Source organism: Sphingomonas sp. SAFR-052, assembly GCF_051965015.1.
Classification (GTDB): domain Bacteria; phylum Pseudomonadota; class Alphaproteobacteria; order Sphingomonadales; family Sphingomonadaceae; genus Sphingomonas.
On record NZ_JBQCMO010000005.1, the window covers coordinates 281,962 to 336,149 of the forward strand.

At 66.7% G+C, this 54,188-nt stretch carries 60 protein-coding genes and 1 other RNA gene; 24 read left to right on the plus strand and 37 right to left on the minus strand.

What is annotated here, in order from left to right; genetic code table 11:
• The first annotated feature begins 83 nt into the window (after positions 1 to 83).
• Both ACTHQV_RS11165 and ACTHQV_RS11170 read left to right on the plus strand, forming a co-directional pair.
• On the plus strand, positions 84 to 842 hold the full coding sequence (locus ACTHQV_RS11165) for a sterol desaturase family protein (protein WP_440490303.1): 759 nt from the start codon (positions 84 to 86) through the stop codon (positions 840 to 842).
• 67 nt (positions 843 to 909) lie between these two features.
• Positions 910 to 2,067: an N-acetyltransferase gene (locus ACTHQV_RS11170; RefSeq protein ID WP_440490304.1), complete on the plus strand. Its 1,158-nt coding sequence runs from the start codon at positions 910 to 912 to the stop codon at positions 2,065 to 2,067.
• Between the two features lie 45 nt (positions 2,068 to 2,112).
• On the opposite strand, the gene ACTHQV_RS11175 is transcribed toward ACTHQV_RS11170, so the two are convergent.
• From ACTHQV_RS11175 to ACTHQV_RS11225, 11 genes are all read right to left on the minus strand, one after another.
• Entirely contained in the window at positions 2,113 to 2,331 is a 219-nt protein-coding gene (locus tag ACTHQV_RS11175; protein WP_440490306.1) for a hypothetical protein, read from the minus strand.
• A gap of 24 nt (positions 2,332 to 2,355) precedes the next feature.
• A complete protein-coding gene (locus tag ACTHQV_RS11180) occupies positions 2,356 to 2,670 on the minus strand; it encodes a hypothetical protein (protein ID WP_440490307.1) in 315 nt (104 codons plus the stop codon).
• 195 nt (positions 2,671 to 2,865) lie between these two features.
• Positions 2,866 to 3,624: a transporter gene (locus ACTHQV_RS11185; protein ID WP_440490309.1), complete on the minus strand. Its 759-nt coding sequence runs from the start codon at positions 3,622 to 3,624 to the stop codon at positions 2,866 to 2,868.
• The gene (gene xth / locus ACTHQV_RS11190; RefSeq protein ID WP_440490310.1) at positions 3,621 to 4,391 is read right to left on the minus strand and encodes an exodeoxyribonuclease III; all 771 of its coding nucleotides are present in this window, start codon (positions 4,389 to 4,391) and stop codon (positions 3,621 to 3,623) included. Before xth ends, ACTHQV_RS11185 begins: the two co-directional genes overlap by 4 nt.
• Position 4,392: 1 nt before the next feature.
• Positions 4,393 to 4,731 carry an iron-sulfur cluster insertion protein ErpA gene (gene erpA / locus ACTHQV_RS11195; RefSeq protein WP_440490311.1) on the minus strand — a complete coding sequence of 113 codons (339 nt, stop codon included), beginning with the start codon at positions 4,729 to 4,731 and terminating at the stop codon, positions 4,393 to 4,395.
• A 69-nt stretch (positions 4,732 to 4,800) separates the two neighbouring features.
• Positions 4,801 to 5,970: a M23 family metallopeptidase gene (locus ACTHQV_RS11200; protein ID WP_440490312.1), complete on the minus strand. Its 1,170-nt coding sequence runs from the start codon at positions 5,968 to 5,970 to the stop codon at positions 4,801 to 4,803.
• Between the two features lie 242 nt (positions 5,971 to 6,212).
• Positions 6,213 to 6,674 (minus strand): peroxiredoxin, encoded by a 462-nt coding sequence (locus ACTHQV_RS11205; RefSeq protein ID WP_440490314.1) that lies wholly within the window; start codon positions 6,672 to 6,674, stop codon positions 6,213 to 6,215.
• Positions 6,655 to 9,327: a bifunctional [glutamine synthetase] adenylyltransferase/[glutamine synthetase]-adenylyl-L-tyrosine phosphorylase gene (locus ACTHQV_RS11210; protein ID WP_440490316.1), complete on the minus strand. Its 2,673-nt coding sequence runs from the start codon at positions 9,325 to 9,327 to the stop codon at positions 6,655 to 6,657. The genes ACTHQV_RS11205 and ACTHQV_RS11210 overlap by 20 nt, the downstream gene beginning before the upstream one ends.
• Before the next feature lie 385 nt (positions 9,328 to 9,712).
• Positions 9,713 to 10,348, minus strand: coding sequence for a sigma-70 family RNA polymerase sigma factor (locus ACTHQV_RS11215; protein WP_440490317.1), 636 nt, complete (start codon positions 10,346 to 10,348; stop codon positions 9,713 to 9,715).
• Positions 10,349 to 10,463: 115 nt separating this feature from the next.
• Positions 10,464 to 10,601 (minus strand): hypothetical protein, encoded by a 138-nt coding sequence (locus ACTHQV_RS11220; protein ID WP_440490319.1) that lies wholly within the window; start codon positions 10,599 to 10,601, stop codon positions 10,464 to 10,466.
• A gap of 39 nt (positions 10,602 to 10,640) precedes the next feature.
• Positions 10,641 to 11,447, minus strand: a complete 807-nt coding sequence (locus ACTHQV_RS11225; protein ID WP_440490320.1) for a response regulator — start codon at positions 11,445 to 11,447, stop codon at positions 10,641 to 10,643.
• A 152-nt stretch (positions 11,448 to 11,599) separates the two neighbouring features.
• On the opposite strand from ACTHQV_RS11225, the gene ACTHQV_RS11230 reads away from it, so the two are divergent.
• Positions 11,600 to 11,860, plus strand: a complete 261-nt coding sequence (locus ACTHQV_RS11230) for a NepR family anti-sigma factor (protein ID WP_440490321.1) — start codon at positions 11,600 to 11,602, stop codon at positions 11,858 to 11,860.
• Between the two features lie 91 nt (positions 11,861 to 11,951).
• Positions 11,952 to 13,451, plus strand: a complete 1,500-nt coding sequence (locus ACTHQV_RS11235; RefSeq protein ID WP_440490323.1) for a sensor histidine kinase — start codon at positions 11,952 to 11,954, stop codon at positions 13,449 to 13,451.
• Here the strand turns inward: ACTHQV_RS11235 and queE are convergent.
• The 7 genes from queE to ACTHQV_RS11270 all read right to left on the minus strand — a co-directional run bounded on the left by queE (position 13,448) and on the right by ACTHQV_RS11270 (position 19,623).
• Positions 13,448 to 14,083: a 7-carboxy-7-deazaguanine synthase gene (gene queE / locus ACTHQV_RS11240; RefSeq protein ID WP_440490325.1), complete on the minus strand. Its 636-nt coding sequence runs from the start codon at positions 14,081 to 14,083 to the stop codon at positions 13,448 to 13,450. The genes ACTHQV_RS11235 and queE overlap by 4 nt on opposite strands.
• On the minus strand, positions 14,080 to 14,862 hold the full coding sequence (gene queC / locus ACTHQV_RS11245; protein WP_440490326.1) for a 7-cyano-7-deazaguanine synthase QueC: 783 nt from the start codon (positions 14,860 to 14,862) through the stop codon (positions 14,080 to 14,082). Before queC ends, queE begins: the two co-directional genes overlap by 4 nt.
• A 69-nt stretch (positions 14,863 to 14,931) precedes the next feature.
• Complete coding sequence (locus tag ACTHQV_RS11250; protein ID WP_440490328.1) at positions 14,932 to 15,351, minus strand: DUF3617 domain-containing protein; 420 nt, start codon at positions 15,349 to 15,351, stop codon at positions 14,932 to 14,934.
• Positions 15,352 to 15,372: 21 nt separating this feature from the next.
• The gene (gene hslO, locus ACTHQV_RS11255) at positions 15,373 to 16,287 is read right to left on the minus strand and encodes an Hsp33 family molecular chaperone HslO (protein ID WP_440490329.1); all 915 of its coding nucleotides are present in this window, start codon (positions 16,285 to 16,287) and stop codon (positions 15,373 to 15,375) included.
• A gap of 149 nt (positions 16,288 to 16,436) precedes the next feature.
• Entirely contained in the window at positions 16,437 to 17,354 is a 918-nt protein-coding gene (gene argF / locus ACTHQV_RS11260; protein ID WP_440490330.1) for an ornithine carbamoyltransferase, read from the minus strand.
• Between the two features lie 144 nt (positions 17,355 to 17,498).
• Complete coding sequence (locus ACTHQV_RS11265) at positions 17,499 to 18,689, minus strand: aspartate aminotransferase family protein (protein ID WP_440490331.1); 1,191 nt, start codon at positions 18,687 to 18,689, stop codon at positions 17,499 to 17,501.
• Between the two features lie 97 nt (positions 18,690 to 18,786).
• On the minus strand, positions 18,787 to 19,623 hold the full coding sequence (locus ACTHQV_RS11270; protein WP_440490332.1) for an ABC transporter permease: 837 nt from the start codon (positions 19,621 to 19,623) through the stop codon (positions 18,787 to 18,789).
• A gap of 86 nt (positions 19,624 to 19,709) precedes the next feature.
• Between ACTHQV_RS11270 and ACTHQV_RS11275 the strand changes: the two genes are divergently transcribed.
• From ACTHQV_RS11275 to ACTHQV_RS11285, 3 genes are all read left to right on the plus strand, one after another.
• Positions 19,710 to 20,477 (plus strand): GcrA family cell cycle regulator, encoded by a 768-nt coding sequence (locus ACTHQV_RS11275; protein WP_440490333.1) that lies wholly within the window; start codon positions 19,710 to 19,712, stop codon positions 20,475 to 20,477.
• A gap of 153 nt (positions 20,478 to 20,630) precedes the next feature.
• Entirely contained in the window at positions 20,631 to 22,610 is a 1,980-nt protein-coding gene (gene parE, locus ACTHQV_RS11280; protein WP_440490334.1) for a DNA topoisomerase IV subunit B, read from the plus strand.
• A 62-nt stretch (positions 22,611 to 22,672) separates the two neighbouring features.
• Complete coding sequence (locus ACTHQV_RS11285) at positions 22,673 to 24,010, plus strand: serine hydrolase (RefSeq protein WP_440490335.1); 1,338 nt, start codon at positions 22,673 to 22,675, stop codon at positions 24,008 to 24,010.
• Here the strand turns inward: ACTHQV_RS11285 and ffs are convergent.
• The 3 genes from ffs to tpiA all read right to left on the minus strand — a co-directional run bounded on the left by ffs (position 24,010) and on the right by tpiA (position 25,396).
• An RNA gene (gene ffs / locus ACTHQV_RS11290) (signal recognition particle sRNA small type) lies at positions 24,010 to 24,104 on the minus strand. The two genes, ACTHQV_RS11285 and ffs, sit on opposite strands and share 1 nt — an antisense overlap.
• Positions 24,105 to 24,142: 38 nt before the next feature.
• A complete protein-coding gene (locus tag ACTHQV_RS11295) occupies positions 24,143 to 24,544 on the minus strand; it encodes a hypothetical protein (protein WP_440490337.1) in 402 nt (133 codons plus the stop codon).
• Positions 24,545 to 24,649: 105 nt separating this feature from the next.
• The gene (tpiA, locus tag ACTHQV_RS11300; RefSeq protein ID WP_440490338.1) at positions 24,650 to 25,396 is read right to left on the minus strand and encodes a triose-phosphate isomerase; all 747 of its coding nucleotides are present in this window, start codon (positions 25,394 to 25,396) and stop codon (positions 24,650 to 24,652) included.
• Positions 25,397 to 25,524: 128 nt separating this feature from the next.
• Here tpiA and ACTHQV_RS11305 point away from each other — a divergent pair, with 128 nt between their 5' ends.
• From ACTHQV_RS11305 to ACTHQV_RS11315, 3 genes are all read left to right on the plus strand, one after another.
• Positions 25,525 to 27,474: a SurA N-terminal domain-containing protein gene (locus ACTHQV_RS11305; protein WP_440490340.1), complete on the plus strand. Its 1,950-nt coding sequence runs from the start codon at positions 25,525 to 25,527 to the stop codon at positions 27,472 to 27,474.
• Positions 27,471 to 28,967, plus strand: a complete 1,497-nt coding sequence (trpE, locus tag ACTHQV_RS11310; protein WP_440490341.1) for an anthranilate synthase component I — start codon at positions 27,471 to 27,473, stop codon at positions 28,965 to 28,967. The genes ACTHQV_RS11305 and trpE overlap by 4 nt, the downstream gene beginning before the upstream one ends.
• A gap of 161 nt (positions 28,968 to 29,128) precedes the next feature.
• The gene (locus ACTHQV_RS11315) at positions 29,129 to 29,566 is read left to right on the plus strand and encodes an N-acetyltransferase family protein (RefSeq protein ID WP_440490342.1); all 438 of its coding nucleotides are present in this window, start codon (positions 29,129 to 29,131) and stop codon (positions 29,564 to 29,566) included.
• 63 nt (positions 29,567 to 29,629) lie between these two features.
• On the opposite strand, the gene ACTHQV_RS11320 is transcribed toward ACTHQV_RS11315, so the two are convergent.
• Positions 29,630 to 29,965 carry a DUF423 domain-containing protein gene (locus tag ACTHQV_RS11320; protein ID WP_242116502.1) on the minus strand — a complete coding sequence of 112 codons (336 nt, stop codon included), beginning with the start codon at positions 29,963 to 29,965 and terminating at the stop codon, positions 29,630 to 29,632.
• A 39-nt stretch (positions 29,966 to 30,004) separates the two neighbouring features.
• Entirely contained in the window at positions 30,005 to 31,147 is a 1,143-nt protein-coding gene (locus tag ACTHQV_RS11325; protein ID WP_440490344.1) for a glycosyltransferase family 4 protein, read from the minus strand.
• 90 nt (positions 31,148 to 31,237) lie between these two features.
• On the opposite strand from ACTHQV_RS11325, the gene ACTHQV_RS11330 reads away from it, so the two are divergent.
• The 8 genes from ACTHQV_RS11330 (at position 31,238) to ACTHQV_RS11365 (ending at position 38,796) form a co-directional block, all read left to right on the plus strand.
• Positions 31,238 to 31,450 (plus strand): DUF2945 domain-containing protein, encoded by a 213-nt coding sequence (locus tag ACTHQV_RS11330; RefSeq protein ID WP_440490345.1) that lies wholly within the window; start codon positions 31,238 to 31,240, stop codon positions 31,448 to 31,450.
• 184 nt (positions 31,451 to 31,634) lie between these two features.
• The gene (gene radA, locus ACTHQV_RS11335) at positions 31,635 to 33,005 is read left to right on the plus strand and encodes a DNA repair protein RadA (RefSeq protein WP_440490346.1); all 1,371 of its coding nucleotides are present in this window, start codon (positions 31,635 to 31,637) and stop codon (positions 33,003 to 33,005) included.
• Between the two features lie 371 nt (positions 33,006 to 33,376).
• Positions 33,377 to 33,898: a CvpA family protein gene (locus ACTHQV_RS11340; protein WP_440490348.1), complete on the plus strand. Its 522-nt coding sequence runs from the start codon at positions 33,377 to 33,379 to the stop codon at positions 33,896 to 33,898.
• A 50-nt stretch (positions 33,899 to 33,948) separates the two neighbouring features.
• Entirely contained in the window at positions 33,949 to 34,383 is a 435-nt protein-coding gene (locus tag ACTHQV_RS11345) for an iron-sulfur cluster assembly scaffold protein (RefSeq protein WP_440490349.1), read from the plus strand.
• Positions 34,383 to 36,167, plus strand: a complete 1,785-nt coding sequence (locus ACTHQV_RS11350) for a cation:proton antiporter domain-containing protein (RefSeq protein WP_440490351.1) — start codon at positions 34,383 to 34,385, stop codon at positions 36,165 to 36,167. Before ACTHQV_RS11345 ends, ACTHQV_RS11350 begins: the two co-directional genes overlap by 1 nt.
• Before the next feature lie 85 nt (positions 36,168 to 36,252).
• A complete protein-coding gene (locus tag ACTHQV_RS11355) occupies positions 36,253 to 36,393 on the plus strand; it encodes a hypothetical protein (RefSeq protein ID WP_440490352.1) in 141 nt (46 codons plus the stop codon).
• A complete protein-coding gene (locus ACTHQV_RS11360; protein ID WP_440490354.1) occupies positions 36,386 to 37,741 on the plus strand; it encodes a DUF5935 domain-containing protein in 1,356 nt (451 codons plus the stop codon). Before ACTHQV_RS11355 ends, ACTHQV_RS11360 begins: the two co-directional genes overlap by 8 nt.
• Positions 37,696 to 38,796 carry an acyltransferase family protein gene (locus tag ACTHQV_RS11365; protein WP_440490356.1) on the plus strand — a complete coding sequence of 367 codons (1,101 nt, stop codon included), beginning with the start codon at positions 37,696 to 37,698 and terminating at the stop codon, positions 38,794 to 38,796. Before ACTHQV_RS11360 ends, ACTHQV_RS11365 begins: the two co-directional genes overlap by 46 nt.
• Before the next feature lie 331 nt (positions 38,797 to 39,127).
• On the opposite strand, the gene ACTHQV_RS11370 is transcribed toward ACTHQV_RS11365, so the two are convergent.
• On the minus strand, positions 39,128 to 39,682 hold the full coding sequence (locus tag ACTHQV_RS11370; protein WP_242116511.1) for a type 1 glutamine amidotransferase domain-containing protein: 555 nt from the start codon (positions 39,680 to 39,682) through the stop codon (positions 39,128 to 39,130).
• Between the two features lie 105 nt (positions 39,683 to 39,787).
• Between ACTHQV_RS11370 and ACTHQV_RS11375 the strand changes: the two genes are divergently transcribed.
• The 4 genes from ACTHQV_RS11375 (at position 39,788) to ACTHQV_RS11390 (ending at position 43,751) form a co-directional block, all read left to right on the plus strand.
• Complete coding sequence (locus ACTHQV_RS11375) at positions 39,788 to 40,816, plus strand: DNA topoisomerase IB (RefSeq protein ID WP_440490358.1); 1,029 nt, start codon at positions 39,788 to 39,790, stop codon at positions 40,814 to 40,816.
• Between the two features lie 9 nt (positions 40,817 to 40,825).
• Positions 40,826 to 41,977, plus strand: coding sequence for a mechanosensitive ion channel family protein (locus ACTHQV_RS11380; RefSeq protein WP_440490360.1), 1,152 nt, complete (start codon positions 40,826 to 40,828; stop codon positions 41,975 to 41,977).
• 125 nt (positions 41,978 to 42,102) lie between these two features.
• The gene (locus ACTHQV_RS11385; protein ID WP_440490362.1) at positions 42,103 to 42,558 is read left to right on the plus strand and encodes a MaoC family dehydratase; all 456 of its coding nucleotides are present in this window, start codon (positions 42,103 to 42,105) and stop codon (positions 42,556 to 42,558) included.
• A 14-nt stretch (positions 42,559 to 42,572) separates the two neighbouring features.
• The gene (locus ACTHQV_RS11390) at positions 42,573 to 43,751 is read left to right on the plus strand and encodes an acetyl-CoA C-acyltransferase (protein WP_440490363.1); all 1,179 of its coding nucleotides are present in this window, start codon (positions 42,573 to 42,575) and stop codon (positions 43,749 to 43,751) included.
• Between the two features lie 62 nt (positions 43,752 to 43,813).
• Here the strand turns inward: ACTHQV_RS11390 and ACTHQV_RS11395 are convergent, their stop codons facing one another.
• Positions 43,814 to 44,902: a branched-chain amino acid aminotransferase gene (locus tag ACTHQV_RS11395; protein WP_440490414.1), complete on the minus strand. Its 1,089-nt coding sequence runs from the start codon at positions 44,900 to 44,902 to the stop codon at positions 43,814 to 43,816.
• A gap of 58 nt (positions 44,903 to 44,960) precedes the next feature.
• Here ACTHQV_RS11395 and ACTHQV_RS11400 point away from each other — a divergent pair, with 58 nt between their 5' ends.
• Positions 44,961 to 45,464 (plus strand): MarR family winged helix-turn-helix transcriptional regulator, encoded by a 504-nt coding sequence (locus tag ACTHQV_RS11400; protein WP_440490365.1) that lies wholly within the window; start codon positions 44,961 to 44,963, stop codon positions 45,462 to 45,464.
• 1 nt (position 45,465) lies between these two features.
• On the opposite strand, the gene bla is transcribed toward ACTHQV_RS11400, so the two are convergent.
• The 6 genes from bla to ACTHQV_RS11430 form a co-directional block, all read right to left on the minus strand.
• Positions 45,466 to 46,320, minus strand: coding sequence for a subclass B3 metallo-beta-lactamase (gene bla / locus ACTHQV_RS11405; RefSeq protein WP_440490367.1), 855 nt, complete (start codon positions 46,318 to 46,320; stop codon positions 45,466 to 45,468).
• Positions 46,317 to 47,126, minus strand: coding sequence for a pyrroline-5-carboxylate reductase (gene proC / locus ACTHQV_RS11410; protein ID WP_440490368.1), 810 nt, complete (start codon positions 47,124 to 47,126; stop codon positions 46,317 to 46,319). Before proC ends, bla begins: the two co-directional genes overlap by 4 nt.
• Positions 47,123 to 47,623 carry a YbjN domain-containing protein gene (locus tag ACTHQV_RS11415; protein WP_440490370.1) on the minus strand — a complete coding sequence of 167 codons (501 nt, stop codon included), beginning with the start codon at positions 47,621 to 47,623 and terminating at the stop codon, positions 47,123 to 47,125. Before ACTHQV_RS11415 ends, proC begins: the two co-directional genes overlap by 4 nt.
• Positions 47,624 to 47,687: 64 nt before the next feature.
• Positions 47,688 to 47,984 carry an accessory factor UbiK family protein gene (locus ACTHQV_RS11420; RefSeq protein ID WP_440490371.1) on the minus strand — a complete coding sequence of 99 codons (297 nt, stop codon included), beginning with the start codon at positions 47,982 to 47,984 and terminating at the stop codon, positions 47,688 to 47,690.
• 41 nt (positions 47,985 to 48,025) lie between these two features.
• Entirely contained in the window at positions 48,026 to 48,580 is a 555-nt protein-coding gene (locus ACTHQV_RS11425) for a TspO/MBR family protein (protein WP_440490372.1), read from the minus strand.
• 39 nt (positions 48,581 to 48,619) lie between these two features.
• Positions 48,620 to 49,408 (minus strand): TlyA family RNA methyltransferase, encoded by a 789-nt coding sequence (locus tag ACTHQV_RS11430; protein WP_440490374.1) that lies wholly within the window; start codon positions 49,406 to 49,408, stop codon positions 48,620 to 48,622.
• A 179-nt stretch (positions 49,409 to 49,587) separates the two neighbouring features.
• Between ACTHQV_RS11430 and ACTHQV_RS11435 the strand changes: the two genes are divergently transcribed.
• Positions 49,588 to 50,244 (plus strand): RBBP9/YdeN family alpha/beta hydrolase, encoded by a 657-nt coding sequence (locus ACTHQV_RS11435; RefSeq protein ID WP_242116524.1) that lies wholly within the window; start codon positions 49,588 to 49,590, stop codon positions 50,242 to 50,244.
• Here the strand turns inward: ACTHQV_RS11435 and ACTHQV_RS11440 are convergent.
• The 6 genes from ACTHQV_RS11440 to ACTHQV_RS11465 form a co-directional block, all read right to left on the minus strand.
• A complete protein-coding gene (locus ACTHQV_RS11440) occupies positions 50,241 to 50,636 on the minus strand; it encodes a PIN domain-containing protein (RefSeq protein WP_440490376.1) in 396 nt (131 codons plus the stop codon). The genes ACTHQV_RS11435 and ACTHQV_RS11440 overlap by 4 nt on opposite strands.
• 64 nt (positions 50,637 to 50,700) lie before the next feature.
• Positions 50,701 to 50,859 (minus strand): AbrB/MazE/SpoVT family DNA-binding domain-containing protein, encoded by a 159-nt coding sequence (locus ACTHQV_RS11445; protein WP_440490377.1) that lies wholly within the window; start codon positions 50,857 to 50,859, stop codon positions 50,701 to 50,703.
• Positions 50,860 to 50,883: 24 nt separating this feature from the next.
• Positions 50,884 to 51,303 carry a hypothetical protein gene (locus tag ACTHQV_RS11450; RefSeq protein WP_440490379.1) on the minus strand — a complete coding sequence of 140 codons (420 nt, stop codon included), beginning with the start codon at positions 51,301 to 51,303 and terminating at the stop codon, positions 50,884 to 50,886.
• On the minus strand, positions 51,300 to 53,222 hold the full coding sequence (gene dxs / locus ACTHQV_RS11455) for a 1-deoxy-D-xylulose-5-phosphate synthase (RefSeq protein WP_440490381.1): 1,923 nt from the start codon (positions 53,220 to 53,222) through the stop codon (positions 51,300 to 51,302). Before dxs ends, ACTHQV_RS11450 begins: the two co-directional genes overlap by 4 nt.
• Before the next feature lie 86 nt (positions 53,223 to 53,308).
• Positions 53,309 to 53,779, minus strand: a complete 471-nt coding sequence (locus tag ACTHQV_RS11460; RefSeq protein ID WP_440490382.1) for a Fur family transcriptional regulator — start codon at positions 53,777 to 53,779, stop codon at positions 53,309 to 53,311.
• 40 nt (positions 53,780 to 53,819) lie between these two features.
• Entirely contained in the window at positions 53,820 to 54,143 is a 324-nt protein-coding gene (locus ACTHQV_RS11465; protein ID WP_440490383.1) for a MerC domain-containing protein, read from the minus strand.
• Positions 54,144 to 54,188 lie beyond the last annotated feature (45 nt).

The following is a 54,188-nucleotide window of genomic DNA, read 5'->3' on the forward strand; positions in this document are numbered from 1 at the left end:
CGTACTTTGGCCGCAAATCGTCCCCAGATGCGGATGATGGGCGGCATCGCCCGATCGAGGAATGAGTTGAGGAAGTTGGCCCGATGAACGCGATCACCGAGAAGCAGGGCTTCTGGAAGAAGTCGCACCATCTCGACAAGATGACCTTCAAGGAGCTTGTCGTCGCGTATTTTCAGTATCCGGCGATCATCGCCTATATCGCGCTGTCGTTCGTCGCGATCGGCCTGTTCGTCTGGTCGCCTGCGCCGTTGCTGCCGACGCTGGCGTCGGTCGGGGTCGCGGTCCTCGCCTATCCGTTGGTGTGGTATGTACTGCACCGCTGGGTGCTGCATTCCAACTGGATGTTCAAGATTTCGCCGCTCGCCGCGACGTGGAAGCGGATCCATTACGATCACCATCAGGACCCCAATCATCTGGAGGTGCTGTTCGGCGCGCTGCACACCACCCTACCCGCGATCGCGATGGCGACCGCACCGGTCGGCTATCTGATCGGCGGTTTCGGGGGCGCGATGGCGGCGCTGGCCACGGGCCTGCTCACCACCTGCTTCTACGAATTCTGCCACTGCATCCAGCATCTGGCCTACAAGCCCAAGAACAAGCTGCTGGTCGCGTGGAAGCGCAAGCACATGGCGCACCATTTCCACGACGAACATGGCAATTTCGGCATCACCAACTTCTTTTGGGATAAGGTGTTCGGCACCCATTACGAGCGGTCGGAGCGCCCGGAAAAGAGCCCGACCGTCTTCAATCTCGGCTATACCGAGGACGTGGCGAAGAAGTATCCGAAGGTCGCCGAACTGTCGGGTGGCGTGGCGAAGGGTCATCCGCGCTATCGCGGATGACCGATTTGTCATTTGATGTTTGGGACGGGGCGGCGCATTGCCGCCCCGTTGTCGTTTGGGGGATACAATGTCGGATACGCAGGTGAAGGTTCGTCCGGTTCTGAACGGGACCGATCGCAAGGCGTTCATCGCCCTGCCCTATCGCCTCTATGCCAACGATCCGCATTGGGTGCCGCCGCTCAAGACCGAAGTCGCGGCGACGATCGATCCGAAGAAGAATGGCTGGTTCAGCCATGCCGAGGGCCAGTTGTTCCTCGCCGAACGCGGCGGCCGGGTCGTCGGCCGTATCTCGGCGCATATCGACACGCTCGCGCTGACCATGCCGGCGGACAAGGGGTTCGGCCCCGGCGTCGGCTTCTGGGGCATGATCGAGGCGGAGGACGAGGCGACCGCCACCGCGCTGATCGCGCAGGCGGAGCATTGGCTGCGCGACAAGGGCATGACCCGCGCGATCGGCCCGGTGGCGCTGTCGATCTGGGAAGAGCCGGGGCTGCTGATCCAGGGCCACGACCATAGCCCGACGGTGCTGATGGGCCATCACCTGCCGCAGTATCGCGGCTGGATCGAAGGGGCCGGCTATGCCCCGGTCAAGCAGCTCGTGACCTATGAGCTCGACATCACCAAGGATTTCCCGCCGATCGTGCAGCGCATCGTGGCGGCGGGCGAGAAGAACGAACGCATCCGCATCCGCCGCGTCAACAAGGCGAAGTTCGCCGACGAAGCCGCGATCATTCTGCGCATCCTAAACGACGCATGGTCGGACAATTGGGGCTTCGTACCGCTGACCCGGCCCGAGGTCGACGATGTCGGCAAGAAGCTGAAGCCGCTGGTGTTCGAGGATCTGATCCGTATCGCCGAACTGGACGGTGAACCGGTCGCGTTCATGATTACCCTGCCCGACATGAACGAGCCGCTGAAGCCGATGGGCGGGTCGCTGCTGCCGTTCAACTGGTTGAAGCTGCTGCTGTGGCTGCGCGCACCCAAGGCGCGGACGATGCGCGTGCCGCTGATGGGCGTCGTGAAGCGGTTGCAGGCATCGCGCATGGCGAGCCAGCTGGCCTTCATGATGATCGAATATATCCGCCGCGATGCGGTGGCGAAGTTCGGCGCGTCGCGCGGCGAGATCGGCTGGGTGCTCGACGACAATCAGGGCATGAACGCGATCGCCACCACCATCGATAGCAAGATCAACCGCGTCTATCAGATGTACGAACGTACCTTCTGAAGAGGACGGCCGCCGGGTGCCCCGCCCCGGCGGCGATCGTCATCGTCAGTCACGCATCAGCACGAGGACCGGGTCGAAGCCGCGGGCGCGCCATTCGTCGCGGGTCCGGCAGATCTTGCCCTTTAGCAGCGACCCTTCGCGGCGATCGATGATGCAGTAGCGCTTGATGCGCGGCGTGGTGGCGACCGGAGTGGTCGGCTGCGCCGGTGCTTCGGCGGCAGGCGCGGTGGCGGCGACCAGTGCGGCCAGCAAGGTTGCGATCATGGTAGTCCCTCCCGTTCCTGAAACTCAGCGGCCGGCCAGCGCGGCGTCGAGATCGACACCCATCGCCTGCCAATCGGCACGGGTCTTGCAGACGCGCGGCATGATGCGCGAACCGGTGCGTTCGGTGCGGAAGCAGTAGCGCGCGTTCGGCGCGGCCTTGTACGCGACGGCGGCGGGTCCGGCGGCGAGCGTGACGGTCAGCGGCAGCACCGATACGGCGGCGGTGGCAGCGACTGGGCTCGGCGTCGCAACGGGTGCCGCTTCGGGTTCGGCAGCGAAGGCCGAAGTGGTGGCGACGAGGCCGAGGACGATCGAAGTGGCAAAGCGAATGGCGGTCATGATGCTGTCTCCCTGTGCGCGTCCGGTGTGTTTCCGAACATGCCACTAGCTTTGCAGCGACCGTGCCAGTTTCATATTTCCCTGTTTTTCAATGACTTGTAGGTTGACTACAGTTGTAGATGTGGTATTCGCCACCAATCCGCGGGAATTGCCACCATCGGTTGGGATAGTATCCGACGCATCGATCGCGCCCGATCAAAAACGATGCGAAATACCGCTATAGACCCGCAATCCCGGCGTCTCGTCGTCCAGCCCGGCGACCCCGCCGGCGTCGATCTGCAGGTCGGGCGACACCTGCCACGCGATTGCCAGCGCGACCCGGCGCTCGGTCGCCTCGTCGTCGTGCGACCATTGCCCCTCCGCCGTCAGCTGGCACCGATCGGACAGGACGATGCCGAGGCCGAGCGTCGCGGTAGCCGCCACCAAATGGCCGGGCGCATCTTGACGCGGCATCCACGCCAGTTGGGGAGAGAATTGCAGGTTCAGAATCTTGCTGAGATCATAGCTGATCGGCGCGACCATCCCCGCCCCCCAGCCACCGTCACCGATCGGCGCACGCCCGACCGGCACCGTGACCGATGGTTGCAGCCCATAGGACAGACCTTTGCCATCGGGATTGCGCAGTGCGATCCGGCCGCCGATCTCTATATCGCCGGTCCGCGTCGTCCGCCGCCCGCTGGTCCGGTCGCGTTCGATGCCGAGCGGAGTCCAGTTCAGCTGCGCCTCGATCCGGTCGGTCAGCCCGAGCCGGAACAGCGTGTCGCCGAACAGCACGGTATCGCTGTCGTCATCGCGCTCCCAATCGGACAGCGCGGTTTCCACCGCCGCGCGGCCGGGATCCAGCACGCAAGCCGACTGGCCGAGGCTCGGCCGCGTCGGACAATAATCGCGTGCCAGCGCTGCCCCGCTCGCAAGATACGCCGCGGCGCCGAGCGCCGCCAGCCGCGCGATCAACGCAGTCGGACCCAGGTCGGCGCGTGGTCGCTCGCCTTTTCCCGGCCGCGATACGCCTTGTCGACGCCCGCGTCGATCATCCGGTCGGCGGCGATAGGGCTAAGCAGTAGATGGTCGATGCGGAAGCCTGCATCGCGCTGCCACGATCCGGCCTGATAGTCCCAGAAGGTCCACACGCTACCCTTTGGAAAGCGGGTACGTAGCGAGTCGGTCCATCCTTGGGCCAGCAGCGCGCGGTAGCCGGCACGCGATTCAGGCTGCATCAGCGCATCGCTCTGCATCGCTCGAACCGAGAAGGTGTCGTCGTCATTGGGAATGACGTTATAGTCGCCGGCCAGCACGACCGCGCGCTCTTCCGCGAGCAGCACCGCCGCACGCTTCCGCAACCGGTCGATCCAGCGCAGCTTATAGTCGAATTTCGGCCCCGGCTGCGGATTGCCGTTGGGCAGATAGATCGAGGCGACGACCAACCCGTCGACCTCGGCCTCCAGATAGCGGCTATGCTCGTCCTCGGGCTCGCCCGACAGGCCGCGCTGCCGCTCGACCGGGTCGGTGCCACGCGCCAGCACCGCGACGCCGTTGAACCCCTTCTGCCCATGCCACAGCGCGCCGTAGCCGGCTGCGCGGATATCAGCTTCGGGAAAGGTGTCGTCGCTCGATTTCAGTTCCTGAAGACAGACGATATCCGGCTGTTCCTCGGCCAGATATTCGAGCAACCGCGGCAGCCGCGCCTTGATGCCGTTGACGTTGTAGGTGACGATCCGCACGTCAGACCGCGAAGCTGGTGCCGCAGCCGCAGCCCGACGCCGCTTGCGGATTGGTCACGCGGAACGCCGCGCCGCCCAGCGATTCGACGAAATCGACCTCGCTGCCGCGCACCAGATCGATGCTGACCGGGTCGACGACCAGGGTGACGCCATCGGTCTGCGTGACGCTATCGTCGGCTTCGACCGTGTCCGCCAGTCCGAAACGGTATTGGAAACCCGAACAGCCGCCCCCTTCGACCGAAAGGCGCAGGATGGCGGGCTTGGCCTGTTTCGCGGCGATCGCCGCGACGCGCTGTGCGGCGGAGGCGGACAGGGAGATATCGATGGAGCTGGTCGTCATCGCGTTGAGATAGGCCCGCCGCGAACGATCGGCAACGGGCCAGTCGGCGCGGCGTCGATCGGCGGTGAATCAGTCGGCGACGGGACCGCCCATCGCCACCCGCTGCCGCTGCGCCCGATCGGCCGCCATCGCCAGTTCGCCCGCCTGCAGATAGGGGGCCGGGTTGACCGCCGAACCGTCGATACGGACTTCGTAATGCAGATGGCTGCCGGTCGAACGGCCGGTCGATCCCATCAGGCCGATGAGCTGGCCGCGCTTCACGCGCTGGCTGTCATGGACGATGATCTTCGACAAATGGCCATAGCGGGTGGCGATGCCCTTGCCATGGTTCACCTCGATCAGGTTGCCATAGCCGCCGGCGCGTTCGGCGCGGGCGACGATGCCGTCGGCAGTGGCATAGACCGGGGTGCCGAGCGGACCGGGAATGTCGACCCCGGCATGCATCGCGGCGGTGCCACGGAACGGGTCGGAGCGGACGCCGAAGTTGCTGGTGAAGGACAGCCTCTCGACCGGCTGATAGGACGGGATCGAGATCGCCGCCTGTTCGAGCGTATCGAGCTTCTTCCAGCTGAGGAACAGCGCGCGGAACTGGGCATCTGCCTGTGCATCGGCAGTGGCGGAGGCGGCGGTCGCCGCAGCGGCGGTGGCGGCATCGACCGGTTCGTATGGACCACCCATCGCCGGCATCACGCGGCGCGGGTTCAGCCCCAGCTTGCGGATGGTGCGCGCGGTATCGGCATAGCGGGCGTCCGCAATCGCCTTGGCCTGCGACGCCATTTCCGCCTGCTGCCGCGCGACGCGCTCGAACGGGCGGGTGACGAAATTGGCACCCGTCGCGGGCGCCTGATCCAGCGCGGCCAGCGCCAGCGCATCGGCATCCTCGTCGCCGGTCAGCACCGCCGCCAATGCCGCCTGCCGCTTGTCGAGCCGGGCGGCGTGGGCGCGGGCATCGGCATGGAGGCGGGCGACATCGGCACGCATCGCGTCGACCTGCTGTTGCATCGCTGCAACCTTCTCGTCCGAGGTCGCCACCGCGCTCGTCGCCGCCTGGCTCATGCCGAACGCCGAGAAGGCGATGGTGACCGCGGCAAGGCCCGCTGCCGCCACTTGGTTGCGGCCGGTGATGGTGTGACGACGGATCCCGCCACCGTCATGGAACAAAAAATGCCGCGTACGAAAGATCGAACGGAACCCGGCAAAGGGAGCGACGTTGGTTTTCAATACGGAAGTAATCGACATTCTGTCCCGCTATCCGAGCGTTATGCACGCGCCGGAAACGCCGACACGAACGATGAACCCCAATGTCCCGACGGTTTGCCCCACCGCGCATCGACGGATAGGGGACTTGCCGGATAGCGGGCGGGTTACGCAAGCGCCCGACCCGACCCGCGCGGTAAAGCGTCGTACTTGCGCGGTCAGTCGTTTAACCATCCGGTCCGGACAATGCGGTCGCGATCTTCCATGCAATCGATTCGCCGAATTCAGGATCGAACGGCGGCCAGCACTTCGGCGGCATGGCCGGCAACCTTTACCTTGCGCCATGCGCGGACCAGTCGGCCCGCGGCATCGAACAGGAAGGTCGCTCGCTCGATCCCCATATAGGTCCGACCGTACATCTGCTTTTCGCCCCAGACGCCGAACGCGTCGCACACGCCGCCATCGGCATCGCTCGCCAGCGTGACCGTCAGCGCATGCTTTTCGGCGAAACGCGCCAGCTTCGCCGGCGTGTCGCGCGAGATGGCGAGGACAGTTGCGCCGGCCTTTGCGAAATCGTCGGCAAGGCCTGAAAAATCCTGTGCTTCGCGCGTACAGCCGGTCGTATCGGCCTTGGGATAGAAATAGACGACCAACGGCTGCCCGATCCGGTCGTGCAGCGGCAGCCGCGTGCCATCCGCCAGCGTCACCTCACCTGCGGGCAGCATGTCACCGATCGCCAACGCCATTCGCCATCTCCTGCCACGTATCGCCGACCACCTGCCGCGCGGCGTCGAGCCTGACAAGTACCGCTTCCCAATCGGCACAGCCAAGCGCAGCGGCGAGGATCGGGCGGGTCGTCTCGGCCGGGACCTGCGCATCGGGCGCGACCAGCCGCATCGCGACGATCAGCCGGGTCAGGAAATCATGCGCGTCGTGCAGTCCGGCCGGCAATCGGCCCGCCGCGACCAGCGCGTCGATCGCCTCGCCCAGCCGCGGCGACAGCCCCTCCCTGCTCAGCAACTGCGTGACGTGCACTGCGAATTCGAGATCGACGAGCCCGCCCGGCGCCAGCTTCGCATCGAGCGGGCCGGCGGGCGGCTTGTGCCGGGCCATGTCGGCGCGCATCGCCACTGCGTCCGCCGCAACGTCGCGGTCAGGCCGGTCGCCCGCCAACACCCGCGCGATGATCGCTACCGCCGCCGCGCGGCCCGCCGCCGATCCGACAATCGGCCGCGCGCGGGCCAGCGCCATATGCTCCCACGTCCACGCATCTTCCCGCTGATAGCGTTCGAACCCGGCGAGCGAGACGACCAGCGGCCCCTGCGCCCCCGACGGCCGCAGCCGCGTATCCACCTCGTACAGCGGCCCCGAAGCAGTCTGCACCGACAACGCCGCCGTCAGCCGCTGCGCCAGCCGGTTGTAATAGAGCACTGCCCCCAGCGGCTTGACCCCGTCCGATTCCGCGGAAAAATCGCCGCTGAAGCAGTAGACCAGGTCGAGGTCGGAGGCATGGGTCAGCGCCCCGCCGCCCAGCCGGCCGAGCGCCAGCACGATCAGTTCGCTGTCGGGCACCCGGCCATGGCGCTGGGCGAATTCGTCGATCGTGGCAGCGGCGAGCACCTGCACCGCCGCTTCCGCGACCCGCGCATAGCCATCGGCCACGGCGAGCGGATCGCCGGTCCCGGCGACGACCTGCACCCCCAGCATGAACCGCTTTTCATTGACGACGTCGCGGACATGGTCGAGCAGCCGTTCATAGCCCTCCACCTGCCGCGCCGCCATTTCCGCCGCGAGTTCGGCGACCGACCCGACCGGTTCGAGCGCGCGCGCATCGATTAGCCCGTCGAGCAGCGTCGCCCGCCGCGCCAGCGCCTCGGCCAACGTCGGCGCATGGCACAGGATCGTGCTCAACAGCCGGGCCAGCGCCGGCTGCGCCTCGAGCAGGCGGAACAGGTTGATCGCACTCGGGAGCCGCGCGAGCATCGCATCAAGGCGCAGCAGCGCGGCATGCGGGTCGGATGCCGTCGCAAGACCGGCGATCAGGCCGGGCAGGCTGTCTTCCAGCGCGGCGCGTGCCGCCGGACTGCGCAGCGCCGGATAGGCACCGCCGCGCCAGTCGGCGATCCGCCGCGCTGCCTGTTCGCCCGATACGAAGCCCAGCGCTTCCAGCCGGTCGGCCAGCGTCTGGGGATCGGCGGGCAGCCGCGGCTCGGACGCCCCGTCGAGCCGGTCATAGACCGCCCCCACCGCCGCAACATGCGGCGCGAGCAGGCCCAGCAACGCCGCTCCGTCCTCGACACCGTGCAGCCGCGCCACCTGGTCGAGCGCCTCACGCTGTTCGGGCAGGCTATGGGTCTGGCGATCGTCGACCATCTGCAACCGATGTTCGATCGTGCGGAACAGCGTGTAGCCGTCCGCCATCACCTGCGCTTCGTCGGCCGAAATCCGCCCGCCTGTCGCGAGCGCCGCCAGCGCGTCGAGCGTCGCGGGCGCCCGGAGCGTCGGGTCGCGTCCGCCATGGACCAGCTGATGGACTTGCGCGAAGAACTCCGCCTCGCGAATGCCGCCGCGCCCGCGCTTCAGGTCGTATCCGGGGCCGAACGCCTGCCCCTGCGCATAATGATCGCGGATGCGACGGGTGATCTCGCGGATCTCGCCGATCGCGCCGTAATCGAGCGCACGTCGCCACACGAACGGCCGGATCGCGTCGAGGAAGCGGTTGCCAAGCGCGACGTCGCCCGCCGCCGCCCGCGCGCGGATGAACGCCGCCCGCTCCCATGGCAGCGCGGCCGATTCATAATAGGACACCGCGGCATCGATCGGCAGCGCGATCGGCGTCGCCTCGGGCGAGGGACGCAGCCGCAGGTCGACGCGCAGCACATAGCCATCGCCATCGCGTGCCTGCAGCAGTTCGACCGCACGCTTGGCGATCCGCACCGCCGCTTCGGCCGGATCGTCCCGCTCGCGCCGGGGCAGCGTTGCCGGGTCGTAGATCAGGATCGGGTCGATATCGGACGAATAGTTGAGCTCGTGGCTACCCTGCTTGCCAAGCGCGATCGCGGCGAAGCCGACCGGTTCGGCGCCGGGGGTCCGTTCCTCGATCGCCGCCACGATCGCGCGGTGCAGCGCGCGGTCGGCAAAATCGCTCAGCGTCTGCGTCACCCGTCGCAGGTCGTACGCCCCCACCAGATCGCCGAGCGCGACCAGCAACGCGATCCGCCGCCGCTCGATCCGCAGCCGCTGCGCCAGCGGCAGGCCGGGATCGGCGGCAACGACCGCCAGCGCATCGACGTCAAACCCCGGCAATGCCTTCAAAAACGCCGCCTCGCGGTTCAACAACACCGACAAGAACGGCGCCCCCACCCCAACACGATCCAACAATTCAGCCGGCAAGTGCATCGCTGGACGGGCTCCATCGAACGGGAAACACGGCTTATTCTAAGGCCCGACCCCGTGAAACGAAACACCGATGCGCACGTTGGAACCGTTATGGCTACGCAACCGACCCTTGGCGCGTCCCCGTCCGATCGCGGACAGGTCGTGCGCGCTCCATCGCCGGGCGAAGGCGTGGGGCGGGCGTTGCGGCAGGTCTACCACCGCGACGGCCGGTTGCCCGCGGCATGGAGCGAGGTTCTGCGGAGGCTGGATCAGGCGGACCGCTAAAGGGTCTAGCTAAAGGCTATAAGTAAATCGCTGACGAGCCCGGCAACCACACCCTGACCTCCACCGGGATATGATCGTCTTTCGATCCGACTAGCGCGACGACCGCCGCGGCAACTCGAAATCAACGATCGCGGCTGAGGTCGTCCACTTCGCCCATGATGGTGTCGAGCACCGTTTGGCCGCCATTATCGGGCTGTTCGGCGCGCGACGGCAGCTTGCCTTCAGACATCAGCGCCTCTAGCGCCACCCGGCCCCGTGCGACCCGGCTCTTGATCGTGCCGACCGCGACGTTGCAGATTTCCGCCGCTTCCTCGTACGCAAAGCCGCCTGCGCCGACAAGGATCAGCGCCTCGCGCTGCGGCTGCGGCAGGTGCAGCAGCGCGCGTTGCATATCGGCCAGCTCGACATGGCGGTCCTGGCTGGCGGGTGCGGCGAGAATGCGGTCGGCAACCAGATCATCCCATTCGCCCTTGAAGCGCGCGCGGCGCATCTGCGAGAGATACAGGTTGCGAAGGATGATGAAGGTCCAGGCCCGCATGTTGGTACCGGCCTGGAACCGCTGTCGCGCCGCCCATGCCTTAAGCAGCGTTTCCTGCACCAAATCGTCCGCCAGATCGCGACTACCCGACAGTGAACGCCCAAACGCGCGCAGATGCGGGATGACCTGTGCCAGTTGCTTCTTGAACTCGGGATCGGAGAGCGCGACGTGCTCCTGCACCTCGCCTGCCGCGTCCTCGGTGATGTCGGATTCAGTCATTCTTATCCGTTCGATACGCAGTCGGCCCGGTCGAGGGCTGACCCGAACATAGGGAGGCCGATCGCCGATTGCCAGCGCCGCCGGGACGAACCGATGGCGGACGCCGGCCCCAGCGTCAGGACAACAGGATGTACGCCATGACTGCGATCACCGCGATCAGGGATACCGCCAGAATATAGCGGGTGACCCCGGGGGTAGCGCCGGCGCGTGCTTCCGTGGCGCTGACATGGATGCGTTCTTGATCGTCTGCCATCGCCTATCAACCCCCGAAGATCGTTTTGGGTCCGTACCGTTATGCCGCGACTTCCGGCACGGTCGCTTCGTCGAAGAACAGCGCCTGGCTGATCGCCGCCTTCACGGTCGAGCGCTGGAACGGCTTGGTGATGAGGAAGGTCGGCTCAGGCCGCTCCCCGGTCAGCAACCGTTCCGGGAAGGCGGTGATGAAGATCACCGGCACATTGAATTCGGACAGGATGTCCTTGACCGCGTCGATGCCCGAACTGTCGTCGGCCAGCTGAATGTCGGCGAGCACCAGCCCCGGACGATCCTGCATCGCCAGCGCGACCGCTTCGTCGCGGGTGACGGCAACGCCGGTCACCTCATGACCCAGATCGCGGACGATCTGCTCGAGGTCCATCGCGATCAGCGGCTCGTCCTCAATGATCATCACGCGCGACCGGGTCTGCTGCTCGATCTCGCGCAGCGCCTCGGCGACCAGATCTTCGACCTCTTCGGGCGTCGATTCGATCAGATAGGCCGCATCCTCGGTCGTGAAGCCTTCCATCGCGGTCAGCAGCAGCGCCTGCCGCGACAGCGGCGCGATGCGGGCAAGCCGCGCCTGGGCGATTGCCTCATTGTCGGTACCCGACGCGCTGGCGGCGCCGAACGCCTCGGGCTGCGACGACGCCCAGATCGCCTGGAAGGTGCGGTAGAGGCCGAGCCGGGGATCGACGTCGCGCGGAAATTCTTCCGGTGCCGCTACGATCGCTTCCAGCGTAGCGCGGACATATTGGTCGCCCTCGCTCTGGCTACCGGTGAGTGCTCGGCCATAGCGCCGGAGGAAAGGGAGGTGCGGCGCAAGCTGCTGTCCGAGCGACATGGTCAGGTAAGTCTCCTTCGTCGCGACCCGGCGGGTAAGACCGGCTCGCACACTGCGTTCTACTACGATACGGCACGGGAAAGGCGCCTCCCCCGAGTTCGCGTCGATGCATGGAACCAACGAGCACGTCTTTTGTTTCCTGTGCGCCCGACATGCTGATGCAAGCCAGTCTTGATGCCGGTCGGCGGTTAGGTATTCGTGCCGGGTCATGTCCGGGCGTCGGGGGAAGGCATAGCTTCGTGAAGGATGGTGAGAAGTCGGTTCAGCAGTCGAACGCGAAATCCGCGGGGACGACGCAGCCGGACAAGAAGGACACGTCCAGCCTGGGTAACGCGTTGCGCGCCGTATATCAGGATGCGGCCGGTGAATCGGTTCCCGACGAGATGCTCGACCTGTTGAACAAGCTGAAATAGCTTCGAGGGTGTGACCAATTCCGTAACAACCAAGCGGAGGCCAGCCAGCCCGGCCGCCGCATTGCGACGGGTTCCGACCGGCGCAAAACTGATGCTGATCCTGAGCGCCGCGCTGTTGCCGTTGGCTCTTATCGCGCTGTTCGCCACGCTTCAGACCTCGCGTATCGCCGACCTCGATCTGCGTGCGCGTCTGCGGGTCGCGGCGGTCGAGGCTTCGCGCGGGATTGCGATCGAACTGGGTGGCGACATGACCGCGCTGCGCGTGGCGATGACCGCGCTGTCGTCCGATCCGGCCAACGCGCCCAGCTGCGCGCGGGTCGAGGGGGTGTTCGCGCAACAGGCCGCGACCGGCGCCCGCTTCGCCATCTATTCGGCCGACGGACGCCTCGTGTGCGGCACTGCCATTCCCGTCCGCATGATCGGCGCCGCCGACGCTGGCGGCGTGCGTGCGCAGGTCGTTCCCGATGCCGGGGTCGTGCTCGACATCCACGGCACCAACGAATCCCGTGCCATCGCCTTTTTCCCGGCCACTCTGCTGCGCGACCGGTCGCAGCCGAGCGCCTTTCCGACGCCATTCGAAAGCGGCATTCTGCACAACGACGACGGCGAGTTGAGCCTGTCGACCCTGCCGCCGGAGTCGGGGGTCGAACGGCTGGAGCGTGTCCGCATTCCACTGAGCATCGACGACCTCGCCTTCACCATGGCGGTACGTCGCGCGCCGATCACGTCCTCGACGATTGTTGCAATGCTGCTGCCGCTGGTCATGTGGTTCGCCGCGACCGGCATCGGCTGGTTCGTGGTCGACCGGCTGCTGATCCGGCCGCTGCGACGACTGCGCGACGATATCGAACGCTATCGTCCGGGTCACCCGATGGCCGATGTCAATCTGGGGGCGATCCCGGCGCAGGAAATCGCCGACCTGGGCGAGACGTTCCAGGAACTGACCCATACGGTCGAGCGCCACGAACAGTCGATGGCCGACGGGCTGGTGCGCCAGACCAAGCTGACGCGCGAGGTGCATCACCGCGTCAAGAACAACCTGCAGGTCATTGCCAGCCTTATCAATTTCCACGCCCGCAGCGCCCATGGCGCGGCAGCGGCCGATGCCTATGCCACCATTCAGCGCCGGGTCGATGCGCTGGCGGTCGTCCACCGGCATCATTATGCCGAGATGGAGGAAAATCGCGGGCTCGAGCTGAAATCAGTGATCGGTGAACTGGCATCGAACATCCGCGCGACCTCGGCCAGCGAGACCGCCAAACTCGGCATCACGCTGAATGTCGAGCCGGTGCTGGTGACGCAGGACGTCGCGGTCGCGGTTTCGTTCCTACTGACCGAGCTCATCGAGCTGGCTGCCTCGGTCAATCCGCAGGCGCAGATCAATATTTCGCTGCGCCCCGTTCCCGATACAGAGACGGCGGTGTTACGCGCGAGCTCACCCGCACTAGTCGAGGGCGAGGAGCTCGATGCGCTGGTCGCCAGCCGTTACGGCCGGATCATCCTCGGCCTGTCGCGGCAGTTGCGGGCACCGCTGCACCATGATCCGCTGATCGGTGCCTACGAAATCACGATCGCGGCGAAACCCGCCTAACGCAGGCCCAGCAGCTTGTGGGTCTGCAATGACAGTCGCCAGCGGGGGCGCGCCATCGCGAAGGCGACCGCCTCGTCCCGGTTGAACGCCTCCTGCCCGACCGCGTCCATCGGCTGGACGAGGTGATGCGCGAAATCCCATTGCTCGATCGCATCGACATCGATGCCGGCCTGCGGCCAAACGAGTTTCAGTTCGTCGCCATGGCGTTGCACGACCTCGCTACCGGCCTTCGGACTGATGCAGACCCAGTCGATGCCGGGATGCGCCGCGATGGTACCGTTGCTCTCGATCGCGATCTCGAAACCTTCGCCGTGCAGCGCGTCGACCAGCGCATCGTCGATCTGCAGCATCGGTTCGCCGCCGGTCAGCACCACGAACCGCCGCGTCGGCTCCGGCCCCCAATGGCCGACCACCGCCGCCGCCAGCAGCGCCGCATCGGCGAACTTGCCGCCGCCGACGCCATCGGTCCCGACAAAATCGGTATCGCAGAAGCGGCAGATCGCGGTCGCGCGGTCGACCTCACGACCCGTCCACAGATTGCAGCCGGCAAAGCGGACGAACACCGCGCGTCGCCCGGCATGCACCCCTTCCCCCTGCAGGGTCAGGAACATCTCCTTGACCGAATAGGTCATCGGCCGGTGTCGGGCGTTTCCGCATAGCGGGTCGGATCGGGTAGGCCCGCCTCGACAAAGCCGCGCGCGCGCAGGCGGCAACTGTCGCAGCGGCCGCAATGCAGGTCGCCGACCGGATCGTAGCAGGTCCAGCTCATCCCCGCATCGAGCCCCAGCCGGTCCGCCTCGCGCGCGATATCGGCCTTGGTCATGTGTTGCAGCGGCGCGTGGATGCGGAAGCGCGCACCGTCGCTGCCGGCGCGGGTAGCCAGTTCGGCCAACGCCTCGAACCCGGCGATGAAGTCCGGGCGGCAATCGGGATAGCCCGAATAGTCGAGGGCATTGACGCCGATCCACAGGTCGCGCGCGCCCGCCGCCTCGGCCCAGCCGAGCGCAAGGCTGAGAAAAATGGTATTGCGCGCAGGGACGTAGGTGACCGGAATCTCGTTGCCGACACCGTCCTTGGGCACGTCGATCGACATGTCGGTCAGCGCCGACCCGCCGAAGGCGGACAGGTCGAGCGGCAAGATGACATGCCGTTCCGCGCCGAGCAGCGCCGCGATCCGCTTGGCCGCTTCCAGTTCGACCTGATGGCGCTGGTTGTAATCGATCGACAGCGCCAGCAGCCGGTGACCCGCCTCGCGTGCCAGCGCCGCCGACACCATCGAGTCGAGTCCGCCCGACACCAGCACCACGCTGAGGGGAGAATTCGTCATGCTGCGCTCGCTAAGACTTTCGGCGCGCCGGAGCAACCGCCCGAAAAAGAGCGGGCCGCAGTGACGCGGCCCGGAGGGTTCCATGCTTTAGGGGAAACATGCGTGCCCAACCGGACACGCACATCGTATAACGCGTCCGCCCTAAACATAGGCTTAACGCTGGCCACGCGCGCAATTGCCGATCCGGCGCGCTTCATAGGCATCGGCGAAGGGCATGCCATCGGCAATGCCTTCGCTCTCGATGCGCAGCGATCGCGGGGTATCGACATGGATGGTCGTGCGGACATGGCCGATGCCGGGACAGGTATAATGGACCGTCGACAGGCGTGGCGTATCGTCGATGACGAACCGGCTGCACTGGGCGTTGCGCAGCCGCAGGCGCAGGAACGCCGCGGTATCGGCGAAGCAGCTGGCCCGCGCCGCCTCTGCCGATCCGGTCGCGCGCAGCGACCAGTTGCCCGGCGCCACCGCGCGCATCGCAACCAACGTTGGCGCCGCAGCGGGCTGTGCCACTGCCCCGCCCGATACCAGCACCAGCGCCGCCGCGACCCGACGTAACGATCCAATCCCCATGACGTCCCCCTTCCGCACGCGTCAGGATGCGATGTCGGCCACCGCGAGCGGAAATTTCGTCGCGCAAAAGGCGCAGTCGACGGTGATGATGCCGTTTTCGTCGGCCATCGCCGCGCGTTCCTCGACCGGGAAGCGCGAGATCACCCCGGCGATATAGTCCCGGTCGCACCGACAACCACGCGAAAGGGCGGTGCTGGCGAGAATGCGGACCTCGCGTTCCTCGTTGAACAGGCGCCAGACCAGCGTTTCCAGCGGGATCATCGGGTCGGTCAGTTCGTCCGCGCCCATCGTCGACCCCAGCGCCTCGACATGGTGCCATTCGGGATGGTCGAGCCGGACGTGCAGTCGCTCGCGCCCTTCCTCACCCTCGGGCAGATGTTGCAGAAAGATACCGCCGGCGACGCGCTGCCCATTGTCGTCGACGCCGATACCCAGACGGACGAGCGACGGGATCTGTTCGGATTGCAGGAAGTAGCTTTCCGCCGCCGCAGCGATTGAATCGCCGTCGAGCGGCACGATGCCCTGATAGCGCTCGCCCGACGTCACCTGATCGAAGGTGATCGCCAGATACCCCTGCCCGAACATCGCGAACAGCGACGGATCCTCGCCCAGTTCGGCCAGCCGCTCGGCATCGAAATCGACATAGCCGCGCAGTTCGCCATTCTTGTAATCGCACACCATCAAGCGGATGATCCCGCCCTGGGTCTGCGCCTGCAGCGTCAACTGCCCTTCGGCCTCCTTCAGGGTCGAGCCGAGCAGCGCGGTCAGCGCCAGCGTTTCGGCGAGCAGCTTCTCGATCGGTGCGGGATAGGCGTGGGCGGCAAGGATTGACTGCGCCACCGGCCCCAGCCGCACGACGCGACCGCGGGCGTGATGATCGGGCAGCGTGAACCCGATCGCACGATCGAGGTCAGGCAGGCGGACGGGTTCGGACAAGATCGGGCTCCCTGTGGCCCGGCAGCCGGGCAAACTGTGATCGATCGCTCACATGGGAGCCGATACCTGATTCCGCAAGCGCTTTGCGTCATGTTGCGCGTGCGAAATGGCCGGCAACGGACAGGTCACCCCGTCCGGGTCGGTTCAGACTAACCGACCAGGCCGAAGCACCAGCGCAAGATCGCCTTCTGCGCGTGCAGGCGGTTCTCCGCCTCCGGCCAGATCAGCGATTGCGCTCCGTCGATGACGTCGGGCGTTACTTCCTCTCCGCGATGCGCGGGCAGGCAGTGGAGGAACACCGCGTCGGGCTTTGCATGCGCCATCAGCGCCGCATCGACCTGATAGGGTGCCATCGCCGCCAGCTTCTGTTCGGCATGGGCCTGCCCCATCGAGATCCAGGTATCGGTAACGACGACGTCGGCATCGCGCACCGCCGCGATCGGATCGCGGGTGATCGTCGCCCGCGCGCCCGCTGCCGACAGCACCTCGGGCGACGGATCATAGCCTTCGGGACAGGCGGCGACGACGTCGAATCCCATCAGCGCGCCCGCCTCGACGATCGAGTGGAGCACGTTGTTGCCATCGCCCAGCCACGCCCATTTCGTACCCGGCAGGCTCTTGCCCGCTTCGATCACGGTCAGCAGGTCGGCGACGATCTGGCAGGGATGCGAATGGTCGGTCAGGCCGTTGATGACCGGAACCGAAGCATAGCGGACCATTTCGTCCAGCTTGGCCGGATCGTCGGTGCGCACCATGATCGCGTCGCAATAGCCCGACAGCACGCGCGCGGTATCGGCAACGGTTTCACCACGGCCGAGCTGGGTCGTACCGGCATCGAGCACGAGCGCGGAACCGCCCAATTGGCGCATCGCCATGTCGAACGACACGCGCGTACGGGTCGATGACTTCTCGAATACGCAGGCAAGCGTGTGGCCGGCGAGCGAGGCGTCGGCATCGGCACGCCCCTTCGGCCAGCCTTTGCGCGCGGCCTTCGCGTCCAGCGCGTCGTTGAGGATGGCGGCGATGCCGTCGGCACCGGCCGAGGCGAGATCGAGGAAATGGCGCATATTGAGTAAATCCTCCCCGGCACGGGGAATGGGACCGTCCGCAGGACGGTGGAGGGGGTGCTCCACCGGCGCTGCGCTATGGGGCGGTCCCCCTCCACCATGCTTCGCATGGTCCCCCTCCCCGTCCCGGGGAGGACTCATTGATCAATCGTCGGCGACGGGTACGTACACCCGCGCGGCAGCGGACAGCTTCTCCACCGCCTCGGCGATATGCCGCTCCTCGATCACCAGCGGCGGCAGCACGCGGACGACATTGTCGCCCGCCGCCACCGTCAGCAGCTGGTGATGATCGCGCAGATGCGCGACGAAGCGGCGGCTGTCCGACTTCAGCTTGATGCCGAGCATCAGGCCCATGCCGCGAATCTCCTGGAACAGGTGATCGTGGTTCGGGATCATCTGTTCGAGGCTCGAGCGCAGCCGGTCGCCCATCGTCTTCACATGCTCGAAGAAGCCCGGCTCCAACATCACGTCAAGCACCGCCTGCCCCGCCGCCATCGCCAGCGGGTTGCCGCCATAGGTCGACCCATGCGTGCCGAACACCATGCCTTTCGCCGCTTCCTCGGTCGCGAGGCATGCGCCGAACGGGAAGCCGCCGCCGATGCCCTTGGCCGCCGATACGATGTCGGGCTTCACGCCATATTGTTCGTGGGCGAACAGCGTGCCGGTCCGGCCATAGCCGCACTGTACTTCGTCGAGCACCAGCAGCAGCCCGCGTTCGTCGCATGCCTTGCGCAGGCCGCTCAGGAACTCGGGCGTCGCCGTGCGCAAACCGCCCTCGCCCTGCACCGGCTCGACCAGGAACCCCGCCGTGCTGTCGTCGATCAGCGCCAGCGCGCCTTCCAGATCGTTGAACTCGGCATATTTGAAGCCGGGCAGCAGCGGTTCGAACCCGTCGCGCATCTTGGCCTGATTAGTCGCCGAGATGGTGCCGAGCGTGCGGCCATGGAACGCCTGGTTGAAGGTAATCAGCGTGTGCCGTTCGGGATTGCCGTTGGCGAAATGGAAACGGCGTGCGGTCTTGATCGCGCATTCGACCGCTTCGGCGCCCGAATTGGTGAAGAACACCGTATCGGCAAAGCTGTTGTCGACGATCCGCTGCGCCAATGCCTCGCCCTGCGGCGAACCGTAGAGGTTGCTGACATGCATTAGCGTCGCGGCTTGTTCCTGGATCGCCTTGGTCAGGTGGGGATGGCCGTGGCCCAGCGCATTGACGGCGATGCCGGCGGCGAAGTCGAGATATTCGGTGCCGTCCTCGCCATACAGGTAGCAGCCCTCGCCTCGGACCGGACGCACGCCGCACCGTGGATAGACGGGCATGAGCGCGGGGGTCGTCATCGAACTGCTCCTTTGAGAAATAACGGCGTTGAAAACGCAAAAGGGCGGCCAACCGGGCCGCCCGGAGCGCCGCTGTACCGCTCCTTTGGGGCTTACGTCAATTCTTGAGCTTCCACCCCGAGCGCAGCAATGCGTAGCAGCCGATCGCCATTGCGACATCGACCGCAAGGATCACCGCGCCGCCCAGCAGTACCGGCGAATCGGCGCGTTCGAGGAAGCCGTAGCGGAACCCCGAGATGATGTAGAAGAACGGGTTGAGGTGGCTGATCGTGCGGAAATGCGGTGCCAGCGCCTCTACCGAATAGAAGGTGCCCGACAACAGCGTCAGCGGCCCGATCACGAAATTGGTGATCGCGGCGGCGTGATCGAACTTCTCCGCCCAGATCGAGGTCATGACCCCGGCCAGCGCGAGGAACACCGATCCGAACAACCCGAACCACAGCACCGCACCCGGATGGCGCGGCATGACATGCACGCCGGGATAGAGCAGCATTGCGAACCACAGCACGATCCCGACCAGGAACGCCCGCGTCACCGCCCCGCCGACCAGTGCCGCCAGCAGCTCGCCGGTCGACAGCGGCGGCATCAGGTAATCGACCACCGTGCCCTGGATCTTGCCGACCAGCAGCGCGAAGCTGGAATTGGCGAAGGCGTTGTTGAGCATCGCCATGGCGATCAGCCCCGGCGCCACGAAATCCGGAAACGGCACGCCCAGCACGCTGCGCCCCGCCCCGCCCATCGCCACCGAAAAGATGACGAGGAACAACAGCGTCGTGACCGCCGGCGCCCAGATGGTCTGAAGCTGCACCTTGAAGAAGCGGCGCACCTCCTTGATATAGAGGGTGCGCAGCCCGCCCCAGTTGACGTTCCGGATCACCGGCACGCCGGGGTCGGCAAGGACGATTTTTGCGCGCGACGGGGATTGTTCCTGCATGGCTGTGTCGCCTAATCGCTGGCGAAGGCGGCGGCAAGGATCATGGTCGCCCGCGCGCCACAGGAATATGAAGGACTAGGACGGGCATGAGCTGGACCGAAGAACGCATCGCGACGCTGGCCAAGATGTGGGAATCGGGTATGACCGCCAGCCAGATCGCCGAGGAACTGGGCGGGATCAGCCGCAATGCGGTGATCGGCAAGGCGCATCGCCTCGGCCTGCAATCGCGTCCCTCGCCGGTGCGCTCGAACGATGCGGCGAAGGCGGCGGCACCGGCAACCCCGAAGCCCGCTCCCACGCCGGTCGAACCCGTGCCGGTGGTCGAGACCGCCCCGCCGCCCGCGCCGAAGCCGGCTCCGGAACCAAAGCCCGAACCGGTCGTCGCCGCACCGCCGCCGCCACCCAAGCCGGTCGAGAACGATCCGTTCACGCCCCTGCCGACCAGCGCCGATGCTGCCGACGAGGAGGATGAGGACGAGGACGACGCCGCCCCGACGCCCGCGCCGCGCAACGATGCGCCGGTGATGCGTTCGGTCGGCCCCGGCGGCTTCCTGCGGCAGAATCCGGGCGAGCAGACCGCACCGCTGACCCCCGCACCGCCGCGCCGGCTGGTCCCTGCGCGGCCGAGCGATGCGATCGCCGGCAAGACGACGCTGCTCGATCTGAACGACCGCATCTGCAAATGGCCGATCGGCCATCCGGGCGAGCCGGACTTCCACTTCTGCGGCGACAAGGTCAATCCGGGCTTCCCCTATTGCGTCGACCATTGCGGCCACGCCTATCAGGCACAGCTGCCGCGTCGTGATCGCCGCCCGCCGCCGCCGCTGCCTTATGGTGGGCCCAGGGTTCGCTGATCGCGCAAGGCCGAGCGTAGCTCGGTCGCGCATCCGGCGATCAGCGCGGCCGGCGCGGCGAAAAGCCGCGACCGACGGCATGGGCTTTGCCCATGCCCGCCCCGACCGTCACCCCGCTTTGCGGATGACCCCGTTTCGTTCTATACGCCCGCCATGGTCGATAATCTGTTCGAAGCGAACGTCCCCACCCCGCCTGCATACGACGCATCGTCGATCGAGGTTCTGGAGGGGCTGGAGCCGGTCCGTCGCCGGCCGGGCATGTATATCGGCGGCACCGACGAACGCGCGCTGCACCACCTCGCCGCCGAGGTGCTCGACAATGCGATGGACGAGGCGGTCGCCGGTCATGCAACGCGGATCGAGGTGCAGCTGGACGTTGGCAACCGGCTGACGATCATCGACAATGGCCGCGGCATCCCGGTCGATCCGCACCCGAAATTTCCTGACAAGTCCGCGCTCGAAGTCATCCTGTCGACGCTGCATTCGGGCGGCAAGTTCGCCGGAAAGGCTTATGCCACATCGGGCGGCCTGCACGGCGTCGGCATCTCGGTCGTCAACGCGCTGTCGGTCGATACGGTGGTCGAGGTCGCCCGCGACCGGCAACTCTATCGCCAGCGCTTCTCGCAGGGGCAGACGATCGGCCCCCTCGAACATGTCGGCGCGGCACCTAATCGCCGTGGTACACTGGTCGCCTTCACCCCCGACGCCGAAATCTTTGCCGATCTCCAGTTCAAGCCGGCCCGGCTGCACAAGCTGGTGCGGTCGAAAGCCTATCTGTTCGCCGGCGTCGAAATCCGCTGGAAATGCGCCCCCGAACTGGTCGCCGGCACCGACGTTCCGGCCGAGGCGGTCTTCCAGTTTCCCGGCGGCCTTGCCGATCATTTGCGCGAACAGATTGGCGGCCGCGAATGTGCGACCGCCGATTTCTTCACCGGTCGACAGGATTTCCCCGGTGAGGCGGGCCGCGTCGAATGGGCCGTCGCCTGGCCGCTGTGGAGCGACGGCAGCTACAGCTATTACTGCAACACCATCCCCACCCCCGATGGCGGCACCCATGAACAGGGGCTGCGCCAGGCGCTGGTCCGGGGCCTGCGCGGTTTCGCCGATCTGGTCGGCAACAAGCGCGCCAAGGACATGACCGCCGACGACGTCACGGTCGGCTGCGAACTGATGCTGTCGGTGTTCATCCGCGATCCGCAGTTCCAGAGCCAGACCAAGGACCGCCTGACCAGCGTCGAAGCCGCCAGCCTCGTCGAGCGGGCGGTGCGCGACCATTTCGACCATTTCCTCAGCCACAATATGGACCGGGGCAAAGCGCTGCTCGGCCTCGTGCTCGACCGGATGGACGAACGCCTGCGCCGCAAGGCCGAGCGCGAGGTCAAGCGCAAGACCGCAACGTCGTCGCGCAAGCTACGCCTGCCGGGCAAGCTGACCGACTGCGCCTCCGACGATCCCGCCGGCACCGAACTCTTCATCGTCGAGGGTGATTCGGCGGGCGGGTCGGCCAAGCAGGCGCGCGACCGCAAGAGCCAGGCGATCCTGCCGATCCGCGGCAAGATCCTGAACGTCGCCTCGGCGACCAGTGCGAAAATCCTCGCCAATCAGGAAATCGCCGACCTGATCCTCGCCATGGGCTGTGGCACGCGCAAGGACTGCCAGCCCGATGCGCTGCGCTACGAACGCATCGTCATCATGACCGACGCCGATGTCGACGGTGCACACATCGCCACGCTGCTGATGACCTTCTTCTTTCAGGAGATGCCGGAGGTGGTGCGGCGCGGTCATCTGTACCTGGCGCAGCCGCCGCTCTATCGCCTGACCGTCGGCGCGAAGTCGCTCTATGCCCGCGACGATGCGCACCGGGCCGAACTGGAGCGCACCGCGTTCCGGGGCAAGAAGGTCGAGGTCGCGCGGTTCAAGGGGCTGGGCGAAATGAACCCCGGCCAGCTGCGCGAAACGACGATGGACCCGAAAACCCGCAGCATGATCCGCATCACCCTGCCGCAGGAATATGAGGAGCGGGCCGCGGTGAAGGATCTGGTCGACCGGTTGATGGGCACCAACCCGGCACACCGCTTCGCCTTCATCCAGGAGAATGCCGCGCGGCTCGACGACGAGGTCATCGACGCCTGATGCTCGATTGACCCCCGCCGGTTGCCCCCGCATGATCGGGCGAAACAATAGCGGGGGAAAATATGGGGTTCGCTATCGGCATGGTCGCTTTGGCACTGCAAGTGACCGCAACCCCCGCCACCCCGCCCCCCGCCGCTCCGGCCGCGACCACGGCTGCGCCGTCGCCGCAACTGAAGCAACGAACCGACGACGTTGTGGCGCTGCTAGGCGGAAGTGGGGATTTCGACGCGGTCTTCGCGCCGTCATTCCGCGCTGCCCTGCCCAAGGCGAAGCTGGACGCGCTGATCGCGCAGATCACCAGTTCGCTCGGCAAGCCGACCGGCGTTGAGAAAGTCGAACCGGTCGGTCCACTGATGGCCCGTTTCCAGATCGGGTTCGAACGCGGATTACTGAACGCGGAGATCGCGCTCGATCCTGCCGCTCCTCATCAGGTCGTCGGCTTGCTGTTCAAAGGTGCCGAGCCACGCGGCCCACAGGCGGCCACTGTCGCGGCGGCGATCGAGCAATTGGCCGCAATGCCGGGAAAAAGCGGGTTCGCGCTTTCGAAGCTGGGGACCGGTGCCCCGGTGTCGATCGCCGCGCATGCCCCGACCATGCCACTGGCGATCGGCTCCGCCTTCAAACTGGTGATCCTCGCCGAACTCGTGCGATCGATCGAAGCCGGCGAGCGCAAGTGGGCCGACATGGTTACGCTCGACGGGTCGGCACTGCCCGGCGGCGGCTATGCGCAACAGCCCAAGGGGACGCGCATCCCGTTTCGCGAACTGGCCGAACGGATGATTTCGGTCAGCGACAACAGCGCGACGGATATCCTGCTGTTCCAACTCGGCCGGCAGAAGGTCGAGGCGATGCTGCCGGTGGTCGGCTTCACCGACGGGGGCCCGCGCAACGTGCCGTTCCTCGGTGCGCTCGAAGTGTTCAAGCTGAAGGGCGTCGATGGCGGGGCGCTCGGCAGCAAATATCTGGCAATGCCGGTGGCGCAGCGCCGCGCGTTTCTCGACGGGCCGGTCCGCGACACGCCGATCGCCGCGATCCCGGCGGGGCTGTTCCAGGACGGCAAGCCGCTGCGCATCGAACAGCTCGAATGGTTCGCCAGTCCGAACGATCTGGTGCGGGCGATGGACTGGCTGCGGCGGCATTTCGACGGCCCGGCCGGCGCGGACCTGCGCGCCGTCTTGTCCAAGAACCCCGGCCTGCCCGAACCGGCGGCGAACTGGCGCTATGTCGGCTACAAGGGCGGGTCGGAACCGGGCGTCCTCACCATGACCTTCCTGCTACAGGGCAAGGACGGCGACTGGTATGCGCTGTCAGGCGGCGTCAACGATCCCGCAAAAGCGGTCGACGATCTGCGCTTTACCGGGCTGATGGGTCGCGCGCTGGACCTTGCCGCGCCGCGATAAAGGTGGGAGCCGGACGACCCGCTGCGAAATCGTTGCGGCTGCTTCCTTCCGGACCTGACCGGGTTGGCGACGGCATCGTCCGCCCGACTCCCAAGCGCCATATGGGCGAAGCGCCGCCGCGACGCAAGAGCGTCAGTTCGCCCGGCGCGGCAGACGCGAATAGGGAACGAAATCGTTCAGCGCCAACGACCCGTTCGGCATCCGCGCATTGCGATCGACCAGATTGACGATATCGATCCGGCACAACTGCGTGCCGATCGTGCGCGTGACCAAAATGTCGTCGCGGTCGAGGATCGGCGCCCCCTCCGGCCGGTTGACCATCAAGGTACCGTTATTCATCCGGTACACGATCCCGACATCGGGCACGATTTCGCTCGAGCGGATGTCGCGCAGGTTGATGCAGTCGACCGGCTTGCCGGCGGTCCGCCCCTCGACGATCCGCGCCAATGCCCTCTCCCCGGCGGCGGCGCGCTCCTGCGCGACGGCAGGGGTGGCGAACAGGGCGGCAGTGAGCATCAGGATCGGCAGGCGCATGGTTCAAGTCCCGGCAAAAGCGATGCGTATGTCGTTAGCAGGTGCCAAGTGAACATACGCTGACGGACGGTCAACGCAGTCGACCGCCCTTCCGCTCCGCCGGGTTTACAAGGCTGCCGCAGCCTCGATGATCGGCACGAATTTCTCGGCGGTCAGGCTCGCACCGCCGACCAGCGCGCCGTCGACGTCGTCGATCGAGAGGATGGCGGCGGCATTGGCCGCGGTCACCGACCCGCCATAGAGGATGCGGATGCCATCGGCGGCATCGCCGACCATCTGGCGCAGCTTGGCACGCGCAATCGCATGGACCTGCGCGATCTCGTCGGCGGATGGCGTCCGACCGGTGCCGATCGCCCAGCGCGGTTCATAGGCAAGCGTGAACCAGTCGCCGCTCGCCCCTTCGGGCACCGATTTCTCGATCTGCGCCTGCACCACGCGCTCGGCACGGCCGGCGTCGCGCTCGGCCTCGGTCTCGCCGCAGCACAGGATCACGTCCAGTCCCTGCCGACGTGCCGCCGCTGCCTTGGCCCAGGCGTCGTGGCTGGTTTCGTTCTGGTCGGCGCGGCGTTCGCTGTGCCCGACGATCACGACACTGGCCCCCGCCTCGCGCAGCATCTCCGCCGACAGGCAGCCGGTATGCGCGCCGCGATCATTGGCATGGACGTCCTGCCCCCCGATCCGCACCGCCTTGGCGATCTCGGCGGCGTGATGGACCAGGGTCGCCGGCACGCACAGCGCCACATCGACGCCCGGCGCGGCAGCGGCAGCGGCGTCGATCGTCTCTATCTCGGCCAGTTGCCGGCGCAGCCCATGCATCTTCCAGTTCCCCGCGACCAGCTTGCGACGACTCATCGTTCCGGCTCCCAGCCTGTTTTACATGTTCTACAGCCGATAGCGTGTCTGGCGGTCCGCGCAACCTTGAAGCGGCGGCGACCCGTCTCTAAAGCAGCCTCCTTTCATTCCTCTGATCGGTTGCACGGATGCTCGGTTTCTTCAGGCGCATGACCAAGTCGAAGGTCGGCATCTTCATCGGTCTGCTACTGCTGGTGGTGATCGCCGTCGGGTTCGCGATGGCGGATATCCAGGGTTTGCGTCCCGCATCGATGGGCGGTGCCGGCGCCGCGGTCGCGAAGGTCGGCGATCAGGAGATCAGCGACACGGCGCTGCGCGAGCGGATTCAGAACGACGTGCAGAACGCGGCACAGCGCCAACCCGGGCTGACCGCCGCGCAATATATCGCCGCTGGCGGGTTCGAAGGGTCGCTGGAACGCGCCATTTCGGATTCGGCGCTGATGCAGTTCGCCAGGGATCACGGGCTGGTGGTCAGCGATCGCTATATCGACGGACAGATCGCCAGCCTGCCGGCATTCCAGGGGCTGGACGGCAAGTTCAGCCAGCAGGCGTTCGATCAGGCGCTGGCGCGCGCGCGGATCACGCCGCAGCAGCTGCGCGACGATTTCCGCCGCACCGTGCTCACCCGGATGATGCTCGCCCGTACGATCGAGAACAGCTTCCTGCCGCAGCAGCTGGCGCTGCCCTATGCCTCGCTGTCGAAGGAATCGCGGACCGGACAGGTTGCGATCGTGCCGACCGCCGCCCTGCCCGCCCCGGCGGCGCCGACCGCCCAGCAGTTGCAAGCCTATTACACCGCCAATCAGGGCCGCTACACCATCCCCGAACGCCGCGTGATCCGCTATGCGATCGTCAGCCCGGCGAGCGTCGCGGCACAATCGGCGCCGACCGATGCCGAGATCCAGGCTGCCTACCGCGCCAACGCCGCTCGCTTCGCCCCGTCGCAAACCCGCACCGTGTCGCAGGTCGTCATCGCCGATCAGGCGGCGGCGAACCGCGTTGCGCAGGCGGTGCGCGGCGGCCAGAGCGTTACGGCAGCCGCCGCGCCGCTCGGGCTGGAAGCGGTAACGCTGACCGGCCAGACCCAGGGCCAGCTGGCGGCGCGGACCTCGGCGGATATCGCCAGGTCGGCCTTCGCCGCGAAGCAGGGTGCGGTGATCGGCCCGGTGCGCGCGCCGCTCGGCTTCGTGGTGCTGAAGGTCGATGCGATCACGCAGGTCCCCGGCAAGACGATCGACCAGGCCCGCCCCGAACTCGTCGCCGAACTGACCAAGACCAAGAGCGCGACGGCGCTTGGCGCGGTGCAGGAGAAGATCGACGGCGGCATCACCGACGGCGCGACCTTCGACGAGATCGTCGCGGATGCCAAGCTGACCGCGCAGGCGACTGCCCCGATCACCGCGCAGGGGATCGACCCGATGAAGCCCGGCCAGCCCGACCCGGCGCTGGCACCGATCGTCGAGGCCGGCTTCGCCGCCGAAGCGGGCGACGCGCCGCAGATCGTGCAGACCCAGGCCGACGGCACCTTCGCGCTGGTTGCGACCGGCGACGTGACCCGCGCCGCGCCGCGCCCGCTGGCGGACATCCGCGAGCAGGTGGTCGGCCAGTATCTGAAGGATCAGGCGATGAAGGCGGCGCGGGTGATCGCGCAGCAAATCCTGAACAAGGTCAATGGCGGGATGCCGCTCGGCACCGCCGTCGCGCAGTCGGGTGCCCGCCTGCCTGCGCCCCGCCCGGTGACCGCATCGCGCCAGCAGCTGTCGCAGCTTGGGGCACAGGTACCGCCGGCATTGTCGCTGATGTTCGCGATGGCGCCGAAAAAGGCCCGGCTGACCGCCGCGCCCGACGGTGAGGGCTGGATCGTTGTATATCTGGATTCCATCGCCCGCGGCAACGCAACCACCGACAAGGCGGCGATCACCGGCATCGGCCGCGAGTTGGGGCGGATCAGTGGCAACGAATATGCCGAACAGTTCGTCGAAGCGGTGCGCCGGCAGGTCGGCGTCACCAAGAACGCAGCGGCGATCAGCCGCCTCCGCGGTGAACTGGCCGGGTCGGCCGCGCCCACCGCGCAATGAACGGCGTCGAGGGGGTAGCGGCGGCCCAGGCTGCACTGGCGGCGGGGCGTCCAGCGCTGGTCTGGACGACGCGCGTCGCCGATACCGAGACGCCGGTCGCCGCGGCACTGAAACTGATCCAGCCGGGACGCGGCGACTTCCTGCTCGAATCGGTCGAGGGCGGGTCAGTGCGCGGGCGCTACAGCCTGCTTGGCCTTGCCCCCGATCTGGTGTTCCGGGCTGAGGGGCATGCGGCGGCGATCAACGCGCGGTGGCTGACCGATCGCGCGGCGTTCGTGCCCTGTGCCGAACCGACATTGGCGGCGCTGCGGACGCTGGTCGGGCAGTGCCGAATGGACGTGCCCGGCGCGCTGCCGCCGGCGCTGGCGTGTCTGGTCGGCTATTTCGGGTACGAGACGGTCGGGCTGGTCGAGCAATTGCCCCAGGCGGCCGGGAACGCGCTGGACCTGCCCGACATGATGTTCGCGCGGCCGACGGTGCTGCTGGTGTTCGACCGGTTGTCGGACACACTGTTCGTCGTCGCGCCGGTATGGCCGGGGGCATCGGTCGAGCGCTCGGTCGAACGGATCGAGGCGACCTGCGCCGCGCTCGATGCAGCGACCCTGCCCGCTGCCACCCGGCTGGCCGAAGCGCCGGAGATGGCGCTGACGCCGACGCTGCCGGCGGGTCGTTATGGCGAGATGGTCGCGGCGGCGAAGGAATATATCGCGGCGGGCGATATCTTCCAGGTCGTGCTGGCGCAGCGTTTCACCGCGCCCTTCCCGCTCGAACCGTTCGAACTGTACCGCGCGCTGCGGCGAATCAACCCGTCGCCCTTCCTCTATCATCTCGACCTGCCGGGCTTTGCGTTGACCGGGTCCAGCCCCGAAATCCTCGTCCGGCTGCGCGATGGCGAGGTGACGATCCGACCGATCGCCGGTACGCGGCCGCGCGGGGCCACGGCGGCGGAGGACGAGGCGAACCGGACCAGCCTGCTCGCCGATCCCAAGGAGCGGGCCGAGCATCTGATGCTGCTCGACCTGGGGCGCAACGATGTCGGGCGGGTAGCGGCCACCGGCAGCGTACGGGTGACCGACAGCTATACCGTCGAATTCTACAGCCATGTCATGCATATCGTGTCGAACGTCGTCGGCAGGTTGCGCCCCGATGCGGATGCGCTGGACGCGCTGTTCGCCGGGTTCCCGGCCGGCACCGTATCGGGTGCACCCAAGGTGCGGGCGTGCCAGATCATCGCCGAACTGGAGCGCGAACGGCGCGGTGCCTATGCCGGGGGGGTCGGCTATTTCAGCCCCGACGGGTCGATGGATTCGTGCATCGTGCTGCGCACCGCGGTGGTCAAGGACGGGGTGATGCACGTCCAGTCGGGCGCTGGCATCGTCGCCGACAGCGACCCGGCCTATGAACAGCGCGAGTGCGAGGCGAAGGCCGGCGCGCTGCTGGCGGCGGCGCGCGAGGCGGTGGCGCAGGCGGCAAAGGCCCGTTTCGGACAATAGGCGCGGAAGTTGACGAAGTTTGCGCTACGTTAAGGTTGCGCGGCGTAGTCGTGCGGGCGCAGTTGGCGGGCAAGACGTTGGCTTTGCTCGACTTTGCTGCGGCATAGTGATTCGGCGGACGCGCGGAAGTTGACATGTGCGGGCCGCGAGCGAGGAAGGCCATGGACAATATCCGCCGCGTGACGTTGCAGGATATCGATCGCGTCGTCCCGCTGTTCGACGCCTACCGACAATTTTACGGCCAGGACAGCGACTTAGCGGGCGCGCGCCGGTTCCTGACCGAGCGGACCGAACAGGGGCAGTCGGTGATCCTGATCGCCGGCGACGATACCGGCTTCGCGCAACTTTATCCGAGCTTTTCGTCGGTGCGGATGCAGCCGACGATGATCCTGAACGACCTGTATGTCCGGCCCGAGGCGCGCTGTCGCGGAATCGGCGCGGCGTTGCTGCATGCCGCCTGCGACGTGGCGCGCGACAGCGGAGCGGCGCGCATGTCGCTGTCGACGGCGGTCGACAATAGCGCGGCGCACGCACTGTATGTCCGCGCCGGATGGGAACGCGACGCGCAGTTCCATACCTACGCGATCGCGATCGGGTGACTTTACCGGCGAAAGAGCGGCGCGACGCTAGCGCGGGGCGCCGGTCGTAGGAAAGCGTCCGCGCTACCGCCTGAGCGCGATCCAGCCGAGCCAGAGCCAGCCGATGATCATCGCAAGGCCGCCGAGCGGGGTGATCGGACCCAAAACGCCGCGTGGCCCGCCGAGCGCCATGGCGTAAAGCGACCCGCCGAACAGCAGACCGCCCACGACGAACAGCCAGCCCGGCCCCCGTGCGCCGAGGTTCAGCGCGACCAGCGCGGCAATGGCGTGGGCGAGCTGATATTGGCCGCCGGTCTTGAACCAGTCGACCGCCGGACCGGAGGCGCCATGCGCGCCGAACGCGCCAGCGGCGACGGCCATGGCCCCGGACAGGGCGGCGGCGAGCAGGAGAAGGTTCATCGTCTGGCTCCGGTCAGGGGCTTTGGCGGCGGGCGGCGGCTATCCCCGCACGATCCGCAGATAGGCGTCGAGCACCGCCTGGTTGGCGCGGTCCCATTCATAGTCCTTGGCGTCCTCATGCCCGGCAAGGCCCATGTGCCAGCGCAGATTGGCATCCTCGCACAGCCGGGCGATCGCATCGGCATAGGCGGGCACGTCGCGCGGCGGCACGAGGAAGCCGGTGCGGCGGTCATCGACCAGCCCGACCGCGCCCGATGCGCGCGCGGCGACGACGGGAACGCCTGCTGCCATCGCCTCCAGCGTGACGTTGCCGAACGTCTCGGTGATCGAGGGGTTGAAGAACACGTCCATCGACGCGACGGCACGGCCGAGATCGTCGCCCGCCTGAAAACCGGCGAACACCGCGTGCGGCACCCGTTCGGCGAACCAGTCGCGTGCCGGGCCTTCGCCGATGACGAGGATGCGATGCTTGACGCCGCGCCGCTGCAATTCGGTGGCGACGTCGGAAAAAATGTCGAGGCCCTTTTCCAGCACCAGCCGGCCGAGAAAGCTGACCGCGACCTCGTCATCGCCGATGCCGATCGAGCGGCGCCAGTCGAGATCGCGCATCGCCGGGTTGAAGCGCCGGTGGTCGACGCCGCGCGACCAGATGCCGATCGGACTGGTCACGCCCCAGTCGCGCAGCAGTTCGGCCATGCCGCGGCCGGGCACCATCACCTGATCGGCGCGGTTGTAGAAACGCTTCGACAGGAACAGCGCCAGTGGTTCGAGAAAGCCGATGCCGTAATATTGCGGGTAGGTTTCGAAGCGGGTGTGGAGCGAGGCGAGCGTCGCAGTCCCCCGGTTCCGGCCCCAGCTGAGCGCGCGGTGACCGAGAATGTCGGGGGCGGAGACATGGACGACATTGGGCCGGAACGCTTCGAGATCGGCACGGGTCTTTGCGGTCAGTCCGCGGGCGAGCTTATATTCGCCGCGTCCGCCGGGCAGGCCATAGGCCGGCACGCTGACCAGATCGCCGGTCGGCGGGAAGGCCGGATCGGCAACGGTCGGCGAATAGACGCGCAGCGCGACGTCACGGTCGAGCAGATGCCTGGCAAGGCGGTTCAGCGCCTGGTTCGCGCCGTCGCGGACATAGTTGTAGTTTCCGCTGAACATCGCCACGCGGAGTTGGGAAGCCTTCATCGCCGCGCCATAGCGCGGGTGCGTCCCGTACGCCACCGGAACGCATTACGACCACCGACGGTTGACCGTGCCGGCAACAGGAGTGGGCGAATGAGCGACAGCTACAAGAAGGGCGCAAAGGTTTCGTGGTCGTGGGGCAACGGCACCGCCGAGGGCAAGGTCGAGGAACGATTTGAGAAGCGGGTCCAGCGCACGATCAAGGGCAGCAAGATCACCAAGAACGGGACGAAGGAAAACCCGGCGTACCTGATCGAGCAGGAGGACGGGACCAAGGTGCTGAAGCGCGGGAGCGAATTGGACTGACTCCGTCGATATCCTCCCCGTCACGGGGAGGGGTACCAGCCGCAGGCTGGTGGAGGGGGGTGTCCACGGACGGAACCGTTGCGATCTGGGACGCCCCCCTCCACCACCGCTTCGCGGCGGTCCCCCTCCCCGTGCCGGGGAGGATTTTATTCCCCTTTCGTTCTTGCTCTGCTAGAGCGCTGGCATGGCAAAACCCCAGAAGCGCTATGTCTGTCAGCAATGCGGATCGGTCTCGTCGAAATGGGCGGGACAATGTGCCGATTGCGGCGACTGGAACACGCTGGTCGAGGATGCCGGGGCGGTCGTGACGCCGTTTTCGGCGCGGCACAATCTGCAAAGCGGCGGGCGGCCGATCCTGTTGTCGGGGCTGGATACCGATATCGCCCTGCCCGAGCGGCTGACGACGGGGATCGCCGAACTAGACCGCGCGCTGGGCGGCGGGTTCGTCGAGGGGTCGGCGACGCTGATCGGCGGCGATCCCGGTATCGGCAAGTCCACCCTGTTGTTGCAGGCGGCAGCGAAGCTCGCACTGGCGGGCAAAAGCGTCGCCTATGTATCTGGAGAAGAAGCAGCAGATCAGGTGCGGTTGCGCGCGCGGCGGCTCGGCCTCGGCACCGCGCCAGTGCAGTTGGCGGCGGCGACGTCGGTCCGCGACATTTTGACGACGTTCGGCGGATCGGCGGCGCCCGACCTGCTCATCATCGATTCGATCCAGACGATGCACAGCGACCTGATCGAAGGGGCGCCGGGCACGGTCAGCCAGGTGCGCGCATCGTCGGGCGAACTGATCCGTTTCGCCAAGGAACGCGGCACGGCGGTGGTGCTGGTCGGGCATGTGACCAAGGACGGATCGATCGCCGGCCCGCGCGTGCTGGAACATATGGTCGATACGGTGCTGGCGTTCGAGGGCGAGCGCAGCCACCAATATCGCATCCTGCGCGCGGTGAAGAACCGCTTCGGCGGCACCGACGAAATCGGCGTCTTCGCAATGGAAAGCGAGGGATTGTCCGAGATTTCAAATCCTTCTTCGCTGTTCCTGACCAGTCGTGACGAGAATGTCACCGGCACCGTCGTGTTCCCGGCGCTGGAGGGCACGCGGCCGGTGCTGGTCGAGGTACAGGCGTTGACGGTGCGGCTGGCGTCGGGCGCGACGCCCCGGCGTGCGGTGGTGGGCTGGGACTCCGGGCGGCTGGCGATGATCCTTGCCGTGCTGGAGGCGCGGTGCGGTTTGGCGTTCGCGACTGCCGAAGTCTATCTCAACATCGCCGGCGGGTACCGGGTGACCGATCCGGCGGCGGACCTCGCGGTAGCGGCGGCATTGGTATCGGCATTGTCGGAGCGACCGGTGCCGTCGGACGCGATCGTGTTCGGCGAGATCGCGCTGTCGGGCGAGGTGCGGCCGGTGGCACACGGCGCGTTGCGGCTGAAGGAAGCGGGCAAGCTGGGGTTCGGGCGGGCGTTGGTGCCATCGGCGCAGAGTGCCGAGGGGGGTGCGGTGAAGCTTTCGGGGTTCAAGGATCTGCCGCGCTTCGTGGATTATATGTTGGGGCGGTGAATCCTCCCGGCCTGCGGGGAGGGCCAGCGAAGCTGGTGGAGGGGGATGTCGGCATACGGAACCGCTGCGTTGCGGGGCGCACCCCCTCCACCACCGCTTCGCGGCGGTCCCCCTCCCCGCGGAGCGGGGAGGATTTGGTGGCCGCTCGTGGATATATGTTGGGGCGGTAAATCCTCCCCGCTCGCGGGGAGGGGGACCAGCGAAGCTGGTGGAGGGGGGTGTCCGCATTCGGAGCGGTTGCATGACGTGGCGCTCCCCCTCCACCATGCTGCGCATGGTCCCCCTTCCCCGTGCCGGGGAGGATCTTAGGCGCTCCTCTCACCACCGATGACCCGCTCGACAATTAGCACGCCTCCCGGCATAGCCGCTGCATGGGTCTGACCTCGCTCGACATTGCCGTGCTGCTCACCGTCGGCGGGGCGGCGGTGCTGGGGTTTTTGCGCGGGTTCGTGACCGAGGTGCTGTCGCTCGGCGCATGGGTGCTGGTCGTGCTGGCGCTGAAGCTGTTCCACACGCCGGTCGCCGCCGCGCTGGTCGGGCCGACCGGTACCGCCGGGGGTGCCGCCACCCTCGCCTTCGCATTGATCGCGGGTCTCGGCTATTTCGCCGGGCGGCTGGTCGCCAATGCGATCGGCGCGCGGACGCGGGCGTCGGTGCTGGGGCCGGTCGACCGGGCGTTGGGGTTCGGCTTCGGCGCGCTGAAGGGACTGATCCTGACCAGCCTCGCCTTTCTGTTGTTGCTGCTGGCGGCGGACTTCATCGGCGGGGGGCCGACGCGGCGGCCGCTGTGGATCAAGGACGCGCGGACCTATCCGCTGCTCAACGCCACCAGCGCCAGCGTGGTCGACTTCATCGACCGGCGGCGGCGTGGCGAGCCGGTGTTCGGCGAATAATCGCTGCGATCGACTCGCCAGCGTCACGATCGCGCCCTACATCCGGTCACGTGACCGCCAATCTGTACAACACCGAAATTCTCCGCCTCGCCGCCGAGACCGCGCAGGCCGTCCGCCTGAGCGACCCCCATGCCAGCGTCGAGAAGCGATCGCCGATCTGCGGCAGTCGGGTGACCGTTGATATTACGCTGGGCGAGGATGGCCGAGTGGCAGCGGTCGGCATGCTGGTGCGGGCCTGTGCGCTCGGACAGGCATCGTCGGCGCTGCTGGCGCGCGAGATCGTCGGGCGGAATGCGGCGGAACTGGCCGCGGCGCGCGATGCGCTGACCGCTTGGTTGGCGGGCGAAGGCGACGCGCCCGACTGGCCGGGTTTGACGCTGTTCGAACCGGCCCGGCCGCATAGCGCGCGCCATGCCTCGATCCGGCTGGCGTTCGAAGCGGCGGCCGAGGCGGCGGCGATCGCCGGGCAGCGGGCTGCCGCCTGATGGAGCATGGCACCGCGTCGCTGTTGCACGATTTCGCGCCGCTCTTGGGTGCGGCGCTGATCTTCGTTCTGATCTTCCGCAAATTGGGACTGGGTGCGACGCTCGGCTATCTGGTCGCGGGGTCGGTGGTCGGGCCGCAGGTGCTGGGGCTGGTCGGCAATGCCGAGTCCAAGCTGGCCATCGCCGAACTGGGCATCACGCTGCTGCTGTTCCTCGTCGGGTTGGAACTCAGCCCGTCGCGGCTGTGGAAGATGAAGCGTGACATCTTCGGCCTCGGGCTGATGCAGGTCGTGTTGTGCGGCGTCGCGATCACCGGCGTGGTGTGGCTGGCGACGCATTTCAGCTGGGCGGCGGCGCTGGCGCTGGGCCTCCCGCTGGCGCTGTCGTCGACGGCGCAGGTGCTGCCGATGCTGCAATCGGCGGGGCGGATGAAAACGCCGTTCGGCGAGCGAGCATTCGCGATCCTGCTGTTCCAGGATCTGTCGATCGTGCCGCTCATCACCATCGTTGCCGCGCTGTCGCGCAATCCGGCCGATGCCGGCGGGCCGCCGGGGTGGCAATTGGGGCTGTGGACGATCGGTGCGGTCGCCGGGTTGATCCTTGCCGGGCGGTTCCTCCTCAGGCCGATGTTCCGGCTGATCGGCAATATGGGCGAGCGCGAGATGTTCGTGTTCGCCGGGCTGTTCACCGTGATCGCGAGCGCCGCGGTGATGCAGGCGCTGGGGCTGTCGACCGCGCTGGGCGCGTTCATCGCCGGGGTGATGCTGGCCGACAGCCCGTATCGCCACGAACTGGAGGCCGATGTCGAGCCGTTCCGGTCGATCCTGCTCGGGCTGTTCTTCCTCGCGGTCGGAATGATGCTCGACCTCGGCGCGATCGTCGAGCGGCCGGTGTTCGTGGTCGGCATGGCGCTGGCGCTGATCGCGACCAAGGGGCTGGTAATCTTCGGCCTCGGGCGGCTGTTCGGGATGCCGTGGCGCGGGGCGCTGGCGCTCGGACTGTTGCTGAGCCAGGGCGGCGAGTTCGGCTTCGTGCTGTTCGCGCAGGCGCAGAACGCGTTGCTGATCGCGCCGGAAGCGGCGAGCGTGTTCGGCGCGATCGTCACCCTGTCGATGGCGACCACCCCGTTCCTGATGATGGCGACGCGCAAATTCCGGGCCGAGCCGGAAAAGCGCGAGGGTGGCACGCCCGAGGGGCCGCGGCACGACGGGGCAAGCGCGGTGGTGGTCGGCTATGGCCGGTTCGGGCAGACGGTGGCGCAGATGCTGCTGGCGCAGGGGATCAGCGTCACCGTGATCGATCGCGATGTCGAGATGATCGAGATCGCCGGCAGTTTTGGGATGAAGGTCTATTATGGCGACGGCACGCGTATCGACCTGCTGCGGCTGGCGGGGGCGCAGGACGCCGAACTGCTGCTATTCTGTATCGACGGCGATCCGCTGGACGGCGACGCGATCGCCGCGATCCACCAGGCATTTCCGACGCCGGGCATCTTCGTGCGGGCGTTCGACCGGCGGGCGGTGGTCAGGCTGGCGGGTGCTCCGGTCGAGGGCGTGTTCCGCGAGGTGCTCGATTCGGCAGTGACAATGGCGCGTGCGGCGATGGTATGCGTCGGCGTCGATGACGGCGAGATCGACCGGACCGAGGACCTGTATCGCAAGACCGATGCGAAGCGGCTGATGCAGCAGTCCGAAACCGGCGACCTGCGGCAGGGGCGCGAGATGATCTTCACCCACGCCCGCGTCAGCGCCGCGCCGGGCACTGTCGCCGACGAGGCGGGATAGCGCGCTGGCTCCTGCGTTCCATCGCGCTTAACGTCGCAGCAACCTCGCCGGGTTATGGTGGCGGCGAAGGTGGAAGGGGCGGCGGATGATCGACAATTTCTCGCTGGGGCTGACCCATTTCCTGATGCTACTGGCGGTGTGGCGGTTGTTGCGGCGCGACGATCTGGACCGCGAGGGCGAGCCGGCCAAGGTGCAAGTGCGGCGGAGTCGGCGTCCGGGTGCGTGACCTAGTCTTCGTTGCATTTCTTTGCGCGTTGTTCGCTGCCGGGTTGCGGCGGCCGTTCGTGTTCGTGCTCGGCTATGTCTATATCGACATCGTATCGCCGCAGCGGCTGACCTATATCCTGCTGAATTCGGTGCCGATTTCGCTGATCGCGGCGGGATTGTCAGTCGCGGCGTGGGTGATGGTCGACGACAAGCGCGACACGCGGATCGCACCCCGCCAGCTGCTGATGCTGTCGCTGCTCTGCTATTGCCTGTGGACGACGAAGACCGCCGATTTTCCGGTCGACGCGCAATCCAAATGGGAATGGGTGTGGAAGGCACTGGCGTTCGCGATCTTCCTGCCGCTGACGCTGCGCACCCGGCTGCGCATCGAATCGCTGTTGCTGTTCATGGTGCTGTCGGCAGCGTCGATTATCATCGTCGGCGGGATCAAGACACTGGTATCGGGCGGCGGCTATGGCGAGCTGAACCTGATGGTGTCGAACAATGCCGGGCTGTACGAAGGATCGACGATCTCGACCGTCGCCATCGCGATCATCCCGCTGATCCTGTGGTTCAGCCGGTTCGGCACGGTGTTCGCGCCCGACTGGCGGGTGCGCACCTTCTGTTATGCGCTGGTATTCTCGTGCCTACTGATTCCGGTCGGTACGTCGACGCGGACCGGGCTGCTGTGCATCGGGCTGCTCGGCCTGCTAAGTTTGCGCGACGTCAAGCGGCGGCTGACCTATCTCGCGCTGGCCGGGGCGGCGGGGATGCTGGCGCTGCCCTTCCTACCCTCCGCCTTCACCCAGCGGATGGAGACAATCGGCACCTATCAGGCCGACGCATCGGCTTCGACGCGGCTGGCGGTGTGGGCGTGGACGCTCGATTACGTGCAGCAGAACCCGTTCGGCGGCGGCTTCAACGCATTCCTCCAGAACCGCATCCGCTATGAAAAGGTCGCGGTGGTCGGCGAGGCGGGCAACCGCACCGTCGAGCGCAGTCTCGAGGTCGACAAGGCGCGCGCCTACCACTCCGCCTATTTCGAGATGCTGGGCGAACAGGGCTGGCCGGGGCTGATGCTGTGGCTGGCGATCAATCTGGGCGGGCTGTTGCGGATGGAGGTGCTGCGGCGGCGCTATGCGAAGGCGGATGCGGAGGAGGCATGGGTCGTGCCGCTCGCCGCCGCGCTCCAGAACGGGCACATCGTCTATCTGTTCGGCGCGAACTTCATCGCCATCGCTTTTCAACCTTTCGTCTTCATGCTGATCGGCGCGCAGATCGGCCTCGACACCTATCTGGCGCGCAAACGAACCGAGGCGGCGTGGCGACCGCTGCAGCGGCGCAAGGCGGGGACGATCGCGGCATGAACGAGTTGAAGGCGCTGACCGGTGCGCGCGGCGTCGCGGCATGGTGGGTGGTGTTGTTCCACCTGCGCGGATCGATGGGCGCGCTGCATCCCGCGATCGAATCGGCGATCGCCAAGGGGTATCTGGCGGTCGATTTCTTCTTCCTGCTATCGGGGTTCGTGATCTGGCTGTCATGGGGACAGCGGTTCCGCGAGCGTGGGTTCACCGAAGCCTTGCGGTTCTTGTGGAAACGGATGGCGCGCATTTGGCCGCTGCATTTGTTCGTACTCGGTTGCGCGGTGGTGCTGGCGATCGTGCTGGCGGCCAGCGGGCGCAACATCGATCGCTTCCCCTTCGCCGAACTGCCGCTGCACATCGTGCTGCTGCAAAGCTGGGGCTTGATCGAGCCGCTGGCGTGGAACGACCCGGCCTGGTCGATTTCGGCGGAATCGGCGGCATATCTGCTGTTCCCGCTGCTGGCAGTGACGATCGACTGGCGGCGCGTGCCGAGTTGGGCGCTGGTCACGGTGATCGCGGTGCTGTTGTTCGGATTGCTGCCCTTTGCCGGGCAGGACGGGCTGGGTGCCGATCTCCGACGCTTCGCGGTGGCGCGGTGCGTGATCCAGTTCGCGGCGGGCACCGCGATCGGTGCGCTATGGGTACGCTGGCGGCAGCGCGATGCGATTGCCGGTGGTGCGGTGCTGCTGGCGGGGGCGTTGGTCGTAGGATGGGGGTTGCGGCTGCTGCCCGAGCCTTATGCGCTGCCGCCGGCGCTGGCGTGTCTGTTACTAGCATGCGGCATCCTGTCGAACCGGCGGGCCAATCCGCTGGAATGGTGGCCGATCCACCGGCTGGGCGAGATCAGCTATGCAACCTATCTCGGCCATTTTCTGCTGTGGTTCGTGTTCAAGCTGGCGTTCGTCGCCGATGCGGCGGTGGCACCGGTCTGGGTGCTGGGGCTGTATCTGGTCGCGGTGATCGTGTCGTCCGAGCTGCTGTACCGCGTGGTGGAGCGACCAGCGCAGGGATGGGTCAATCGGTTGTGGGATCGGCGGCGGGTGGCGGTGGAGGTTTGAGACGGAGATTCTACACGCCTTCTTCGTTCGTTCCCGTTCATAATGGTGGGGCCCAGAAACGCAGAAATTATTGCACGGAATCCATCGTGTATCGGTTCTAGTCTGCGCGAGACCTACTCGAAAGTCCCGATCAGAGCCTCATTGCGTACCCCCGCGCAGGCGGGGGTCCAGGGTCCCAAGCGCAAGCCGTTGTTTTGCTTGGCTCTGGACCCCCGCCTGCGCGGGGGTACGGCAAATATGCGGCGAAGCGGGCGACTTTCGTAGAGGCACCGCCTTCCGGGTAATGACGAAAGTCGAAGGGCCCGGCGGAGGTTGCTCCGCCCCGCCCCGCTTACGCCTCGGCCAGTTCGCTCTCGATCGCCTCGATCATCGCCTTCGAAAAGGCGGGGATGTCGTCGGGCTTGCGGCTGGTGATGAGGTTGCCGTCGATCACGACCTGTTCGTCGACCACTTCGGCGCCGGCGTTTTCGAGGTCGGTGCGCACCGACGGCCAGCTGGTCACGCGGCGACCGTCGACGACGTCGGCCTCGACCAGCAGCCAGGGGGCGTGGCAGATGGCGGCGACGATCTTGTCATCGTCCATGAATTCGCTGACGATCTCGACCGCGCGTTCCTCCATGCGCATCTTGTCGGGATTGCCGACGCCGCCGGGCAGCAGCAGCGCGTCGAACTGCTCGGTATCAACATCGTCGAGCGTCAGGTCGGGCGTGATCGTGCGCGCCTTTTCACTGTCGTTGACGACGCCCTGGATCGGATCGGTCTTTATCGACGCGAGCGTCACCTGCGCCCCGGCGTCGAGCAGCGCCTGACGCGGATCGAACAGTTCGGATTCCTCGAACCCGTCGGCGGCGAGGATCAGCACGCGGGCATTGGCGAGGTCGGCCATCGGTAATCTCCTGTTACGGTCCGGCCCTAACCGGCTGGCATCGGCTGGGTTCCGGAACGAAGCGACGAGCCGAACATTGATCGGGTCACCTGCAGGGAAAGCCCGATGGAACCAGCCGAAGACGACCTGCCCTGCCCCGCCGGCTGCACCTTTTCCGATTGTGAGGCGGCGGGCATCACCCGCAAGAAGCTGACGCGCGGCTGGGGCTATTATGACGCGGATGGCGAACGGATCACCGACCGCGACGAGATCGACCGGCTAAATGCGATCGGCCTGCCCCCTGCCTATCGCGACGCATGGTTCTGCCCCGATCCCTCCGGCCATATCCAGGCGATCGGGTGGGACGACAAGGGCCGCAAGCAGTACCGCTATCATCCCGATTTCCGCGAGGCGCAGGAGACGGCGAAATACGACCGCTGTGCCGCGTTCGGCCATGCCCTGCCCAAGCTGCGCGCCCAGGTCGAGCGTGATCTGGCCAAGCGCGCGCTGTCGCGCGAACGAGCGGTGGCGGCGGTGGTGCGGTTGCTCGATCTCGGCCGGGTGCGCGTCGGCAACGAAGGCTATGCGCGGGTCAACAAGAGTTTCGGCGCGACGACGCTGCGCAAGCGCCACGCCAAGCTGACCGGTACCTCTCTGAAATTACAGTATAAGGCGAAGTCGGGGAAGCTCAGGGTACTGACCATCACCGATCGGTCGCTCGCCAGTTTCGTGCGTAAGTGCCAGGACCTGCCCGGCCAGCATCTGTTCCGCTGGGTCGATGCCGAGGGGGAGACGCATCCGGTCACCTCCAGCGACGTCAACGCCTATATCCGTGAGGCCATGGGCGGGGACTTCACCGCCAAGCATTTTCGGACATGGGGGGCCAGCGTGCTGGCCTTCACCACGTTGGCCGAGGCGGAGCAGGACATCAGCCTGAAGACGATGCTCGGTCCGGTGGTCGACGCGCTGGGCAATACGCCGGCGATTGCGCGCAAATCCTATGTCCATCCGCTGCTGATCGATCTGGTCAAGGACGGGCAGACCGCGTTTCGCGAGACGTTGCGCCTGCCCCGTTCCGCCAAGCATCTCAGCCGCCACGAACGCGGGCTGATCGCGCTGCTCGAAGCGCAGGCGAAGGTCGCCGAAGCCGCCTGAAAGGATCGCATGACCGTCAATAGCAGTTCGCCCGCCGCGACGGTCGAAAAGAGTTTCAACGCCGATCAGGCACAGGCGCAGGCGCGGCTGCTGTTCCAGGACAGCGCGCGGTGGATCGCGGACAACTGGTTGCAGGTGTTGGTGGCAATCGGCGTCGGCGCGGCGATCGTCGTCGTGCTGCTGGTCGTGCGGCGCTGGGGCGTGCGGCTGTGTCGTAACGACCGCGCCGGTTGGGGGACGGTCGCCGGACGGGCGGTGGCACGGACGAGCCTCTTCTTCATGGTGATGCTGGCCGCCAAGCTGGTCGATGGCTATGCCAGCGCGCCGCCGATGGTGACGGCGACGATCGAGTTCCTGTTCACCGTGGCGGCCGTGTTCCAGGCGGCGATCTGGGCGCGCGAAGTGATATTGGGCGTGGTCGAGCGACGGACGGCAAGCGACCATTATCATGGCGAGGCGCTGGCATCGGCGATGGGGCTGATCCGGTTGCTGGTCACCTTCGCATTATTCTCGATCGCGCTGATCGTCGTGCTCGACAATCTGGGGGTGAACGTCACCGGACTGGTCGCTGGGCTGGGGGTCGGCGGTATCGCCATTGGTCTGGCGGCACAGGGAATTTTCGCCGATCTGTTCGCGGCGCTCTCGATCATCTTCGACAAGCCGTTCCGGCGCGGCGACAATGTCAGTTACGACCAGACCAATGGGTCGATCGCGGAGATCGGGCTGAAATCGACGCGGATCCGGTCGATCACCGGCGAAGAACGGATCATCTCCAACAAGAACCTGCTCGACAAGGAGATCACCAACAACAGCCGGCGCGAGCATCGCCGTGCATCGTTCGTGATCGGCGTCACCTATCAGACTGATCCGGACACCTGTGCGCGGATCCCGGCGATGCTGCGCGAGATCGTCGAGGCGGAGCAGCGGGTGTTCGTTCGCTGCGGCTTTGTCGGCTTCGGCGCGTCGAGCCTTGATTTCGAGTTGATCTTCGATTCGCCGGGCGTCGATTATGCGGCCTTCTATGACGGGCGAACCGCAGTCGGCATCGCCATCCTGCGGCGGTTCAATGCAGAGGGGATCGAGATCGCCTATCCCACGCAGGTCAATCTGACGGCGCGGGCCGACGGATCGATCGTCGACCCTGCCGCTGCGGCAAGCTGAACTTTTCGAACATAGGGTTTGGGACGCAAGGACGTTACGCAAGCCGGTTTCCGGTTTGCGGTGTGTTGCCGCTTGCGGTTCGACCGGTCGTGCCGCTATGCTTCGCCCGAACGAGGGAGAGGTCGGTGACGGCGATCACGGCGGAGGCGATGGCGGAACGGATCGGCAGCGAATGGCTGTCCGACTGGATGACGCTCGACCAGGCACGGATTACCGCCTTTGCCGATGCGACCGACGACCATCAGTTCATCCATGTCGACCCGCAGGCCGCCGCCGTGACGCCGTTCGGGGGGACGATCGCGCACGGTTTCCTGCTGCTGTCGCTGATGCCGAAATTGGCGGCGGACAGCGGGATGCCGACGGTTTCGGACGCGCGCATGGAAATGAATTACGGCGGCAACCGCGTGCGCGTCGTCCGGCCGGTGCGGTCGGGATCGCGCATCCGCGGACGCTTCACGCTGATGGCGCTCGAACAAAAGCGGCCCGGCCAGTGGCAACAGACCATCGCCTATGCCGTCGAGGTCGACGGTAGCGACCAACCCGCGCTGATCGCCGAATGGATCAGCCAAATCTTCACCTGAAACCGAGGAACATCATGCGCTCAGCCGTCATCGTTTCGACTGCCCGTACCCCGATCGGCCGCGCCTATCGCGGGGCGTTCAACAACCTGCCCGCACCGACGCTGGCCGCGCATTCGATCCGCGCCGCGGTCGAGCGTGCCGGGATCGAGGGGGGCGAGGTCGACGATGTCCTGTTCGGCGCGGCGCTGCAACAGGGGCATCAGGCCGGCAATATCGCACGGACAGCCGCACTACGCGCCGGGCTGCCGACGAGCGTGTCGGGCATGTCGATCGACCGGCAATGCGCCAGCGGACTGATGGCGATCGCCACCGCCGCCAAGCAGATCGTGCACGACCGCATGGACATCTGTGTCGCGGGTGGCGTCGAATCGATTAGCCTCGTCCAGACGCCGCAGATGCGGGTCGCCGCCGACCCCGAATTGCTGGCGATGCACGGCGACATCTATATGCCGATGCTCCAGACCGCCGAAATCGTTGCCAAACGCTATGGCATTTCGCGCGATCGGCAGGATGAATATGCGCTCCAGTCGCAGCAGCGCACCGCCGCCGCGCAGGCGGTCGGGCTGTTCGATGCCGAACTGGTGCCGGTGACCGCGACGATGAACGTCGTCGACAAGGCGACCAAGGAAGTGTCGGCGCACGAGGTCACGCTGACCAAGGACGAGGGCAATCGCGCCGACACGACGCTGGAGGGGCTGCAATCGCTGAAACCGGTGATGGGTGAGCAGGCGGTCATCACCGCCGGGAATGCCAGCCAGTTATCGGACGGATCGTCGTCCTGCGTGCTGATGGAGGAATCGGTCGCATCGGCACGCGGGTTGCAGCCGCTCGGCCGCTATGTCGGCATGGCGGTAGCGGGGACCAAGCCCGATGAGATGGGCATCGGCCCGATCTATGCGGTGCCGAAGCTGCTCGAACGCTTCGACTTGGGCGTGGACGATATCGGGCTGTGGGAGCTGAACGAGGCGTTCGCGGTGCAGGTGCTGCATTGTCAGGACGTGCTGGGCATCCCCAACGACCGGCTGAACGTCAATGGCGGCGCGATCTCGATTGGCCACCCGTACGGCATGTCGGGCGCGCGGATGACCGGCCATGCGCTGATCGAAGGCAAGCGGCGCGGGGTGAAATATGTCGTGGTGACGATGTGCGTCGGCGGCGGCATGGGCGCGGCCGGACTGTTCGAAGTGCTTTGAGGATCGGGGGGCATTACACGCCCCTTCTCCCAACCCTCTCCCCTAAAGGGGAGAGGGCTTTTTTAGCCGATGCGTTGCATCCAGTTGTGGGGGTCGTTGCTGCGGCCGCGCTGGATGTCGGTCAGTTGCTTGAGCAGTGCCTGGGTGCGTTCGCCCGGCTGGCCGTCGCCGATCTGGAAGCTGAAGTCCGCCGACGACACCTTGCCGATCGGGGTGACGACGGCGGCGGTGCCGCAGGCGAATGCTTCGACCAAGCGGCCGCTGGCAGCGTCGGCCTGCCACTGGTCGATCGAATAGCGTTCCTCGCGGACCTCGATCCCCTGATCGCGCGCCAGCGTCAGGATCGAATCGCGAGTGATGCCGGGCAGGATCGTGCCGGTCAGCGGCGGGGTGAGCATCGTGCCGTCATCGAACACGAAGAAGATGTTCATGCCGCCCAGTTCCTCGACCCAGCGGCGCTCGGTCGCATCGAGGAACACGACCTGATCGCAGCCCTGCCGGATCGCTTCCGACTGGGCGAGCAGGCTGGCGGCGTAATTGCCACCACATTTGGCGTCGCCGGTGCCGCCGGGGGCGGCGCGGGTGAATTCTTTCGACACCCATAGCGACACGCTCTTCGCGCCGCCGGGCCAGTAGTTGCCGACCGCCGACGCGATGACGCAGTAGAGATATTCCGCCGACGGCTTCACCCCGAGGAACGTCTCGCTGGCGATCATGAACGGGCGCAGATACAATGCGCTACCCTCGCCCGCCGGGATCCAGTCGCGCTCGGCCAGCGTCAGTTCGCGGCACGAGGCGACGAACAGGTCGTCGGGCAATTCCGCCATAGCGAGGCGGTGTGCGGAGCGGCGGAAGCGGGCGGCGTTCTGCTCGGCGCGGAACAGCGCGACGCCGCCATCGGGCAGCGCATAGGCCTTCAGCCCCTCGAAGATTTCCTGCGCATAATGGAGGACAGCGGCGGCCGGGTCCATGACGATCGGGGCGCGCGCAGTGATCTTCGCGTCGTGCCAGCTCTTGTCCTCCGACCAGCGGATCGTCGCCATATGGTCGGTAAAGACGCGCCCAAAGCCCGGATTTACGATCCGCGCCGCCCGCTCGCTCGCCGCGACCGGGGTCGCATGGGGTTCGAAGGCGAAGGTCGGCTGCGTCATGGCGTCCTCATGGATGAATGCTTGCGGTGGACTAGGCCGGATGGCAGAAATGGTCAACATGACTGCCCCAATATCGCCCGCCCAGCCCATGGCCGCCTCTGCGCTGTTCCTGCGCGAGGCCGAGGTCCGGCGCGGGATCGAACTGCTCTATTTCGGCTACAGCCATTTAACGCGGACGATCGACGAGGAACTGGCGTCGCAGAGTCTGGGGCGGGCGCATCATCGCGCGCTGTATTTCATCGCCCGGCGGCCCGATCTGTCGGTCAGCGAGCTGCTGCGGCTGCTAGCGATCACCAAGCAATCGCTCGGGCGGGTGCTGAACGATCTGTCGGCGCGCGGACTGGTCGAGAGCCGGGCGGGCGACCGCGATGCGCGGCAGCGGTTGCTGAAACTGACGCCCGAGGGGCAGGCGCTGGAGGCGCGGCTGTACGAAATGCTGAACGCGAAACTTTCGCGGGCCTATTCGGGCGCGGGGCAGGATGCGGTCAGCGGATTCTGGGCGGTGCTGGAGGGGCTGATTCCGGCGGGCGACCGCGCAGCGGTGGCGGCGCTGGGGCGGTAGGTCAGCGCGCTTCGTCAGTCAGGCGCGTGTCGAGCCGCCGAGTCGCGGCGGCGGCATAGGTGCGGCAGCAGGTCCGGTCGATAAGCGGCTTGGTGCCCGCCAGTCGTTCGGCCATATCGCTCGCGCCCGGATGTGGGGTAAGGACGATATCGCAGGGCAGCGCCGCAACCTTGGCGATCGTCGCCCGCAGTCGCGCGACATAGGCCGGGTGGTCACGGAAGCGATAGCCGTCCGACGAAACAGCGGACAGGCTGTCCGCGAACACGATGGTGCGACAAATCCTGCCTTCGCAGGATCGCCACGACCAGCTCATGCCGTCGGGCGAATGGCCGGGGGTCAGATGCGCGGTCAGGCGAAGCGGGCCGAGCGTTACCGCCTGCCCGTCGGTGAGGATAGCGCCTACCGGCACGCGTTCGACCGGGGACAGGATAGCGCGTTGCGGGTCATCGGCGGCGAACCGGCCGCGCTCGATCACCTCGCGGGCGGCGGCGCTGGCGAGCAGGGTCGCCCCGGTCGCGCGGCGCAGCGCGGCGAGCCCCCCGGCATGGTCGATATGGCTGTGGCTCATCAGCAGCAGCTTCACGTCCTGCGGTCGGAAGCCGAGCGTACGGATGTTGGTGACGATCGAGGGCACCGCCTCGGCAGTCGCGGCGTCGATGACGATATGGCCCTTGGGTCCGGCGATCAGCAGCACGGTGATACCGCAAGTGCCGATATCATAGACGTTGCCGAAGACGCGGACCGGCGGCGCCGGATCGCTCCAGCCGTCCTTGCCCGCGCATTGCTGCGCGCGTGCGGCGACGTCGGCGCGCGGTGCTGGCGGTGCGGTGACGGCCAGCAGCGCAGCGACGATCATGCGTCGCCCCGTGCCGCCGCCGCCATCTCGGCATTGCGCCGTTCGGACGCGGCCAGCGTCGCGCCTAGCAGCTGTTTGAGCGCATCGCCTTCGTCGAGAACGTTCAGCCCCTGCCGTGTCGAGCCGCCGGGGCTGGCGACGCGATCGGCGAGCGTCGCGGGTGGCACGTCGGTACCGGAGGCCATGGTCGCCGATCCCTGCACCGTGGCGATAGCGAGCCGCTGCGCCTGATCGGCGGGCAGACCGAGCGCCGTGCCGGCGGCGGCGAGTGCGTCGATGAAGCGGAACACGAAGCCCGGACCGCAGCCCGACAGTGCCGTTACCGCGTCGAACAGCGCCGCGTCGTCGATCCATTCGACCAGCCCGAGCGGCTGCATCAACGCCTCGGCGATCGCGCGAGCGTCGGCATCTTGCCCATGCGAATGGAGTGCCACGACCCCCTGCCCGATCGCGACCGGCAGATTGGGCATGGCGCGCACGATCGTCCCGACGTCGAAGCGGCGGGCGAGCGCCGCTTCCTCGACCCCGGCGAGGATCGAGATCAGCAACGGCGCACCGGCAATGGCGGGCGCCAGATCGGGGGCGACGATGTCGAGCTGCTGCGGCTTGACCGCGAGCACGACGATCGCGGGACGCCCGGCCGGTGGCGTGATCGCATGGGTCACGCCCGCCGGCACCGCACGCGGCGTCCGCGTAATGACCGTGATCGCCGCCGGATCGACGCCATCGGCGATCCAGCGATCGAGCATCGCGCCGCCCATATTGCCGCAGCCGATCAGCCACAGCGGTCCGGACAAGGCGATCATGCCTCGCCCTGCGTCTCGATCATCGACGCGGCGATCGCTTCCTTGGGCGTCTTCCCGCCCCAAAGGACGAACTGGAATACCGGGTAGAAGCGTTCGCATTCGTCGATCGCGGCATCGATCATCAATTCGGCCTGATCGATGGTCAGCGCCGGCTCGTCGCCCAGCATCGCCGCGTGGCGATAGAGCAGGATGCCGCTCGACGACCATAGTTCGAAATGGCCGATCCAGAGCTGTTCGTTGATGAGGCCGATGGTTTCGTAGATCGCGCCGCGCCGTTCGTCGGCGACCCGAATATCGGGGAGCGCGAGGAATTGCAGGACGCCGTCCTCTCCGCGCCAGATCGCGCGGAGTTCGAATTCGGTCCAGCTCCCCTTCACGTTCGCGACGATCTCGTCACCGTCGCGCTCGTTTTTCCAACCGTGCGCCGCGAAATAGCGCTCCAGCGTATCGATCGGCACGGCGTCGTCGCCGTCCTCTTCCACTTCGTCCAATATCATCCCCAAGCCATAGACCCGCGCGCTCCCCCCGTCACGCGCCAAGGCGCGGGACGTGCGGCAGGTATCAGAGCGCGCCTTCGCCCGCCCCCGGTGCATCGGGCGACACCGGCTGGGCGACCGATTGCTTGGCTTCCAGCGCGTCGAGCCGGGCGCGCAGCGCATCGGCCTCATCACGGGCGGCGACGGCCATCGCCTTCACCACTTCGAATTCATCGCGGCTGACGAAATCCATGCCGCCAAGGAACGTCTTGGCTCGCTCGCGCGCTGCCGCCTCGCCCTCACGCGCCATGCCGGCGATGGTGCCGGCGGCGCCGTTCACGAACTTGGCGAAATCGTCGAACAGACAATTGTCGGACTGCATGGGAAATCCTTCCATTGGCAAGGGCGTGAAGCCGCCCGCCGTCAAAGTGCGATTTGGGTGGAATGGGCCGGCGGCACAAGGGTTTCCGCGTCGGGATTGCGCCGGTCGATCTGCCAGTTGAGCGCGGTGGCGATCACCAGCCACGCCAGATAGGGCACCAGCAGCCATGCCGCGAGCGGACGGATGCGACCGAAGGCGAAGGTCGTGGCGAGTGCGGCGAAGAACAGCGCGACGATCAGGATCAGCGCGAGGCTCACCTGATGCGCGCCGAAAAACAGCGGCGACCAGACGAGGTTCATCACCAGTTGCAGCGCGAACAGCGCAATGGCGAGGCCACGCCCGCGGGCGCCACGTGCGCTGAGAATGATCGCCAGCGACAGGCCCATCAGCACGTACAGGATCGTCCACACGACCGGGAATGCCCAGTTCGGGGGGCGCAGCGCCGGCAGGTCGAGCATCCGGTACCAGCCGTTATCGTCCCCGGCGACGACCAGCTGGCCCGAGGTGAAGCCGAGCAACAGGATGAGCGGCACGCATACCACGGCCCGCCGCAGGAATTCCGAACGCAACTGCCACTTCGACGCGATCTCGTTCATCCCGTCCCCCGGTGCCGGCCTCGCACCATGCGCAACCGTTCAGCCGGCAGTGCTTGCTGTGTGCGCTGCGTCATTGCAAGAGCCCGCGGCAGATTCGGGCGCGGTGGCAGCGATCAGGAACTCGATATTGCCTTCGGGACCGGTGATCGGGCTGCGATCGATGCCGATCACCTGCCAGCCGAGGTCGGTCAGCCATGCCGAGACTTCCTCGCAGACCCGGGCATGGATGGCGGGATCGCGGACCACGCCGCCCTTGCCGACCTCTTCGCGTCCCGCCTCGAACTGCGGCTTGATGAGCGCGAGCAACCGTCCACCGGGCTTCACGAAGCCGAGGGGCACGGCAAGCACCTTCGACAAAGCGATGAAGCTGGCGTCGCAGACGACCAGATCGACCGGCTCGGGGATATGCGCGGGCGTCAGCAGCCGCGCGCTCAATTGTTCGAGGACGATGACGCGCGGATCCTGGCGCAGCTTCCACGCCAGCTGGTTGGTACCGCTATCGACGGCATAGACGCGTGTCGCGCCGCCGGTCAGCAGCACGTCGGTGAAGCCGCCGGTCGACGACCCGACATCGATCGCGATCGCCTGCGCCACGTCCCAGCCGAAATGGTCGAGGCCGTGTGCCAGCTTCACCCCGCCGCGCGATACCCAGGGGTGATCGCGCCCGCGCACATCGAGCACCGCATCGTCGGGCAGTTGCTGGCCCGGCTTGTCGACCTTGCGATCGCCCAAGAACACCAGCCCAGCCATGATGAGCGCCTGTGCGCGGGTGCGGCTCTCGGCGAGGCCGCGGTCGACGAGCATCTGGTCCGCGCGTTGCTTTGCCATGGCATGCGCATGGCGCGAGTTTCGACTGGTCGCAACCCTTGATCCGTTGGACGAATGGCTATTGCCTATTCAATCAGTAGGAATATCTTGTTCATCGGAGGCTGACCCGGACCCGACCCCCTCCCTAAAGCTGACGGGTCAGCCTTCACTGTTTTGAACCGAACCGCAGGAGAGTGACGATGGCGCAGTTTTCGACACCCCCGACGGTGCTGACCGTGCCCGGGTTGAACGGCTCCGGGCCGTCGCACTGGCAGACTTTGTGGGAACAGTCGCGGCCGGATACGGCGCGCGTCGAACTGGGGCTGTGGTCGCGGCCGTTGCGCAATGCATGGGTGACGAAGCTCGACCAGGCGATCCGGCAGGCACAGGCGCCGGTGGTGCTGGCAGCGCATTCGCTCGGCTGCCTTGCCGTCGCATGGTGGGCGCAATTGTCGTCGCAACCTTATGGCTGGCCGGTTGCCGGTGCCTTGCTGGTCGCGCCGGCAGATGTCGATCGTCCCGGTGCACCGCCCGAATTGCAGGGTTTCGCCCCGACGCCGCGCTTCTCGCTGCCCTTTCCCTCGCTGGTGGTCGCATCGACCGACGATCCATGGGTGTCGATCGAGCGGGCGCATTCGATGGCAGTCGATTGGGGCAGCCATTTCGTCGATGCCGGCGCGCAGGGGCATCTGAACGCTGCCAGCGGCATCGGCTGGTGGGAAGAGGGGCAGGAACTGCTCGACCGCGTCATCGCCGCGTCGGGCGACGGCCATGGCCATGTCCGCCACCCCAGCGACGCGCGATCGGTGCTGGCCGTCAACGCGACCGAAGCGGCGCAGGGGCAGTTTCTGCGTTAAGCGAAGGGGTTGGCGACCTTCAGCCGGGCGTCGATCACGAGCCCGTGCTGAAGGTCCTCGCTCCTCAACCGCTCGCATCCCGCCGCCAGCGCGGCGGCGACGCTCATGCTGTCGTAGATGGCAAGGCGATAGCGTTCGGCGATCCGCAGGCCGTCGCGATGGATGGCGTCGGTCAGCGGGACCACATTGGCAGTAGCAAGACGGATCAGATCGATTCGTTGGCGGACGTCCGGCCACGCCACGCGTTGCTTGCGAAGCGAGACCGCAACAAACTCGTTCAGGCATTGAACGCTGATGATCGGCGTACCGTCTAGCAAGCGTTGCGCCGGTATCCGTCGAGGGTCGTCGGCGAAAGCGTAGAGCAAGATGTTCGTATCGAGAAACGCCGTCACCCGCGTGCGTTCGCCTCTTCGCGATCGAAGCGATAGTCATCCAGCAAAGGACGCGACAGGGCCGTCATCTGCGGCCAGACACCTGCCAATTCCGCGTCGCTGAGCCGCGTAGTCGAGCCACTCCGCCGAACCTCGACGTGTCGCCTTCGTGCAGGCCGAGCGTTTCGGCGACGTCGTCAGGAATGACGATGGCGAGCTTGTCACCGATCTTTTCGACCTTCACCGGGCTTCTCCTTCGAAAGAGAAATTACGCGGCGCGCGAGCCGTTGACAACCGACTGAAGGTAGACGGCTAGGTCGCGGACGTCCTTCATCGATGGCAGGTCGACCGGAGCAGCGGGCGTCGGCGGCACCAAGCCCAGCCGTTCCCACGCAGACTCGACCAGATCGGCAATCTCTTCGTCGTCGATCATCAAGAACCGGGCGAAATCGTCGTCGGGATGCGGAACGACACCCGGTCCGTAATAAGACGCAACCAATTCGCGGGTCAGCGCCGCTATCGGCGGCGAAACGCCATTATCGGCGACCATCGCGTCGAAATCCGCAGCGTTCCAACCCGCCCGATACGCCTTGGCCACGCGAAACCGCCGCCACATCCGCCAGTTGAACCAGCCGACCGCGACCACCGCCAGCGCGATGATCGCGACCGCCTTTTCCGGGCCGGTCATGCGCGGACTTCAGTCGCCCCGCTCTCGTTCCAGCGCAGTGCGCCGAGCACGGTGTCGACGATCTGCGGCGCATTGAGGCCAGCTTCGTCATATTGTTTTTGCGGGTTGTCCTGGTCCTGGAAGGTGTCTGGTAGACGCATGGTCCTCAGTTTCAGGCCGGCGTCGATCAGGCCGGAGTCGCTGGCGAAGGTCAGGACGTGCGCGCCAAGGCCGCCGACCGCGCCTTCCTCGACCGTTACCGCGACCTCGTGGCTCGTCAGCAGGCGGCGGATCATCGCTTCGTCGAGCGGCTTGGCGAAGCGCAGGTCGGCGACGGTGGTCGACAGCCCCTTCGCCTCCAGCGCGTCGGCGGCCTTGAGCGCCTCCTCCAGCCGGGTGCCCAGCGACAGGATCGCGATCTTGTTGCCTTCGCGGACCAGACGGCCCTTGCCGATCTCCAGCTTCTGCGGAACCTCCGGCAGCGCGACGCCGACGCCGTTGCCGCGCGGATAGCGGACCGCGATCGGACCGGCATCATATTCGGCGGCGGTGTAGGTCATGTGAACCAGTTCAGCCTCGTCCGCCGCCGCCATCACCACCATATTGGGCAGCGTGGCGAGATAGGTCACATCGAAGCTGCCGGCATGGGTCGCGCCGTCGGCCCCGACCAGCCCCGCGCGATCGATCGCGAAGCGGACCGGCAGATTCTGGATGCAGACATCGTGCACGACCTGGTCATAGGCACGTTGCAGGAAGGTCGAATAGATTGCGCAGAACGGCCGCATCCCCTGCGCGGCAAGACCGGCGGCGAAGGTCACCGCATGTTGTTCAGCGATACCGACATCGAAGAAGCGGGCCGGATGCGCCTTGGCGAACTTGTCGAGGCCGGTGCCCGACGGCATCGCGGCGGTGATCGCGCAGATGCGATCGTCGGTCGTGGCCAGCTTCGCCAGCGTCTCGCCAAAGACGTTCTGATATTGCGGCGGGCCGGCGGGCGCCTTCACCTGCGTACCGGTGATGACGTCGAACTTCTGCACGCCATGATATTTGTCGGCGGCAGCCTCGGCCGGGGCATAGCCCTTGCCCTTCTTGGTCACGACATGGACGAGGATCGGGCCTTCCTCGGCATCGCGGACGTTTTCGAGGACCGGAATCAGATGGTCCAAATTGTGACCGTCGATCGGGCCGACATAATAAAAGCCCAGTTCCTCGAACAAGGTACCGCCGGTCGCCATGCCGCGGGCGAATTCGTCGGTCTTGCGCGCGGCGGTGTGCAGCGGACGCGGCAGGCGGCGAGCGATCTTCTTGAAAGCCTCGCGGATGCCGAGAAATTCCCGGCTCGACACGATCCGCGACAGATAGGCCGACAGGCCGCCGACCGGCGGCGCGATCGACATGTCGTTGTCGTTGAGGATGACGACCAGACGGTTACCCGCCTGTTCGGCGTTGTTCATCGCCTCATAGGCCATGCCGGCCGACATGGCGCCGTCGCCGATCACGGCGATCCCCTTGCCCGGGGTGCCCGCGATCTTGTTGGCGACGGCAAAGCCCAGCGCTGCCGAGATCGAGGTCGAGCTGTGCGCCGCGCCGAACGGGTCATATTCGCTTTCCGACCGTTTGGTGAAGCCTGACAGCCCCCCGCCCTGCCGCAGCGTGCGGATGCGGTCGCGGCGGCCGGTCAGGATCTTGTGCGGATAGCATTGATGGCCGACGTCCCAGACGAGGCGGTCGGCCGGGGTGTCGAACACATAGTGGATGGCGACCGTCAGTTCGACGACGCCCAGACCCGAACCGAGATGACCGCCGGTCGTACCGACCGCGCTGATGGTTTCCTGCCGCAATTCATCGGCGAGTTGCCGCAAATCGCCGGCGGCGAGCTTGCGAAGATCGGCGGGCGTCTGAACGGTATCGAGCAGCGGCGTGCTAATTGGATCGGCCATCGCCCGTGCTTATCGCAGGTAAAGCACAGTGTCGATTGTTCGTGGCACCGCGCGCGGACAAAGCACGGCGATGCTTGCCTAAAGCGTCAGTCCTGCACCGATGCTGCACAGTCCGCGCACCGGCCGCGCACTTCGATCACCGGACGAACCGGCGTGAACCCGGCGCCGCTAGCCGCGGAGCGGACGCTGCCGGTGATGGCGTCGTTATCGATATGCGTCGTCTGCCCGCATTGATCGCATACGAGGAAGATGCAGTCGTGGATGCAGTCGGGATGGCTGTTCGCCAGATAGGCATTGGCGCTTTCGACGCGGCGGGCAAGGTTCGCGTTCACGAACAGGTCGAGGATGCGATAGACGCTGTTGGGCGCGACGCGCCGCCCCTGCGCCTTCGACACGGCATCGGCGATGTCATAGGCGGAGGCGGGTTTGTCGAACGAGGCGAGCACGTCGAAGATGCTGGCGCGCATCGCCGTCCATTGTTCGCCGGCCCGGGTCAGTGCCGCTTCGGCGGCCTTGTTCCATTCCGGGCCATGATGTTCGTGATGCTCGTGCGCCATTGACCCGAGATAAGCGCCGGTGCCAGTGGCGGCAAGCGGGTCAGCAGCCGGCGCGGCGGTTCAGATGGTGTCCGTACGCCAGCAACGCGACACCGCTCAGGGTCGCGATCGCTTCCGGCACGCCATGCGGCAGGGTCAGCGCCAGCGCCATGATCGCCAGCCCGATGCCACCGATCGCAGTCGGCAGGCGCTGTCCGTGGCGCAGATAGCCCGCCCCCAGCGCGACGATGCCGAGCAGCACCGCGAAGGCCAGACCGACTTCATGGATGGCGGGATGCAGCAACGCGCCGCCGACCGAGGCCAGCAACGCCATCACCGCGATCGTCGTCACGCAATGCACCGCGCAGAGCGCTGACAGCAGCATGCCGGCCCGATCGAGACGACCTTCGTGCAACCAGGTTCGGGCGGC

What these genes read in the sequence shown, in the direction of transcription:
- ACTHQV_RS11165 (WP_440490303.1), top strand. Translation starts at nt 84, where the DNA reads ATGAACGCGATCACCGAGAAGCAGGGCTTCTGGAAGAAGTCGCACCAT.
- ACTHQV_RS11170 (WP_440490304.1), top strand. Translation starts at nt 910, where the DNA reads ATGTCGGATACGCAGGTGAAGGTTCGTCCGGTTCTGAACGGGACCGAT.
- ACTHQV_RS11175 (WP_440490306.1), bottom strand. Translation starts at nt 2,331, where the DNA reads ATGATCGCAACCTTGCTGGCCGCACTGGTCGCCGCCACCGCGCCTGCC.
- ACTHQV_RS11180 (WP_440490307.1), bottom strand. Translation starts at nt 2,670, where the DNA reads ATGACCGCCATTCGCTTTGCCACTTCGATCGTCCTCGGCCTCGTCGCC.
- erpA (WP_440490311.1), bottom strand. Translation starts at nt 4,731, where the DNA reads ATGACGACCAGCTCCATCGATATCTCCCTGTCCGCCTCCGCCGCACAG.
- ACTHQV_RS11200 (WP_440490312.1), bottom strand. Translation starts at nt 5,970, where the DNA reads ATGTCGATTACTTCCGTATTGAAAACCAACGTCGCTCCCTTTGCCGGG.
- ACTHQV_RS11205 (WP_440490314.1), bottom strand. Translation starts at nt 6,674, where the DNA reads ATGGCGTTGGCGATCGGTGACATGCTGCCCGCAGGTGAGGTGACGCTG.
- ACTHQV_RS11210 (WP_440490316.1), bottom strand. Translation starts at nt 9,327, where the DNA reads ATGCACTTGCCGGCTGAATTGTTGGATCGTGTTGGGGTGGGGGCGCCG.
- ACTHQV_RS11215 (WP_440490317.1), bottom strand. Translation starts at nt 10,348, where the DNA reads ATGACTGAATCCGACATCACCGAGGACGCGGCAGGCGAGGTGCAGGAG.
- ACTHQV_RS11220 (WP_440490319.1), bottom strand. Translation starts at nt 10,601, where the DNA reads ATGGCAGACGATCAAGAACGCATCCATGTCAGCGCCACGGAAGCACGC.
- ACTHQV_RS11225 (WP_440490320.1), bottom strand. Translation starts at nt 11,447, where the DNA reads ATGTCGCTCGGACAGCAGCTTGCGCCGCACCTCCCTTTCCTCCGGCGC.
- ACTHQV_RS11230 (WP_440490321.1), top strand. Translation starts at nt 11,600, where the DNA reads ATGCTGATGCAAGCCAGTCTTGATGCCGGTCGGCGGTTAGGTATTCGT.
- ACTHQV_RS11235 (WP_440490323.1), top strand. Translation starts at nt 11,952, where the DNA reads ATGCTGATCCTGAGCGCCGCGCTGTTGCCGTTGGCTCTTATCGCGCTG.
- queE (WP_440490325.1), bottom strand. Translation starts at nt 14,083, where the DNA reads ATGACCTATTCGGTCAAGGAGATGTTCCTGACCCTGCAGGGGGAAGGG.
- queC (WP_440490326.1), bottom strand. Translation starts at nt 14,862, where the DNA reads ATGGAACCCTCCGGGCCGCGTCACTGCGGCCCGCTCTTTTTCGGGCGG.
- ACTHQV_RS11250 (WP_440490328.1), bottom strand. Translation starts at nt 15,351, where the DNA reads ATGGGGATTGGATCGTTACGTCGGGTCGCGGCGGCGCTGGTGCTGGTA.
- argF (WP_440490330.1), bottom strand. Translation starts at nt 17,354, where the DNA reads ATGCGCCATTTCCTCGATCTCGCCTCGGCCGGTGCCGACGGCATCGCC.
- ACTHQV_RS11265 (WP_440490331.1), bottom strand. Translation starts at nt 18,689, where the DNA reads ATGACGACCCCCGCGCTCATGCCCGTCTATCCACGGTGCGGCGTGCGT.
- ACTHQV_RS11270 (WP_440490332.1), bottom strand. Translation starts at nt 19,623, where the DNA reads ATGCAGGAACAATCCCCGTCGCGCGCAAAAATCGTCCTTGCCGACCCC.
- ACTHQV_RS11275 (WP_440490333.1), top strand. Translation starts at nt 19,710, where the DNA reads ATGAGCTGGACCGAAGAACGCATCGCGACGCTGGCCAAGATGTGGGAA.
- parE (WP_440490334.1), top strand. Translation starts at nt 20,631, where the DNA reads ATGGTCGATAATCTGTTCGAAGCGAACGTCCCCACCCCGCCTGCATAC.
- ACTHQV_RS11285 (WP_440490335.1), top strand. Translation starts at nt 22,673, where the DNA reads ATGGGGTTCGCTATCGGCATGGTCGCTTTGGCACTGCAAGTGACCGCA.
- ACTHQV_RS11295 (WP_440490337.1), bottom strand. Translation starts at nt 24,544, where the DNA reads ATGCGCCTGCCGATCCTGATGCTCACTGCCGCCCTGTTCGCCACCCCT.
- tpiA (WP_440490338.1), bottom strand. Translation starts at nt 25,396, where the DNA reads ATGAGTCGTCGCAAGCTGGTCGCGGGGAACTGGAAGATGCATGGGCTG.
- ACTHQV_RS11305 (WP_440490340.1), top strand. Translation starts at nt 25,525, where the DNA reads ATGCTCGGTTTCTTCAGGCGCATGACCAAGTCGAAGGTCGGCATCTTC.
- trpE (WP_440490341.1), top strand. Translation starts at nt 27,471, where the DNA reads ATGAACGGCGTCGAGGGGGTAGCGGCGGCCCAGGCTGCACTGGCGGCG.
- ACTHQV_RS11315 (WP_440490342.1), top strand. Translation starts at nt 29,129, where the DNA reads ATGGACAATATCCGCCGCGTGACGTTGCAGGATATCGATCGCGTCGTC.
- ACTHQV_RS11320 (WP_242116502.1), bottom strand. Translation starts at nt 29,965, where the DNA reads ATGAACCTTCTCCTGCTCGCCGCCGCCCTGTCCGGGGCCATGGCCGTC.
- ACTHQV_RS11325 (WP_440490344.1), bottom strand. Translation starts at nt 31,147, where the DNA reads ATGAAGGCTTCCCAACTCCGCGTGGCGATGTTCAGCGGAAACTACAAC.
- ACTHQV_RS11330 (WP_440490345.1), top strand. Translation starts at nt 31,238, where the DNA reads ATGAGCGACAGCTACAAGAAGGGCGCAAAGGTTTCGTGGTCGTGGGGC.
- radA (WP_440490346.1), top strand. Translation starts at nt 31,635, where the DNA reads ATGGCAAAACCCCAGAAGCGCTATGTCTGTCAGCAATGCGGATCGGTC.
- ACTHQV_RS11340 (WP_440490348.1), top strand. Translation starts at nt 33,377, where the DNA reads ATGGGTCTGACCTCGCTCGACATTGCCGTGCTGCTCACCGTCGGCGGG.
- ACTHQV_RS11350 (WP_440490351.1), top strand. Translation starts at nt 34,383, where the DNA reads ATGGAGCATGGCACCGCGTCGCTGTTGCACGATTTCGCGCCGCTCTTG.
- ACTHQV_RS11355 (WP_440490352.1), top strand. Translation starts at nt 36,253, where the DNA reads ATGATCGACAATTTCTCGCTGGGGCTGACCCATTTCCTGATGCTACTG.
- ACTHQV_RS11370 (WP_242116511.1), bottom strand. Translation starts at nt 39,682, where the DNA reads ATGGCCGACCTCGCCAATGCCCGCGTGCTGATCCTCGCCGCCGACGGG.
- ACTHQV_RS11375 (WP_440490358.1), top strand. Translation starts at nt 39,788, where the DNA reads ATGGAACCAGCCGAAGACGACCTGCCCTGCCCCGCCGGCTGCACCTTT.
- ACTHQV_RS11380 (WP_440490360.1), top strand. Translation starts at nt 40,826, where the DNA reads ATGACCGTCAATAGCAGTTCGCCCGCCGCGACGGTCGAAAAGAGTTTC.
- ACTHQV_RS11390 (WP_440490363.1), top strand. Translation starts at nt 42,573, where the DNA reads ATGCGCTCAGCCGTCATCGTTTCGACTGCCCGTACCCCGATCGGCCGC.
- ACTHQV_RS11395 (WP_440490414.1), bottom strand. Translation starts at nt 44,902, where the DNA reads ATGACGCAGCCGACCTTCGCCTTCGAACCCCATGCGACCCCGGTCGCG.
- ACTHQV_RS11400 (WP_440490365.1), top strand. Translation starts at nt 44,961, where the DNA reads ATGACTGCCCCAATATCGCCCGCCCAGCCCATGGCCGCCTCTGCGCTG.
- bla (WP_440490367.1), bottom strand. Translation starts at nt 46,320, where the DNA reads ATGATCGTCGCTGCGCTGCTGGCCGTCACCGCACCGCCAGCACCGCGC.
- proC (WP_440490368.1), bottom strand. Translation starts at nt 47,126, where the DNA reads ATGATCGCCTTGTCCGGACCGCTGTGGCTGATCGGCTGCGGCAATATG.
- ACTHQV_RS11415 (WP_440490370.1), bottom strand. Translation starts at nt 47,623, where the DNA reads ATGATATTGGACGAAGTGGAAGAGGACGGCGACGACGCCGTGCCGATC.
- ACTHQV_RS11420 (WP_440490371.1), bottom strand. Translation starts at nt 47,984, where the DNA reads ATGCAGTCCGACAATTGTCTGTTCGACGATTTCGCCAAGTTCGTGAAC.
- ACTHQV_RS11425 (WP_440490372.1), bottom strand. Translation starts at nt 48,580, where the DNA reads ATGAACGAGATCGCGTCGAAGTGGCAGTTGCGTTCGGAATTCCTGCGG.
- ACTHQV_RS11430 (WP_440490374.1), bottom strand. Translation starts at nt 49,408, where the DNA reads ATGGCAAAGCAACGCGCGGACCAGATGCTCGTCGACCGCGGCCTCGCC.
- ACTHQV_RS11435 (WP_242116524.1), top strand. Translation starts at nt 49,588, where the DNA reads ATGGCGCAGTTTTCGACACCCCCGACGGTGCTGACCGTGCCCGGGTTG.
- ACTHQV_RS11450 (WP_440490379.1), bottom strand. Translation starts at nt 51,303, where the DNA reads ATGACCGGCCCGGAAAAGGCGGTCGCGATCATCGCGCTGGCGGTGGTC.
- dxs (WP_440490381.1), bottom strand. Translation starts at nt 53,222, where the DNA reads ATGGCCGATCCAATTAGCACGCCGCTGCTCGATACCGTTCAGACGCCC.
- ACTHQV_RS11460 (WP_440490382.1), bottom strand. Translation starts at nt 53,779, where the DNA reads ATGGCGCACGAGCATCACGAACATCATGGCCCGGAATGGAACAAGGCC.
- ACTHQV_RS11465 (WP_440490383.1), bottom strand. Translation starts at nt 54,143, where the DNA reads ATGCTGCTGTCAGCGCTCTGCGCGGTGCATTGCGTGACGACGATCGCG.